Annotated in this window: 57 protein-coding genes and 1 tRNA gene (2 of these 58 cut by a window edge); 41 read left to right on the plus strand and 17 right to left on the minus strand. The window is 62.4% G+C overall.

The features are described 5' to 3' along the window. Both NKH89_RS02145 and glpK read left to right on the plus strand, forming a co-directional pair. A protein-coding gene (locus NKH89_RS02145; protein WP_023717770.1) for an ABC transporter substrate-binding protein crosses the window boundary here: on the plus strand, positions 1 to 33 show its end. The gene continues 1,695 nt to the left of window position 1, outside the view; the window shows 33 of its 1,728 coding nt (coding positions 1,696–1,728); its start codon lies off the left edge, out of view; the stop codon is at positions 31 to 33. A gap of 146 nt (positions 34 to 179) precedes the next feature. Then, positions 180 to 1,673: a glycerol kinase GlpK gene (gene glpK / locus NKH89_RS02150; RefSeq protein ID WP_023717769.1), complete on the plus strand. Its 1,494-nt coding sequence runs from the start codon at positions 180 to 182 to the stop codon at positions 1,671 to 1,673. A 148-nt stretch (positions 1,674 to 1,821) separates the two neighbouring features. Here glpK and NKH89_RS02155 read toward each other — a convergent pair whose 3' ends face one another. Next, positions 1,822 to 2,301: a BA14K family protein gene (locus NKH89_RS02155; protein WP_023717768.1), complete on the minus strand. Its 480-nt coding sequence runs from the start codon at positions 2,299 to 2,301 to the stop codon at positions 1,822 to 1,824. 308 nt (positions 2,302 to 2,609) lie between these two features. On the opposite strand from NKH89_RS02155, the gene NKH89_RS02160 reads away from it, so the two are divergent. Then, a tRNA-Lys gene (locus tag NKH89_RS02160) sits at positions 2,610 to 2,685 on the plus strand. On the opposite strand, the gene NKH89_RS02165 is transcribed toward NKH89_RS02160, so the two are convergent. The 5 genes from NKH89_RS02165 to NKH89_RS02185 are packed head-to-tail and all read right to left on the minus strand — an operon-like array spanning position 2,680 to position 7,227. Next, positions 2,680 to 3,198, minus strand: a complete 519-nt coding sequence (locus NKH89_RS02165) for a hypothetical protein (RefSeq protein ID WP_352908361.1) — start codon at positions 3,196 to 3,198, stop codon at positions 2,680 to 2,682. The genes NKH89_RS02160 and NKH89_RS02165 overlap by 6 nt on opposite strands. A gap of 14 nt (positions 3,199 to 3,212) precedes the next feature. Further along, positions 3,213 to 4,337 (minus strand): DNA-processing protein DprA, encoded by a 1,125-nt coding sequence (dprA, locus tag NKH89_RS02170; RefSeq protein ID WP_352494586.1) that lies wholly within the window; start codon positions 4,335 to 4,337, stop codon positions 3,213 to 3,215. Then, entirely contained in the window at positions 4,334 to 4,921 is a 588-nt protein-coding gene (gene plsY / locus NKH89_RS02175; RefSeq protein WP_352482272.1) for a glycerol-3-phosphate 1-O-acyltransferase PlsY, read from the minus strand. Before plsY ends, dprA begins: the two co-directional genes overlap by 4 nt. Positions 4,922 to 4,978: 57 nt before the next feature. Then, on the minus strand, positions 4,979 to 6,265 hold the full coding sequence (locus tag NKH89_RS02180) for a dihydroorotase (protein WP_023717764.1): 1,287 nt from the start codon (positions 6,263 to 6,265) through the stop codon (positions 4,979 to 4,981). Next, positions 6,262 to 7,227 carry an aspartate carbamoyltransferase catalytic subunit gene (locus NKH89_RS02185; RefSeq protein ID WP_352494588.1) on the minus strand — a complete coding sequence of 322 codons (966 nt, stop codon included), beginning with the start codon at positions 7,225 to 7,227 and terminating at the stop codon, positions 6,262 to 6,264. The genes NKH89_RS02180 and NKH89_RS02185 overlap by 4 nt, the downstream gene beginning before the upstream one ends. A 155-nt stretch (positions 7,228 to 7,382) precedes the next feature. Between NKH89_RS02185 and NKH89_RS02190 the strand changes: the two genes are divergently transcribed. From NKH89_RS02190 to NKH89_RS02200, 3 genes are all read left to right on the plus strand, one after another. Then, positions 7,383 to 9,011 carry a DNA alkylation response protein gene (locus NKH89_RS02190; RefSeq protein ID WP_023717762.1) on the plus strand — a complete coding sequence of 543 codons (1,629 nt, stop codon included), beginning with the start codon at positions 7,383 to 7,385 and terminating at the stop codon, positions 9,009 to 9,011. A 163-nt stretch (positions 9,012 to 9,174) separates the two neighbouring features. After that, positions 9,175 to 9,729: a hypothetical protein gene (locus tag NKH89_RS02195; RefSeq protein WP_023717761.1), complete on the plus strand. Its 555-nt coding sequence runs from the start codon at positions 9,175 to 9,177 to the stop codon at positions 9,727 to 9,729. Further along, complete coding sequence (locus NKH89_RS02200) at positions 9,729 to 10,040, plus strand: DUF6105 family protein (RefSeq protein WP_023717760.1); 312 nt, start codon at positions 9,729 to 9,731, stop codon at positions 10,038 to 10,040. Before NKH89_RS02195 ends, NKH89_RS02200 begins: the two co-directional genes overlap by 1 nt. Here NKH89_RS02200 and ruvX read toward each other — a convergent pair. Next, positions 10,007 to 10,492, minus strand: a complete 486-nt coding sequence (gene ruvX / locus NKH89_RS02205; protein WP_023717759.1) for a Holliday junction resolvase RuvX — start codon at positions 10,490 to 10,492, stop codon at positions 10,007 to 10,009. The genes NKH89_RS02200 and ruvX overlap by 34 nt on opposite strands. A 117-nt stretch (positions 10,493 to 10,609) precedes the next feature. On the opposite strand from ruvX, the gene NKH89_RS02210 reads away from it, so the two are divergent. From NKH89_RS02210 to NKH89_RS02235, 6 genes are all read left to right on the plus strand, one after another. Then, positions 10,610 to 11,317, plus strand: coding sequence for a metal-dependent hydrolase (locus tag NKH89_RS02210; protein WP_023717758.1), 708 nt, complete (start codon positions 10,610 to 10,612; stop codon positions 11,315 to 11,317). Between the two features lie 23 nt (positions 11,318 to 11,340). Next, positions 11,341 to 11,757, plus strand: coding sequence for a hypothetical protein (locus NKH89_RS02215; protein ID WP_352855354.1), 417 nt, complete (start codon positions 11,341 to 11,343; stop codon positions 11,755 to 11,757). 76 nt (positions 11,758 to 11,833) lie between these two features. Further along, positions 11,834 to 12,121 carry an Asp-tRNA(Asn)/Glu-tRNA(Gln) amidotransferase subunit GatC gene (gatC, locus tag NKH89_RS02220; protein ID WP_352855352.1) on the plus strand — a complete coding sequence of 96 codons (288 nt, stop codon included), beginning with the start codon at positions 11,834 to 11,836 and terminating at the stop codon, positions 12,119 to 12,121. Between the two features lie 7 nt (positions 12,122 to 12,128). Beyond that, the gene (locus NKH89_RS02225; RefSeq protein ID WP_352855350.1) at positions 12,129 to 12,587 is read left to right on the plus strand and encodes a GNAT family N-acetyltransferase; all 459 of its coding nucleotides are present in this window, start codon (positions 12,129 to 12,131) and stop codon (positions 12,585 to 12,587) included. Next, positions 12,587 to 14,152 carry an amidase gene (locus NKH89_RS02230; protein WP_352908362.1) on the plus strand — a complete coding sequence of 522 codons (1,566 nt, stop codon included), beginning with the start codon at positions 12,587 to 12,589 and terminating at the stop codon, positions 14,150 to 14,152. The genes NKH89_RS02225 and NKH89_RS02230 overlap by 1 nt, the downstream gene beginning before the upstream one ends. 28 nt (positions 14,153 to 14,180) lie before the next feature. After that, a complete protein-coding gene (locus NKH89_RS02235) occupies positions 14,181 to 14,978 on the plus strand; it encodes a YdcF family protein (RefSeq protein ID WP_352908363.1) in 798 nt (265 codons plus the stop codon). On the opposite strand, the gene NKH89_RS02240 is transcribed toward NKH89_RS02235, so the two are convergent. After that, positions 14,951 to 15,670 carry a DUF599 domain-containing protein gene (locus NKH89_RS02240; RefSeq protein ID WP_352494594.1) on the minus strand — a complete coding sequence of 240 codons (720 nt, stop codon included), beginning with the start codon at positions 15,668 to 15,670 and terminating at the stop codon, positions 14,951 to 14,953. The genes NKH89_RS02235 and NKH89_RS02240 overlap by 28 nt on opposite strands. Positions 15,671 to 15,840: 170 nt before the next feature. Here NKH89_RS02240 and NKH89_RS02245 point away from each other — a divergent pair, with 170 nt between their 5' ends. From NKH89_RS02245 to NKH89_RS02260, 4 genes are all read left to right on the plus strand, one after another. Beyond that, positions 15,841 to 17,244, plus strand: coding sequence for an L-serine ammonia-lyase (locus NKH89_RS02245; RefSeq protein ID WP_352855348.1), 1,404 nt, complete (start codon positions 15,841 to 15,843; stop codon positions 17,242 to 17,244). Positions 17,245 to 17,329: 85 nt separating this feature from the next. After that, complete coding sequence (locus NKH89_RS02250; protein WP_023717749.1) at positions 17,330 to 17,767, plus strand: DUF1489 family protein; 438 nt, start codon at positions 17,330 to 17,332, stop codon at positions 17,765 to 17,767. Positions 17,768 to 17,891: 124 nt separating this feature from the next. Further along, complete coding sequence (locus NKH89_RS02255) at positions 17,892 to 18,623, plus strand: vWA domain-containing protein (protein WP_352482282.1); 732 nt, start codon at positions 17,892 to 17,894, stop codon at positions 18,621 to 18,623. After that, positions 18,623 to 19,321 carry a DnaJ domain-containing protein gene (locus tag NKH89_RS02260; RefSeq protein WP_023717747.1) on the plus strand — a complete coding sequence of 233 codons (699 nt, stop codon included), beginning with the start codon at positions 18,623 to 18,625 and terminating at the stop codon, positions 19,319 to 19,321. The genes NKH89_RS02255 and NKH89_RS02260 overlap by 1 nt, the downstream gene beginning before the upstream one ends. Before the next feature lie 45 nt (positions 19,322 to 19,366). Here the strand turns inward: NKH89_RS02260 and NKH89_RS02265 are convergent, their stop codons facing one another. Continuing rightward, positions 19,367 to 20,755, minus strand: a complete 1,389-nt coding sequence (locus NKH89_RS02265; RefSeq protein ID WP_352494596.1) for an SPOR domain-containing protein — start codon at positions 20,753 to 20,755, stop codon at positions 19,367 to 19,369. 300 nt (positions 20,756 to 21,055) lie between these two features. On the opposite strand from NKH89_RS02265, the gene NKH89_RS02270 reads away from it, so the two are divergent. The 3 genes from NKH89_RS02270 (at position 21,056) to clpA (ending at position 24,462) form a co-directional block, all read left to right on the plus strand. Next, positions 21,056 to 21,385 (plus strand): phasin family protein, encoded by a 330-nt coding sequence (locus NKH89_RS02270; RefSeq protein ID WP_023717745.1) that lies wholly within the window; start codon positions 21,056 to 21,058, stop codon positions 21,383 to 21,385. A 275-nt stretch (positions 21,386 to 21,660) separates the two neighbouring features. Continuing rightward, positions 21,661 to 21,987 (plus strand): ATP-dependent Clp protease adapter ClpS, encoded by a 327-nt coding sequence (gene clpS / locus NKH89_RS02275; protein WP_023717744.1) that lies wholly within the window; start codon positions 21,661 to 21,663, stop codon positions 21,985 to 21,987. A 6-nt stretch (positions 21,988 to 21,993) separates the two neighbouring features. Next, positions 21,994 to 24,462, plus strand: coding sequence for an ATP-dependent Clp protease ATP-binding subunit ClpA (gene clpA / locus NKH89_RS02280; protein ID WP_352494597.1), 2,469 nt, complete (start codon positions 21,994 to 21,996; stop codon positions 24,460 to 24,462). 86 nt (positions 24,463 to 24,548) lie between these two features. Here the strand turns inward: clpA and NKH89_RS02285 are convergent, their stop codons facing one another. The 4 genes from NKH89_RS02285 to NKH89_RS02300 all read right to left on the minus strand — a co-directional run bounded on the left by NKH89_RS02285 (position 24,549) and on the right by NKH89_RS02300 (position 27,564). Beyond that, positions 24,549 to 24,980 carry an HIT family protein gene (locus NKH89_RS02285; RefSeq protein ID WP_352482287.1) on the minus strand — a complete coding sequence of 144 codons (432 nt, stop codon included), beginning with the start codon at positions 24,978 to 24,980 and terminating at the stop codon, positions 24,549 to 24,551. A 121-nt stretch (positions 24,981 to 25,101) separates the two neighbouring features. Further along, positions 25,102 to 26,316, minus strand: a complete 1,215-nt coding sequence (locus NKH89_RS02290) for a GNAT family N-acetyltransferase (protein WP_352908364.1) — start codon at positions 26,314 to 26,316, stop codon at positions 25,102 to 25,104. 40 nt (positions 26,317 to 26,356) lie between these two features. Then, positions 26,357 to 27,085 carry a glycerophosphodiester phosphodiesterase gene (locus tag NKH89_RS02295; RefSeq protein WP_023717740.1) on the minus strand — a complete coding sequence of 243 codons (729 nt, stop codon included), beginning with the start codon at positions 27,083 to 27,085 and terminating at the stop codon, positions 26,357 to 26,359. A 14-nt stretch (positions 27,086 to 27,099) separates the two neighbouring features. Further along, positions 27,100 to 27,564, minus strand: a complete 465-nt coding sequence (locus NKH89_RS02300; RefSeq protein ID WP_352908365.1) for a RidA family protein — start codon at positions 27,562 to 27,564, stop codon at positions 27,100 to 27,102. A gap of 138 nt (positions 27,565 to 27,702) precedes the next feature. Here NKH89_RS02300 and NKH89_RS02305 point away from each other — a divergent pair, with 138 nt between their 5' ends. From NKH89_RS02305 to tsf, 6 genes are all read left to right on the plus strand, one after another. After that, entirely contained in the window at positions 27,703 to 28,530 is an 828-nt protein-coding gene (locus tag NKH89_RS02305) for a cell envelope integrity EipB family protein (protein WP_023717738.1), read from the plus strand. Positions 28,531 to 28,668: 138 nt separating this feature from the next. Then, on the plus strand, positions 28,669 to 29,967 hold the full coding sequence (locus NKH89_RS02310; RefSeq protein WP_352908366.1) for a lysophospholipid acyltransferase family protein: 1,299 nt from the start codon (positions 28,669 to 28,671) through the stop codon (positions 29,965 to 29,967). Between the two features lie 43 nt (positions 29,968 to 30,010). Further along, complete coding sequence (locus NKH89_RS02315; protein ID WP_023717736.1) at positions 30,011 to 30,289, plus strand: DUF4031 domain-containing protein; 279 nt, start codon at positions 30,011 to 30,013, stop codon at positions 30,287 to 30,289. After that, a complete protein-coding gene (locus tag NKH89_RS02320; RefSeq protein ID WP_352609130.1) occupies positions 30,286 to 30,894 on the plus strand; it encodes a LysE family translocator in 609 nt (202 codons plus the stop codon). The genes NKH89_RS02315 and NKH89_RS02320 overlap by 4 nt, the downstream gene beginning before the upstream one ends. 177 nt (positions 30,895 to 31,071) lie before the next feature. After that, positions 31,072 to 31,869 carry a 30S ribosomal protein S2 gene (rpsB, locus tag NKH89_RS02325; RefSeq protein WP_023717734.1) on the plus strand — a complete coding sequence of 266 codons (798 nt, stop codon included), beginning with the start codon at positions 31,072 to 31,074 and terminating at the stop codon, positions 31,867 to 31,869. Positions 31,870 to 31,988: 119 nt separating this feature from the next. Further along, complete coding sequence (gene tsf, locus NKH89_RS02330; RefSeq protein WP_023717733.1) at positions 31,989 to 32,912, plus strand: translation elongation factor Ts; 924 nt, start codon at positions 31,989 to 31,991, stop codon at positions 32,910 to 32,912. Between the two features lies 1 nt (position 32,913). On the opposite strand, the gene NKH89_RS02335 is transcribed toward tsf, so the two are convergent. After that, a complete protein-coding gene (locus NKH89_RS02335; protein WP_023717732.1) occupies positions 32,914 to 33,852 on the minus strand; it encodes a LysR family transcriptional regulator in 939 nt (312 codons plus the stop codon). 114 nt (positions 33,853 to 33,966) lie between these two features. Here NKH89_RS02335 and NKH89_RS02340 point away from each other — a divergent pair, with 114 nt between their 5' ends. The 13 genes from NKH89_RS02340 to lpxB all read left to right on the plus strand — a co-directional run bounded on the left by NKH89_RS02340 (position 33,967) and on the right by lpxB (position 47,093). Beyond that, positions 33,967 to 34,395, plus strand: coding sequence for a nuclear transport factor 2 family protein (locus NKH89_RS02340; RefSeq protein WP_352482295.1), 429 nt, complete (start codon positions 33,967 to 33,969; stop codon positions 34,393 to 34,395). Between the two features lie 55 nt (positions 34,396 to 34,450). After that, positions 34,451 to 35,557 carry an aldo/keto reductase gene (locus NKH89_RS02345; protein ID WP_352482296.1) on the plus strand — a complete coding sequence of 369 codons (1,107 nt, stop codon included), beginning with the start codon at positions 34,451 to 34,453 and terminating at the stop codon, positions 35,555 to 35,557. A gap of 133 nt (positions 35,558 to 35,690) precedes the next feature. Further along, the gene (gene pyrH / locus NKH89_RS02350) at positions 35,691 to 36,413 is read left to right on the plus strand and encodes a UMP kinase (protein WP_023717729.1); all 723 of its coding nucleotides are present in this window, start codon (positions 35,691 to 35,693) and stop codon (positions 36,411 to 36,413) included. 104 nt (positions 36,414 to 36,517) lie between these two features. After that, entirely contained in the window at positions 36,518 to 37,072 is a 555-nt protein-coding gene (frr, locus tag NKH89_RS02355) for a ribosome recycling factor (RefSeq protein WP_084642476.1), read from the plus strand. A 32-nt stretch (positions 37,073 to 37,104) separates the two neighbouring features. After that, positions 37,105 to 37,827 carry an isoprenyl transferase gene (locus NKH89_RS02360; protein WP_023717727.1) on the plus strand — a complete coding sequence of 241 codons (723 nt, stop codon included), beginning with the start codon at positions 37,105 to 37,107 and terminating at the stop codon, positions 37,825 to 37,827. 3 nt (positions 37,828 to 37,830) lie between these two features. Continuing rightward, entirely contained in the window at positions 37,831 to 38,664 is an 834-nt protein-coding gene (locus NKH89_RS02365; protein WP_352908367.1) for a phosphatidate cytidylyltransferase, read from the plus strand. A gap of 104 nt (positions 38,665 to 38,768) precedes the next feature. Continuing rightward, positions 38,769 to 39,911 (plus strand): RIP metalloprotease RseP, encoded by a 1,143-nt coding sequence (gene rseP / locus NKH89_RS02370; RefSeq protein WP_352482672.1) that lies wholly within the window; start codon positions 38,769 to 38,771, stop codon positions 39,909 to 39,911. 217 nt (positions 39,912 to 40,128) lie between these two features. Beyond that, positions 40,129 to 42,483, plus strand: coding sequence for an outer membrane protein assembly factor BamA (gene bamA, locus NKH89_RS02375; protein WP_352482671.1), 2,355 nt, complete (start codon positions 40,129 to 40,131; stop codon positions 42,481 to 42,483). Positions 42,484 to 42,665: 182 nt separating this feature from the next. After that, entirely contained in the window at positions 42,666 to 43,724 is a 1,059-nt protein-coding gene (gene lpxD / locus NKH89_RS02380; RefSeq protein WP_352482670.1) for a UDP-3-O-(3-hydroxymyristoyl)glucosamine N-acyltransferase, read from the plus strand. Beyond that, a complete protein-coding gene (gene fabZ / locus NKH89_RS02385) occupies positions 43,717 to 44,181 on the plus strand; it encodes a 3-hydroxyacyl-ACP dehydratase FabZ (protein ID WP_023717722.1) in 465 nt (154 codons plus the stop codon). The genes lpxD and fabZ overlap by 8 nt, the downstream gene beginning before the upstream one ends. Before the next feature lie 13 nt (positions 44,182 to 44,194). After that, on the plus strand, positions 44,195 to 45,028 hold the full coding sequence (gene lpxA / locus NKH89_RS02390; protein ID WP_023717721.1) for an acyl-ACP--UDP-N-acetylglucosamine O-acyltransferase: 834 nt from the start codon (positions 44,195 to 44,197) through the stop codon (positions 45,026 to 45,028). 6 nt (positions 45,029 to 45,034) lie between these two features. Continuing rightward, on the plus strand, positions 45,035 to 45,937 hold the full coding sequence (locus NKH89_RS02395) for an LpxI family protein (RefSeq protein ID WP_023717720.1): 903 nt from the start codon (positions 45,035 to 45,037) through the stop codon (positions 45,935 to 45,937). Then, a complete protein-coding gene (lpxB, locus tag NKH89_RS02400; protein WP_023717719.1) occupies positions 45,927 to 47,093 on the plus strand; it encodes a lipid-A-disaccharide synthase in 1,167 nt (388 codons plus the stop codon). The genes NKH89_RS02395 and lpxB overlap by 11 nt, the downstream gene beginning before the upstream one ends. 95 nt (positions 47,094 to 47,188) lie before the next feature. Here lpxB and gltA read toward each other — a convergent pair whose 3' ends face one another. Together gltA and gltX are read right to left on the minus strand one after the other, a co-directional pair. Beyond that, positions 47,189 to 48,517, minus strand: a complete 1,329-nt coding sequence (gene gltA, locus NKH89_RS02405; RefSeq protein WP_023717718.1) for a citrate synthase — start codon at positions 48,515 to 48,517, stop codon at positions 47,189 to 47,191. A 178-nt stretch (positions 48,518 to 48,695) separates the two neighbouring features. Next, the gene (gene gltX, locus NKH89_RS02410; RefSeq protein ID WP_352908368.1) at positions 48,696 to 50,117 is read right to left on the minus strand and encodes a glutamate--tRNA ligase; all 1,422 of its coding nucleotides are present in this window, start codon (positions 50,115 to 50,117) and stop codon (positions 48,696 to 48,698) included. A gap of 96 nt (positions 50,118 to 50,213) precedes the next feature. On the opposite strand from gltX, the gene NKH89_RS02415 reads away from it, so the two are divergent. Then, entirely contained in the window at positions 50,214 to 52,679 is a 2,466-nt protein-coding gene (locus tag NKH89_RS02415; RefSeq protein ID WP_352790153.1) for a ComEC/Rec2 family competence protein, read from the plus strand. Here the strand turns inward: NKH89_RS02415 and lexA are convergent. Further along, positions 52,673 to 53,404 (minus strand): transcriptional repressor LexA, encoded by a 732-nt coding sequence (gene lexA, locus NKH89_RS02420; RefSeq protein WP_352790155.1) that lies wholly within the window; start codon positions 53,402 to 53,404, stop codon positions 52,673 to 52,675. The two genes, NKH89_RS02415 and lexA, sit on opposite strands and share 7 nt — an antisense overlap. Positions 53,405 to 53,875: 471 nt before the next feature. On the opposite strand from lexA, the gene kynU reads away from it, so the two are divergent. Together kynU and NKH89_RS02430 are read left to right on the plus strand one after the other, a co-directional pair. Next, on the plus strand, positions 53,876 to 55,123 hold the full coding sequence (kynU, locus tag NKH89_RS02425; protein ID WP_352908369.1) for a kynureninase: 1,248 nt from the start codon (positions 53,876 to 53,878) through the stop codon (positions 55,121 to 55,123). Between the two features lie 95 nt (positions 55,124 to 55,218). Beyond that, positions 55,219 to 55,456: the 5' portion of a hormone-sensitive lipase gene (locus NKH89_RS02430; RefSeq protein WP_352790160.1), read on the plus strand. It continues 593 nt past the right edge of the window; only the first 238 of its 831 coding nucleotides appear in the window; the start codon lies at positions 55,219 to 55,221; the stop codon falls past the right edge of the window.

The following is a 55,456-nucleotide window of genomic DNA, read 5'->3' on the forward strand; positions in this document are numbered from 1 at the left end:
TACGACGAGCTGGTGAAGAGCTGGCAGCAATAGGACCGTTTGATGCGGGCGTCCGCGCCCGCATCGCCATGCTCAGGGGAGGCGGCATGTTGCCGTCTCCCCTGTTTGCGTGAACGGCTCCGCGCCGTCTGGCGTCGAGACACCGTAGCACCTTTGAATTCGCTTCGACGGGAGAGAGAATGACCGGATACATCCTTGCAATCGACCAGGGGACGACATCGAGCCGGGCGATCCTGTTCGCCGACAAGATGAAGGTCGTCGGCAGCGGGCAAAAGGAATTCACTCAATATTATCCGGCCTCCGGCTGGGTCGAGCACGATCCCGAGGAGATATGGGCAAGCGTCGTGGAAACGGTGAAGGCCGCGCTGAAGACAGCTGGCCGCAACGCAGCCGAAGTCGCCGCGATCGGCATTACCAACCAGCGCGAAACCGTCGTCATCTGGGACAAAGAGACCGGCAAGCCGATCCACAACGCGATTGTCTGGCAGGACCGCCGCACCGCGCCGCTATGCCAGAAACTGAAGAAGCTGGGGCTGGAGAAGAAATTCACAAAAAAGACCGGCCTGCTACTCGATCCCTATTTCTCCGGCACCAAGATCGCCTGGATGCTGGACAAGGTGAAGGGCGCCAGAAAACGCGCCGAGAAGGGCGAACTGCTGGCCGGCACCATCGACAGTTTTCTGATTTGGCGCCTGACTGGCGGCAAGGTCCACGCCACTGACGCCACCAATGCCTCGCGCACACTGGTCTACAACATCGAACAAAATGCCTGGGACGACGAGCTGCTGGCCATTCTTGGCATACCTGCAAGAATGCTGCCGCAGGTGAAAGATTGTGCCGATGATTTTGGAATCACAGACAAAAGCCTGTTTGGTGCAGAGATCAGAATCCTCGGTGTGGCCGGCGACCAGCATGCGGCGGCGATCGGCCAGGCCTGTTTCGATCCGGGCATGATGAAATCCACCTACGGCACCGGTTGCTTCGCGCTGCTCAACACCGGCAGCGATCTGGTGCGTTCGAAGAACCGGCTTTTGACCACCATCGCCTATAGGCTGAACGGCAAGACCACCTATGCACTGGAGGGCTCGATCTTTATCGCCGGCGCCGCCGTACAATGGCTGCGCGACGGCATCAAGGTGATCGGCAAGGCCGAGCAGAGCGGCAAATTGGCGGCGGAAGCCGATCCAACGCAGAACGTCTATCTGGTGCCGGCTTTCGTCGGGCTCGGCGCACCGCACTGGGATGCCGAGGCGCGCGGCGCCATCTTCGGGCTGACCCGCAATTCGGGGCCGGCGGAATTTGCCCGCGCGGCACTGGAATCCGTTGCCTTCCAGACCCGCGACCTGCTTGACGCCATGCGAAAGGACTGGAAGGGCGCCTCGGCCAAGACCGTGCTCAGGGTCGATGGCGGCATGGTGGCGTCGGACTGGACCATGCAGCGGCTGGCCGACATTCTCGATGCGCCGGTCGACCGGCCGACAATTCTCGAGACGACGGCGCTTGGTGCGGCTTGGCTGGCCGGCTCGAAGGCGGGTGTCTGGCCGAAGGCCGCGGAATTCGCCAGGAGTTGGGCGCTCGAGCGCCGGTTCAAGCCGGACATGGATGCTTCGACACGTGCCGCCAAGCTGGCAGGTTGGCGCCACGCTGTACGCAGGACGCTCAGTACTCAATAGGCAGGGATGCCACCGGATACGCACTAATGAAACACCCGCGCCGTTTCGGGCGCGGGCCTGCAGCCTCTAATCTAATGCATGTCGCGCAAACAGCGGTTTTGCGATAGCGCGTCGCATGAGGCCGATCGAACGCGACGCGCTTTAGGACTCAGTAAGGCGACCGGCACTGCCGGCGCGGACCGTAGTTGGGCTGGTAAGTGTTGTCAGAAGCGCGATAGCTCCGATAACGGTCGTAGCACCACTGCACGTGGGCATCGCCACGATAGACACGATTCTGGCTGTTGACGATAGCGCCCGTAATCAGCGCTCCGGTGGCGAAGGCGGCCAGCGGGAACCAGTAGTCACCGTGACGGCGATAGCCGCGACGATATTCGCGATAGCCGCGATGGCCACGCCAATACATGCCATCGTCACGCGCAAAACTGCGCCGGGAGAAATCGCGACGCGAGAAATCGCGGTTGAAACTCCGGTGCCTCCGCCACGGCTCGTACTGGACGGTCTGGACATTCGAGGTGATCCCCTGGGCCGGGGGCGCATAGCTGGGCTGAGCGTTGACTGGCACGATCTCCGCGGCAGCGAATGAGATCGAAAGAGTGGTCGCCAGCAGGCCCGACATGATCCTATTCATGATCTTCTCCTTGAAACGCATGTCCCTTATCGCGGGAAACGGGCAGGCTGCGCAAATTGTTCCGCCAAAAATCCCAAGTTGCTGATCCGCAAAGGTTCTCCCGATTTGCTGCTTGCCTTTGTCGCCATAGAGGGCGAGCTTCGGCCTTGTGCGAGAGGGAGGCAGTTCCGTCAACGCCGAAGCGCTCCGCAAGGCATGATGACACTGCTGGAAAGCCCGGTGTGCGAGCCGTCTTTTTCCGGTTGACCGGCAGAGGCACTCTCCCTATGTTCCGCGCAATTTCGAGGGCGGCCTTTCTGAGCCCGCGGGAGCGCGTAGCTCAGCCGGTAGAGCAACTGACTTTTAATCAGTAGGTCATGGGTTCGAATCCCATCGCGCTCACCAAAAATCCAGATGTACGGCCCGGAGACATGGGTAACAGTTTGTACCTAAGAAATGGGTGACAACCTCGTGCCGAACGCATGCGGTGGCCTTAACCACCGCCCCATCGTCCATCATCGTGCCGGTGAGCGCCTCATAGGCTCTGCTGCACAGCTGCGAATGCGGACAATCCTTCACGATAAGCGCCGGCACCACCGTGAGAACCGCTGCGGCAAGGATTTGCGGGCAAAGACCGACGGCGCTTACCTTTCTGCCGAACACGCCGGCCAGGAAAAAGTAGAGACCCTGGGCCATGCAGGCTGCCGTCAGAATGCCCAGAAGCGTGCTCGTCCCTCTTGCGAAGGGCGTTGTATAGCTGTCGGGAAAACCCAGCGTGCCGAGATCCATCGACCATTGCAGCGCCAGCACGACGCTCAATGCCGCCCAAACGAAGGCCGTCTTACGAGTGAACAGCGTCCGCTTTGGTTTGTTGCTTAGATCGGTCATGAAATCACGTCTGAATGCGCGCCGGGACATGCGCAAGCTCCCGGTCAAATCAGCGAGACACTACCGCCGGCATGGCGTTCGAGCCGGCCGGCGAGGTCGAGCTCCAGCAGCACCATGAACACTTGGGCGGGATGCAGGCCGGTGTGGCGGATGATCTCGTCGACTGCTACCGGCGTCGGGCCGAGTGCCTCGACGACGCGGTCGCGGTCATCCTCGCGCGGCGGCGGCGTTGCCGAAAAGTCGGGCGGCTCTTCAAGCGGCGATGTCCTTGGCGCCCAGGCGCCGACCAGCGGCGCGATCGCACTGGTGACATCGGCGGCCTCGGTGACAAGGGTGGCGCCGTCCTTGAGCAGGCCATTGGTGCCGGCGGCGCGCGGATCGAGCGGCGAACCGGGAACGGCGAAGACCAGTCGGCCCATCTCACCGGCAAGCCGGGCGCTGATCAGCGAGCCGGAGCGCTGTGCGGCCTCGACCACCACCAATCCCAATGCGGCGCCAGCAACAAGCCGGTTGCGGCGCGGAAAATCGTGCGCGCGCGGCTGCCAGCCAAACGGCATTTCCGAGACGATGGCGCCACCGCGCTCGGCAATCTCGTCGCACAGCCCGGCATTTTCGGGCGGGTAGGGCAAATCGATGCCGCCGGCGAGCACACCGATCGTGCCGGTCGAAAGGCTGCCCTGGTGCGCGGCCGTATCGATGCCGCGCGCCAAGCCGGAGACGATGCCATAGCCGTCGCGGCCGAGATCCGCCGCCAGCATCCGCGCCATCTTGATGCCGGCCAGCGAGGCGTTGCGAGCGCCGACGATGGCGACCGCGGGCAAGCGGAAAACCGCACTACTGCCCCTGACCGCGAGCAACGGCGGCGGATGGTCCATGCTCTTCATCAGCGGCGGATAATCCGCCTCGCCGATGCCGACGAAGCGGGCGCCCGCCCGCCTGGCTGCCTCCAGCTCGGCCTCGGCCTCGGCAATGGACGGAATGCGGACGATTTTTTTGGCGCCACCCGAAATCATCAGCTCCGGCAGCATCGCAAGCGCTGCTTCGGCCGAACCGAACCGGTTGATCAGGTCGCGAAAGGAAGCCGGGCCGACATTCGGCGTGCGGATCAGGCGAAGCCAGCTCAGCCGCTGCCGGTCGCTGAGGCGCGGCCCGGCGGCGGGCTCGCTCACTCCTTTGCCCCGATCTTACCCTCGGTGCCGGCAAGCAGCCGCGCAATGTTGGCGCGGTGCTTTATGATGACGATCAGGCTCATCGCCGCGAAAAGCCCGGCAATCTGCGGCGTGCTCAGGAAGTACAAGGCCACTGGCACGACGACCGCTGCCGTCAATGCCGCCAGCGAGGAGTAGCGGAACAGGAAAGCCACCGCGAGCCAGACAACGGCGAAGATCACCGCCACCTGCCAGGCAAGGCCGATCAGCACGCCGAGGTAGGTGGCGACACCCTTGCCGCCCTTGAAGCCGAGCCAGACCGGAAAGAGGTGGCCTAGAAACGCACCGAAACCGGCCCAGAGTCCGAGCTCAGGTGCAAAGCGGCCGGCGATCAGCACAGCCGCGGTGCCTTTAAGGGCGTCGAGCAGCAGGGTGGCCGCCGCCAGACCCTTGTTGCCGGTGCGCAGCACATTGGTGGCGCCGATGTTGCCGGAGCCGATGTTGCGCACGTCGCCGAGGCCGGCGGCACGGGTGATCAGCAGCCCGAAGGGGATCGAGCCGAGAAGATAGCCGAACACCAATGCCAAGACGGGACTGTAAGCCATTGTTCCCCCGAAGTTTCCTTGGCTGAACGGATTTGAAGGCGTGACGCCTGTTCCGTCCTAGGCCGAAAACACTGTGCGGCCCGCCACCATCGTTTGCAAGACTTTGCCTTGCAGCCGCGCGCCTTCGAAACAGGTGTTTTTCGAGCGCGAGCGGATGCCGCTCTCGCTGACGATCCATGGCTCGTCCAGATCGACGAGTGCAAGGTCGGCCAAAGCCCCCGGTTTCAGCGTGCCGCCGGGCAGGCTGAACAATCTTGCCGGCGCGGTGGATAAGGTCTCGACCAGCCGGAGCAGCGTCACGTCGCCATTGTGATAGAGCCGCAGCGCCGCGCCCAGCAGCGTTTCCAGCCCGATGGCGCCGGCCGCAGCATCGGCGAAGGGCAGGCGCTTGGTGTCGACGTCCTGCGGGTCGTGCGAGGAGACGATGAGGTCGATGGTGCCGTCCTTGACCGCCTCGATCATCGCCAGCCGGTCTTCCTCGGCGCGCAGCGGCGGCGTCAGCCGGAAGAAGGTGCGGTACTCGCCGACATCATTCTCGTTGAGCGACAGATTGTGGATCGACACGCCTGCTGTGACGTTGGCCCCGTCGGCTTTTGCGCGCGCTACCGCGTCTGCCGCCATAGCCGTCGAGATCTTGGCAGCGTGATAGGAGCCGCCGGTCAGGCGAGCCAGCGCGAGATCGCGCTCCAGGGGGATTGATTCGGCCTCGCGAGGAATGCCGGCAAGGCCAAGCCAGCTTGCGTAAAGGCCTTCGTTCATCACGCCGGCCGAGGCGAGATCGGCGTCCTGGGTTTCATGCGCGATGACGCCGTCGAAATCGCGCGCGTAGGTCAGCGCGCGACGCATCACCAGCGCGCTGGCGATAGAATGCCGGCCGTCGGTGAAGGCGACCGCTCCAGCCTCGCGCAATAGGCCGAATTCGGTCATCTCGCGGCCTTCCAGCCCCTTGGTGATCGCTGCCGCCGGAAAGATGTTGACGATTGCCGTGTCCTTGGCGGTGCGCAGCACAAACTCGACCAGTGCGACATTGTCGATCACCGGGTCGGTATCGGGCATCATGACGATTGAGGTGACGCCGCCCGCCGCCGCAGCAATGCTCGCCGATGCGATGGTTTCGCGGTGTTCGCCGCCCGGTTCGCCGATGAAGACACGTGCATCGATCAGGCCGGGGATGATCGCCTTACCAGCGCACTCGATGATCGTGGCGTCTTCGGGCGCGCCCTGGTTCAAGGCCGCCTTGCCGGCGGCAACGATTTTGCGTCCTTCGACGATGACGGTGCCTATCTCGTCGATGCCGCGCGATGGGTCGACGATGCGGGCGCGGCTGAAGACCGTTATGCTCATGCGCCGCGGCCCTCGTGGTTTCGACGGGGGTCGAGCAGCGCTTCCATCACCGCCATGCGCACGGCGACGCCCATCTCAACCTGTTCCTGGATAACGCTTTGCGGGCCGTCGGCGATCTCGGAGGCGATCTCGACGCCGCGGTTCATCGGGCCGGGATGCATGACCAGCGCACCCTCCTTGGCCGCTTTCAGCTTCTCGGCGTCGAGCCCGAAATAGCGGAAATATTCACGCACCGAGGGTACGAAAGCGCCTTCCATGCGTTCGCGCTGCAGGCGCAACATCATCACCACGTCGGCGTCCTTCAGACCCTCGCCCATCGAGCGGGTGACGATGACGCCCATCTTCTCGATGCCGGCGGGCAAAAGCGTCGAAGGGGCGACGACCCGTACTTGGGCACCGAGTGCGTTGAGCAGAATGATATTGGAGCGGGCCACGCGCGAATGCAGGATGTCACCGCAGATCGCCACGATCAGCTTCGACAACGGACCCTTGGCGCGGCGGATGGTCAGCGCGTCGAGCAGCGCCTGCGTTGGATGTTCATGAGCGCCGTCGCCGGCATTGACCACCGAGCAGCCGACCTTTTGAGCAAGAAGTGCCGCCGCGCCCGCCGATTGGTGGCGGATGATCAATATGTCGGGGCGCATGGCGTTCAGCGTCATCGCGGTATCGATCAGCGTCTCGCCCTTCTTCACCGACGAGCTTGCCACCGACATGTTCATGACGTCGGCGCCGAGCCGTTTGCCGGCCAGCTCGAACGACGATTGCGTACGGGTCGAGGCTTCGTAGAAGAGATTGATCTGGGTGCGGCCGCGCAGCGTCGATGTCTTCTTGTCCGATTGCCGCGAGATGGCAACGGCCCGGTCCGCCCGGTCGAGCAGAAGCTCGATGTCGGCGGGGGAAAGATCGCGGATGCCTAGAAGATGGCGGTGGGGATAAAGTGGAAGGGACGATGCGTCAGTCATCTCAAGTCGCTGCTATAGGGGGGAGGCTCCGCGGCTGCAAGCACCGGCTTGGGATTGGATCGGTTCTCCCCGGTATTTTCGTCGCGCGCCGCCGGCCATAGGCTATAAACCGCGATGACTTTGGATTCGCAGACTTCAGGTGATAAGGACGAAGCGTGACCGACGACGTGACCAACCAGCCGCCGCCGCTGGCCGGCGGCAACGCCTGGCGGGGCGATCCGTTGCTGATCCAGCTTGCCGAGCGCTTTTCCGATCCGGTGCGCAAGGACCTCGACGGGCTTGGCCGTTTCGTTTTGACGCATGAGGCGCAGGAGCTGGCCCGTCTTGCCAATGTCGAGACGCCGAAGCTCAGGACCCATGATCGCCAGGGCCGGCGCATCGACCAGGTCGAGTTCCACCCCGCCTATCACGCGCTGATGCGCCGCTCGGTCGCCAACGGGCTGCATTCGTCGGTCTGGGAGAATGGCGACGCCGAGATCGGCCGCCGCCACCAGGTGCGCGCCGCGCGCTTTTACCTCACGGCTGAGCTCGAAACCGGGCATCTTTGCCCGATCACCATGACCAGCGCTTCGCTGGCAGCGCTGATGGCCAGCCCGAAGCTGTTTCGCGAATGGGCGCCTCGGGTGACGACGCGCAAATACGATCAGGGCCAAAAGCCGCCGGTCGAAAAAGCCGGGCTGACGCTCGGCATGGGCATGACCGAGAAGCAAGGCGGTACCGATGTTCGTGCCAACGTCACCAAGGCCGAGCGCGCCGGCAGCGGTTTTTATCGCCTGACCGGCCACAAATGGTTCATGTCGGCGCCGATGTCGGATGCCTTCCTGGTGCTCGGACAGGCGCCGGAGGGACTGTCGTGCTTTCTCGTTCCCCGCTTGCTTGGCGACGGATCCGGCAACGGCTTCCGCTTTCAGCGGCTGAAGGACAAGCTCGGCAACCGCTCCAATGCGTCCTCCGAGGTGGAATTCGTCAATGCCATCGGCGAGATGGTTGGCGAGCCCGGCGCCGGCGTGAAGACGATCATGGACATGGTGACCCTGACGCGGCTCGACTGTGCCGTCGCCTCCTCGGCGATCATGCGGGCCGGACTGGCCGAGGCCGTCCACCATACGCGCCACCGCCAGGTGTTCGGAACCAATCTGATCGAGCAGCCGCTGATGCAGCGTGTTCTGGCCGACATGGCGCTCGACGTTGCCGCCGCTACCGCGCTGTCGTTCCGGCTGGCGCGCTCCTTCGACGAGGCGGCCGGCGACCGCGGCGAGGCGGCCTTCGCCCGCGCCATGACGCCGGTCGTCAAATACTGGGTCTGCAAGATTGCGCCGCCGCTGCTCTATGAGGCGATGGAATGCCTCGGCGGCAATGGCTATGTCGAGGAGGGGCCGCTCGCCCGCTACTATCGCGAAGCTCCGGTCAACGCGATCTGGGAGGGTTCAGGCAACGTCATGGCGCTCGACGTGTTGCGAGTGCTCGGCCGCGCGCCAGGCCTGTTCGATGACGTGCTGGCCGGCATCGACCGCGATCTCGGCGCTGGCGGACGCGGCACCGTCGGCGTGCTCAAGGCAGCAATGCAGGTCGCTGCAACCGACGAGGGCTCAGCGCGGCTGTTGACCGAGCAATTAGCATTGTCGGCGGCGGCGGCAGAGCTTCGCAGGCTGGGGGCAGGGCGGATCGCCGACGCCTTCGTCGAGACGCGCCTCGCCGGCCAGTGGCGCAACACCTATGGAATGCTCGATTCGCGCCACGATGCGCGGATGATCATCGACACGCTCTACCCGCCGATCAACTAGTGCCGTCGCCCGGGTCGTAGCCGCTTTTTTTCGCGCGCCCTGTGGATGATCGTTAACCTTAACAAATGGTTTCCATTGCGGCGGCCGGTGGCAAAGCCCAGTGTTATGGTTAAGGCAAGGACTGTTCGGCTGAGCGGTCTTTGTCCTGCGAAGCAGGAGCGTCATGCGGCATATTTTGAGCTCTTTTCTGGCATTGCATTGGGCGGCCGTTTTCGCCCTGCTGGCGTTCATCTGCATCGATGGGAATCGTGGCGTCGCGGCGGCCCTTGGCGTGCTCGGCGTTCCCGTCCAGAACACTCGCTTTGCCGATCTTGAAAACGCCGTCGTCGTGGCGCCGCTCGCCGTGGCATTGCTTGTCGTCGCGGTGCTGTTCTGCTGGGCCTTTGTTGAAGCATTGACCAGCGACGCCACCAACCCGGACCCAGCCGACAGTGTTGTGCGGATCGCCTTCATCTCGGCCTCGGGCGTGCTGTCGTTGATCGTCATCGGCGGCGCTGCGCAAGGTATCAATGGGCTGTTCATGGTTGTCGCCGTGCAATTGGCGGCACTTCTGGCGTCATATGTCGCGATGCTCGCCGAGCGGCGCTCAGCCGCTGCCGCGGCAGTTCCAGTGACCGGCGAAATCCGCGCGGCCGCGCATATCATGGCCAAGGCAGCGGCGTACAATTCCTCGCTTGCGCGCATTTCGGGCCGGCCGGATTCGAGGGACGATCGCTGATGCGCACCTTGTTCGCGCTGTGGGCGGCTCCGCTCCTCCTGTTCTGGGGCTGGTTCTTTCTGTCGCTCAACGACATCAATTTCGGCTATGTCATGCTGAGCCGCCAATTGCACGATCTCGTTTTCCAGCTTTATGGGCAGATGCTCGGCGTCGATCCGGCGCTCATCCCGGGCATGGTGGCGAAGGCTTGCGTCTTCGACGGCCTACTGCTGATGGCGTTCTGGGCATTTCGCCGCCGCAAGGCGATCGGCAGCTGGATCAAGGCAACGCGCAATCGCTATTTCGACCAGGCATCGACTCCGAGCGCCTGAAGCCGGTCGAGAACACCCTGCAGGATGAAGGCCGCCGCCGCTGAATCGATCTTGCCGGCGCGTTTCTTGCGGGAAAAATCCATCTCGATCAGTGTCCGCTCGGCCGCCACCGTCGACAGCCTTTCGTCCCAAAAGACGAACGGCAGATCGGTCAATCCAGCCATGTTGCGGACGAAAGCGCGGGATTTTTGGGCGCGTGGGCCTTCCGAGCCGTCCATGTTGATGGGGAGGCCGATCACCACTGCGCCGGCATTTTCCTTCTGCAGCAGAGCGAGCAGCACCGCGGCATCGAGCGAGAATTTCTTGCGCATGATGACAGGGCGCGGGTGCGCGAAGGACAAGCCGCGGTCCGAAACCGCCACGCCGATCGTCTTGTCGCCGAGGTCAAGCCCAGCCAGGGTCTTGCCGCCGCCGAGCCGGCCCGGCAACTCCTCGATCGTGATGATGCCCAACGGCTTTTCCTTTGACCGCGACGCCGCACTTCCTATACGCGCAACATATGCCGCGGCACTTTAATTTCGCCGTCGGCGTTCTAGCCTCTACCGAAGCAAAAATCGAGGAAGGCATTGATGAAACTTACCTGGTACGGACACTCGGCATTCCGCGTCGAAATCGAAGGCGCGAAAATCCTCATCGACCCGTATCTGGTCGGCAATCCGTCATGGACAGGCGGCTGGGAAGAGCCGGCCGAAGGGGTCACGCACGTGTTGCTTACCCATGGCCACAGCGACCACATCAGCGGCGCCGTCGAAGTGCTCAAGAAAAGCGGCGCGATGCTTGTCGCCAATTTCGAGATTTGCATGTACCTGGTCGGCAAAGGCGTCAGTGACAAGCAAATCAATCCCGGCAATATCGGCGGTACCGTCGATTGCGGCGGCTTCACCACCACTTTCGTTCAGGCTCTGCATTCATCGTCCTTTCTAGGCGAGAGCGGCCAGAACACCTATCTCGGCAATCCGGGCGGGCTCGTCCTGCACTTCCCCGAGGATAAGACGCTCTACCATATGGGCGACACAGACATCTTTTCCGATATGGCGCTGATCAACGAGTTGCATGAGCCGAAGATCGGCATCGTGCCGATCGGCGACCGCTTCACCATGGGTGGCGCGGTGGCAGCTCTTGCCTGCCAGCGTTTCTTCAAGTTCGAGACGGTCGTTCCCGCTCACTTCGGCACATTTCCGATGATAGATCAGACCGCCGACAAGTTTGTGGCCGGGCTGGACGGATCGGGTGTGAAAGTGGCGTTGCCGAAGATCGGCGAGACGATTACGCTGTAGGAATAGCGAACCGGAATGACGACATGGGTCTGAGAAACTCTCTTTGCATTTCTATGCTGGTTGCCGCATCGCCGGCGCTGGCCGCCGAGGATTTCATCGAGGGCATCTATCTGCAATCGGAGGATCTCTGCGCGCAGGCCAAAAAGGATACGCTGCAGACGGTGATCGAGGGCGGCAATATCGTACTGTCGGCAAACGGATTGGAAAGCATCGAATATAACTGCGAGTTCCTGCAGATCACCAAGGCGACACGGTCGCCAAGCTGGGCGGTGACCGCCATCTGCCAGGAGCCGGGCTACGTCTTTCCGGATGTTCTCTCACTGACTCAGATGAACGCGAAGCAGATCGACCTGGTTTCGGTTCGGCCTGCCGCGGACGAAAGCGAGCAGAGCGGCAACGGCGGCAGCTATTTCCTCTGCGACGGCGTGGCAATGCCGTAGGGCAGTTGTCGGCACGATGCATGTTGCGCGGCACGCGCTGCGCCGCTATAGCGCTGGTTTTCCCCGAGGCACAAACATGTCCGTTGATATTAAAACCGTGAAGCGCGTCGCGCACCTTGCCCGCATTGCGGTGAGCGAGGAGGATGCAGAGCGCATGACCGGCGAATTGAACGCCATTTTGGGCTTTGTCGAGCAGTTGAACGAGGTCGATGTTTCCGGCGTCGAGCCGATGACCTCGGTCACGCCGATGGCAATGAAGAAGCGCCAGGACGTCGTCACCGACGGCAGCAAGACAGCCGACATCGTCGCCAACGCGCCGGCAACCGAAGAGAACTTCTTTCTCGTGCCAAAGGTCGTGGAGTAGCTGGCCGATGGGAATCGAGATCGCCGCGGAGACGCCGCTGCAGGACGATGTGCGTGGGCTGGTCGAGGAGCTCAACGCCACATTGCTGGAGTTGACGCCGCCGGAGCATTGCTACCATTTGACGGTCGAGCAGATGGCGGACCGCGAGACGACCGTTTTCATCGCCCGCGACGACGGCCTTGCCATCGGTTGCGGCGCGCTGAAGCGCCACGACGCTGTCGTCGGCGAGGTCAAGCGTATGTATACGCGGCCTTCGCATCGCGGCCGCAAGATCGGTGCGATGATCGTCGAGCGGATCGAGGGCTTGGCGCGCCAAGAAGGGCTGAAGCGTCTGGTGCTGGAGACGGGCGACCGTCATCCCGCCGCCTGGACCGTCTACGAACGCGCCGGTTTTTCGCGCTGCGGGCCGGTGCTGAATTACCCCAATTCCGAGTGGTCGGTGTTTTACGAAAAGAGCCTTGCCTGATGAGCGACCTGACCCAACTGACGATTTCGCAGGCCCGCGCCAAATTGCGCTCCAGGGAGATCACCGCCACCGAAGTCACCGAGGCTTATCTGTCGGCGATCGAGCGAGCCAATCCTGCGCTCAATGCCTATATCGTGGTCACCGGCGACAAAGCGCGCGACATGGCCAAGGCCTCCGACGCGAAAATGGCCAAGGGCGAGGGCGGGTCCCTCGAGGGTATCCCGCTCGGCATCAAGGATCTGTTCGGCACCGAAGGCGTCCACACCCAGGCCTGCAGCCACGTGCTTGACGGGTTCAAGCCGCGCTACGAATCGACTATCACCGCCAATCTGTGGGCGGATGGCGCCGTCATGCTCGGCAAGCTCAACATGGACGAGTTCGCCATGGGCTCGTCCAACGAGACCTCGTATTACGGGCCTGTCATCAACCCGTGGCGGCGTTCGCGGCTCGACACGGTGGTAATGCCGACGACACATCAGGGCGAGGGCGGCTTCGTTTCGGCGGGCGGCACCAGGACCGCGCGCACGTTGGACAATGCCCAGCTGGTGCCGGGCGGTTCGTCCGGTGGCTCGGCATCAGCCGTCTCGGCCTTCCTGTGCGCCGGCGCTACCGCCACCGACACCGGCGGCTCGATCCGCCAGCCCGCCGCCTTCACCGGCACGGTCGGCATTAAGCCGACCTATGGCCGCTGCTCGCGTTGGGGCGTCGTCGCCTTCGCCTCGTCGCTCGACCAGGCCGGGCCGATCGCGCGCGACGTGCGCGATGCCGCGATCCTGTTGAAGTCGATGGCTTCGGTCGACCCGAAGGACACGACCTCCGTCGACCTGCCGGTGCCGGATTACGAGGCGGCGATCGGCCGCTCGATCAAGGGGATGAAGGTCGGCATCCCCAAGGAATACCGTGTCGACGGCATGCCCGAGGAGATCGAGGCGTTGTGGCAGAAGGGCATTGCCTGGCTGAGGGATGCCGGCGCCGAGATTGTCGACATCTCGCTGCCGCACACGAAATACGCGCTGCCGGCCTATTACATTGTTGCGCCCGCCGAAGCCTCGTCCAACCTCGCCCGTTACGACGGCGTCCGCTATGGATTGCGCGTGCCCGGCAAGGACATTGTCGACATGTATGAAAAGACCCGCGCCGCCGGCTTCGGGCGTGAGGTCAAGCGCCGCATCATGATCGGCACCTATGTGCTTTCCGCTGGCTACTACGATGCCTACTATCTGCAGGCGCAGAAGGTTCGTAACCTGATCAAGCGCGATTTCGAAAATGTGTTTGTCGCAGGTGTCGACGTCATCCTGACGCCGGCAACGCCGTCCGCCGCCTTCGGCATCGCAGACGAAGACATGGCCGCCGACCCGGTCAAGATGTATCTCAACGACATCTTTACGGTGACGGTGAACATGGCCGGCTTGCCCGGCATCGCGGTTCCGGCCGGGCTCGACGCCAAGGGGCTGCCACTCGGCCTGCAGCTGATCGGCCGGCCTTTCGACGAGGAAACGCTGTTCCAGACCGCCCATGTCATCGAACAGGCGGCCGGCACATTTCAGCCGGAAAAATGGTGGTAGGATCGTTTCTCATCTGAGGGGGTGAGGGATGTTCTTCTATGTCTCCAAGGTCCTGTGGCTCTTCGTCCAGCCGCTTAATCTCGCGATCATCCTGCTGCTGGCTGGATTGCTTGCGGCATTGGTCGGGCGCAAAAGGCTATTTGCCACCGGCAGCGTGCTGGCCTTCCTTGTCCTGGCAGTGTCAGCATGGACCTCGCTCGGCGCAGTGATGCTCAATCCGCTCGAGGAGCGTTTCCCTAAGCCACCCCTGCCGGAAAGGGTTGACGGAATCGTTGTGCTCGGCGGCGGTATGGACGGCGCCATCAATTTCGTTCGCGGCGGTTATGAACTCAACGCCAGTGGCGATCGAATTGTCGAGGCAGCCGTGCTGGCGCGGCGTTTTCCGACAGCGAGAGTCGTCATTTCAGGCGGCCCCGTTGCAATAATCGGTGAGGACGAAGGCGACTCAACCACGGCGCCACGCGTACTCACTGCGCTCGGCGTGGCGGCCGATCGTCTGATCCTGGAAGACAAGTCACGCAACACCTACGAGAATGCCGTCTTCACCAAGCGGCTGATTACGCCGAAACCCGGCGAGATCTGGCTGCTGGTGACCTCAGCCTTCCACATGCCGCGCGCCAAGGCGCTGTTCGACAGAGCCGGCTTCCCGACGGTTCCATGGCCGGTCGACTACCGCACCTCCGGTAAGGAAGGTATCAGCCTGTTCCGCAAATCTACCAACGAAGCGCTGCAGACCACGACCATCGCGATTCGCGAATGGATCGGGCTCGTCGCCTATTGGCTGACGGGCCGCATTGATCAGCCTTTTCCCGGGCCGGGCGGCTGACCGAGCACCGCCTGCCGCGCCGCCGAGAAAAATTGGCGGCGCACCAGCACCGCCAGAAGCAGCAGCGTCGATAGCACGAAAACGGCGGGATCGACGAACCAGCCAAGATAACCGATCGAGAAGAACACGCCGCGCAGCCCGGAATTGAAATGCTTCCCGGCCAGCATGTTCATGCGGGCCGCGCGCCACACCGCCGTTTCGGTGACCGGATTGCGCGACGCCTCGCCATGCGGAATCGGCACCGCGCCGATCAGGATCGAGCAATAGTTGAACAGCCGGTAAGCCCAGCCGAACTTGAAGAAGGAAAAGGCCAGGATCAGCACCAGCCCGAACACCTTCGTCTGGAAGGCGGCGCGTGAGGATGTGGCGCCAAACGGCAGGTCGCTCAGCACAGTGAGAACCTGATCGGAAGCGCCGAGCAAGGCAAAACAGCCGCCGATCGCAATCAGCGAACTGGAGGCAAAGAAGGCGGTCCCCTGTTGCAGGCCGCTCATGATGGCGGTGTCGACGATGCGGATCTCGCGTTCGGCCATGGTCCTCATCCAGGCCTCGCGCTGCGCGTTCATCGCCCTCGTCAGCGACATGCGGCTGACCAGCATTCCGTCGGCGGCGAGCGTATGCAGCACCCACGCGGCGAGGAAGAACCCCAGCGCTGCAAGGTCGGCCGTCGATAGATGAAAGGAATCGCTCATGCGGTGCTTTTACCACAAGCCGAGGCAACGCTTCGATGGCCGAAGCCGGAATGTCGCTGCCGGAGCAAACAAGGTCGGCAGGCGCAGCGCCGCAATCTTCAAAACAGCGGAAAACATCATGGGAATTCCTATATATAGAGCTCAACAGGGTCCCAGGAGAAAACGCCCACGTGTTCCTTTCGGTTTTCGACCTGTTCAAGATCGGCATCGGCCCATCGAGTTCGCACACGATGGGGCCGATGACGGCTGCGCGGCGGTTTCTCGACGAGATTGCGGGAGACGACTGGCCGCGTCCGGCCGGCGCCAGGGTCGACCGAATCGCGGCCAGCCTGCATGGCTCGCTCGCCTATACCGGCATCGGCCATGGCTCCGATCGCGCCGTGGTGCTCGGCCTCGCCGGCCAGACGCCGCAGACGGTGGATCCTGACCACGCCGACGGCATCGCCGCTCGCATCGCCGCCGAGAAGCGGATTTCGCCGCCCGGCCATCCGTCCTATCGTTTCGACCCGGCAACGGATCTGGTACTGGATCGCAAGACGCCGCTGCCGGGTCACGCCAATGGCATGGCGTTTTCTGCCTATGATGCCGGAGACCGGTTGCTGCTGAGGCGCGTCTACTATTCGATCGGCGGCGGCTTTGTCGTTTCCGAGGAAGAATTGCAGCGGATGAAGGCGAGGGGCTCGGCGACAACCGAAGGCAAGAAGGTTCCATATCCGTTCAAGAACGCCGTCGAAATGCTCTCAATGGCAACGAAAAGTGGCCTTTCCATCGCCGAGATGAAGCGCGTCAACGAGGAGACGCAGATGTCGCGCGAGGAGCTCGACGCCGGCCTCGACGGCATTTGGAGCGCCATGAAGGGATGCATCGAGCGCGGCCTGTCGCAAGACGGCATCATGCCGGGCGGACTGAAGGTGCGCCGCCGTGCCCGGATGCTGCACGACAAGTTGCAGGAGCAATGGCAGCAGAACCGGCCCAACCCGCTGCTCGCCAATGACTGGCTGTCGATCTATGCAATGGCGGTCAACGAGGAGAACGCCGCCGGCGGCCGTGTCGTCACCGCGCCAACCAATGGGGCGGCCGGCACTCTGCCCGCGGTGTTGCGCTATTGGCTGCATTTCCATCCCGAAGCCGACCAGCCAAGTATCCGCGATTTCCTGCTGACGGCGGCGGCCGTTGGCGGCATCATCAAGACCAATGCTTCGATCTCGGGGGCCGAGGTAGGCTGCCAGGGCGAGGTCGGTTCGGCTTCGGCGATGGCTGCGGCGGGATTGTGCGCCGTCATGGGCGGCACGCCCGAGCAGGTCGAGAACGCTGCCGAAATCGCGCTGGAACATCATCTCGGCATGACCTGCGATCCGGTCGGCGGCCTGGTGCAGGTGCCGTGCATCGAGCGCAACGCGCTTGGCGCTGTCAAGGCGGTGACCGCCGCTTCGCTGGCCATCAAGGGCGATGGCGTTCATTTCGTGCCGCTCGATGCGGCGATCGAGACGATGCGCCAGACCGGCCTCGACATGAACGAAAAGTACAAGGAAACCAGCCTTGGCGGATTGGCCGTCAATGTCGTGGAGTGCTGAGCGCCAGTCTGGCGGCCTGGACCACCACTGTGGAGAAGTCGATCAGGCCGTTGACGCGTTCGCGTGCTGGGCTAAACCTTAAACGATGTCTCTCAATCTCATAAAGCTTTGCGTCGGCTGTGACAGCGTCGAGGATCTGGAAGAGTGGATTGCCTTCCGCCTCGACGAGCGGCGCCGCGCCGGCGAACCGGCCGAACACTACCACACCACCCGCATGGTGCCGACGCGCGGCGCCGAGATCACCGACGGCGGCTCGCTCTACTGGGTGGTCAAGGGCAATGTCCAATGCCGTCAGCTGATCACCGAAATCCGGCCCTTCACTGATGACGATGGCATCGGCCGCTGCCATCTGATCCTCGATCCCGAGGTCGTGCGCACCGACTGGCAGCCGCGCCGTGCATTCCAAGGGTGGCGCTACCTGAAGCCGGCGGACGCGCCGGCCGATCTCGGCAAGGGCAAAGCCGGGCTGATCGAAATGCCGCCGAAGCTCAGGCGTGAGCTTGCCGATCTCGGCCTACTCTGACGCCAAGAACCGTAACGCCAAGGGCACCGGCCGAACGCTTGTCCGCAGTTGCCATCATCACCGGTCCTGCAGGTCGCCTGATCTGGGCTTGCAAGCTGGGGAACAACGCCACATCTTGAATGTCATGAGCGACAAGAAGCAGCCCGTGCCTGCAAAGGCCAATCCTGCGCCGGTCGAGTCCCAATCGAGCACCGGCGAGATCGACGCCTTTCTCCGTCAGGCAAGGACGCTCGCTGCATCCGCCACCGGTTCAGGCAGGCTGATCCTGTCCCTCGACGCTACGATGAGCCGCCAGCCGACCTGGGATCTCGCCTGTGCGCTGCAGGCCGAGATGTTCGACGCCGTCGGCAAGGCTGGGGTGCTCAAGGTTCAACTGGTCTATTTCCGCGGGCTTGGCGAGTGCCGTTCCTCCGCATTCGTCACCGATACCGAAGCTCTGAAGCAGCTGATGACGCGCATCGACTGCCGTAGCGGCCACACCCAGATCGGCAAGGTGCTCGCCCATGCGCTGAAACAGACGGCGGCGGCCAAGGTCAACGCGCTGGTCTATATCGGCGATGCGATGGAAGAAAACATAGATGATCTGGCCGAAAAGGCCGGTAGCCTAGGTCTGCACGGCGTTCCTGTCTTCGTTTTTCAGGAAGGCCATGATGCCGGTGCAGAAAAGGCGTTCAAGGAAATTGCACGGCTGTCCAAAGGGGCCTGGTTCCGGTTTGATCGGCGGGCTGCCGCGACCTTGGCCGGCCTGCTTTCGTCCGTCGCCGTGTTTGCGACCGGCGGTCTGAAAGCACTGGAGGACCGGGGCAGGCCGGAGGACCGGCTGATGATCGAGCATCTACGGGGCGGCGGAAACTGATGGGCGCGATTATCGCTTTTGTAGCATTGCTTCTGGTGCTTCTCGGCATGCTCACCATCTTCCTGCGCGCCGATCCGGGGAAGCTTGCAGGCGGCATGAGGACCCTTGGACCCGTGCTGCTCGGGCTGGTCGGCGTTGCCGTGCTGCTGGTCGGGCGCGAGGGCCTCGGCGGCTTGATCCTGTCGGCCGCGCTCGCCTGGTATGGCTCCATGCGCATGAATCAGCCGGCCGCAAAACTGGCACCGGGCAAGCGTTCGACGGTGCGTACCGCGGCGCTTGAGATGGAACTCGATCACGACACCGGCGGCCTCGAAGGCCTCGTGCTGGCTGGGCGCCATGAAGGCAAGATGCTTGGCTCGATGGGGCTTGCCGAATTGCAGCAACTTTATCGCGAGCTCTCCGGCGATCCGGAGAGCCGCCAGCTGCTAGAGACGTATCTTGACGGCAGATTTCCCATCTGGCGCAAAGACGCTGATGCGAATGGTGGCGAAGGGCTGGGTGTTGCGCCAGGTTCGGGCGCCATGACTAAGGAGGAGGCCTACAAGATCCTTGGTCTTGAAGCGGGGGCTGCCGCGGCGGATGTCCGCAAGGCGCACCGCCGCCTGATGCAGCGCCTGCACCCCGATATCGGTGGCACGTCTTTCCTGGCGGCGCGGATCAACGAAGCCAAGGACGTCTTGCTCTCCAATCACAACTAGTCTCCTTCGACGCAGAACTTTCGGGAAAGATATCGTTTCGCGCCCTTACTGCTGGACGGCGTAGCACTCGATCTTCTTCTTTTTCAAAGCGTTACAAGCCTTCCAGGCGGCGGTCTTCGAACCAAAACCACCGAACCGGGCGCGGTAATAAGTGACGCCGTCCTTGTCGAAGGCGACGGTGAAACCGGAGGCATCGGCCAGAACGGAGGGCACCTGCTTCGTCGCCTTGTCGAGGAAAGCCTTTGCTTCGGATTGCTTTGGCGAAGAGGCGACCTGTATTGCCCAGCCGGATGGCACCGACGCCGTGCTGACCGGATCGACCTCTGCAGCCGGTTCGGCATAGGCTGCGGCGACCCGGGCCGTCGCCACATCGTCCGCTGTCGCCACGGCCGCCGTCTTGACCTTTCTGGTCTGAACGACCGGAGTGGTTTCTTCAACGACGGGAGCATTTTCCTCGACGAGGGAGGCAACGGCATCGTCGTCCGGCTTACTATCCGGCGTCGGCGCGTCATGCTTCGGCAGAAGCACCTTGGCCAGGGCTGAAATCGGATTGCCGCCACCGGCTTTGGCAATCAGCATGCCGCCGCCGCGCGACGACGCCTTCGGCATGTAGGCATTGATCAACCCGGCCATCTGGCTGTCGCGGCTGCCGCCGGACCTGCCGCCCATGACCACCGCTACGATGCGCCGGTCGCCATCCGATACCGAGGAGACCAGGTTATAGCCGGAGGCGCGGGTATAACCGGTCTTGATGCCGTCGACGCCCTTGATGCGTCCGAGCAGACGGTTATGGCCGTTGATGCGCTGTCGCCCGTAAAGAAAGGAGCGCTGCGAGAAATAGCCGTAATATTGTGGAAAATGCTCTCTCAGGGCGATACCGAGCAGCGCCATGTCGCGCGCCGTCGTGAACTGCCCGGGATCAGGCAAGCCGTTGGCGTTGCGGAAAACGGTTCCCCGCATGCCCAGCGCCCGCGCCTTGGCGGTCATCATGCGGGCGAAATTGGCCTCATTGCCGCCGAGCATCTCGCCAAGCGCAGTTGCGGAATCGTTTGCCGATTTGGTCACCATCGACAGGATGGCGGTCTCGACCGTGACCGAGCCGCCCCGCTTGACGCCGAGCTTTGTTGGCGGTTCGGCAGCGGCATTGGCCGAGAACACGACCGGAGAATTCCTGCTGATCCTGCCCTTCGCCAATGCCTCGAACGTCAGATAGAGCGTCATCATCTTGGTAAGCGAGGCCGGATAGCGCCGGCCATCGGCATCCGACGAATAAAGCACCTTGCCGGACTTGGCATCGATGACGATGGCCGCCGACTTGGCCGCCATGGATGAAGCCGCGTCCGCGACGACGAAGCTCATCGCCATAGCGAGAATCATGATCGTTTTGAGGGGGGACGCGGATTTGGAAACGAAGCCCGACAACGCCTTACGCACTGATAGTTCCTTTGAATTTCCGTTGCCTTGGAGGCGGCAAAGGGTCCTGCCTCACCTCGGGCCACGCTAACGCGGGCAGCGTTACCAATCCGTTTATGGTAACCGCCGCGTTCACCCTTTTCTGCGGGATTGAGCCTCTCTTTATTCGAATCTTAGCGATTGCCGGCGGCTCACGATGCGCATTGCCGCGGAAATCTTGACTTTTTGTGCACTGCACAATATATTTACACGCATTGCACAACGCGGCCCGGACAAGGCGCGTCCATCGTCCAAAGGCAACCGTTCAAGGGAATGCGTGAAATGACCCAGACCTATGAAGATTTCAGCAAATACGGCAAGGAATTTGCCGACACCGGATTGAAGAGCTTTGCATCGCTGTCCAAGGGTGCGCAGGCCATCGCCACCGAGGCGGGCGAGTACACCAAGAAAAGTTTTGAGGCCGGCAGCGCCGTTGTCGAGAAGCTCTTCTCCGCCAAGTCGCTGGATAAGGCGATCGAAATCCAGTCCGACTACGCCAAGCAGTCCTATGAGAGCTTCGTCACCGAGGCCACCAAGCTTGGCGATCTCTATGCCGAACTCGCCAAGGAAGCCTACAAGCCGTTCGAATCGATTGTCGCCAAGGCGAAGTAAATTCGACGAACGTTCCAAGCCGGCCCTTGGGCCTCAAAAGACAGACCCGGTCGCGAACGCGCGGCCGGGTTTTTTCATGCCAGCTCGAAATCGGGGTCCTTGCGGTCTTCACGATTTGAAAAATCGGTCAAGTTTGGCCACCTAGCCATATTGTCAGCTAAACAGAAGGGCTTAAAATCGTCCATCGAGCACCTACATGTCGAGCATGCATGAGGATTCGAAAGAGGCAGGACTACGTGACTACAGGTTTGACTGCCACGAGCTACGTGGTGCGAATGCAGAACGGCAGCAACGGCAATGAGGCCGGTCGCGGCACGGCCGTCATCACGCGCACAAAAACCAAGACCAAGAAGCCCAGTCTGTATCGGGTCCTCATCCTTAACGACGACTACACACCCATGGAGTTCGTGGTTCACGTGCTGGAGCGTTTTTTCCAGAAGGATCGCGAAGCCGCCACACGCATAATGCTTCATGTTCACAATCATGGGGTGGGCGAGTGCGGGGTCTATACATTCGAGGTGGCCGAGACCAAAGTGTCTCAGGTCATGGATTTCGCCCGACAGAATCAGCATCCGCTGCAATGCGTGATGGAGAAGAAGTGAGGTAACATGCCGGCTTTCTCCCAAGGCCTGGAAAAGGCGCTTCACCAAGCGCTGACGCTCGCCAATGAGCGGCACCATGAATATGCAACCCTTGAACATTTGCTGCTCGCCCTGATCGACGACACCGAGGCGGCCGCAGTCATGCGTGCCTGCAACGTCGATCTCGACGAGTTGAAGCATACGGTTCTCACCTATATCGACACCGAGCTCGACAATCTCGTCACCGGCTACGATGAAGATTCCAAGCCGACGGCCGGTTTTCAGCGCGTCATCCAGCGCGCGGTGATCCATGTGCAGTCGTCAGGCCGCGAGGAGGTGTCCGGCGCCAACGTGCTCGTCGCCATCTTCGCCGAGCGCGAGAGCCACGCCGCTTATTTCCTGCAGGAACAGCAGATGACCCGCTACGACGCGGTCAACTACATCTCGCATGGCATTGCCAAGCGCCCAGGCGCTTCCGAGACGCGGACGCCGCGCGGCGCCGACGACGAGCAAGGCAGCCAGGGCGGAGCTGAGCCGCAAGAAGAAGGCGGCAAGAAGAAGCAGCAGCAGGACGCGCTGACTGCCTATTGCGTCAACCTGAACAACAAGGCCAAGGCTGGCAAGATCGATCCGCTGATCGGTCGCGAGAGCGAGATCAACCGGACTATCCAGGTGCTGTGCCGCCGGTCCAAGAACAACCCGCTCTATGTCGGCGATCCCGGCGTCGGCAAGACGGCGATCGCCGAAGGCCTCGCCAAGCGCATCGTCGAGGGCGAAGTTCCCGAAGTGCTGCACAATGCCACCATCTTCGCGCTCGACATGGGCACGCTGCTGGCCGGCACCCGTTATCGCGGCGATTTCGAGGAGCGGCTGAAGCAGGTCGTCAAGGAGCTCGAGGACTATCCCGGCGCCGTGCTGTTCATCGATGAGATCCACACCGTGATCGGGGCAGGAGCCACCTCTGGTGGCGCCATGGATGCGTCGAACCTGTTGAAGCCGGCGCTGTCGTCCGGCGCGATCCGCTGCATCGGCTCGACCACCTACAAGGAGTTCCGGCAGTTCTTCGAGAAGGACCGCGCGCTGGTGCGGCGATTCCAGAAGATCGACGTCAACGAGCCGACCGTCGAGGACGCCATCGAGATCATGAAGGGACTGAAGCCCTATTTCGAGGAGTTCCACAAGGTTCGCTACACGAGTGAAGCGATCAAGGCTTCGGTCGAGCTCTCGGCGCGTTACATCAACGACCGCAAGCTGCCGGACAAGGCGATCGACGTGATCGACGAGACCGGCGCCTCGCAGATGCTGGTGCCCGAAGCCAAGCGCAAGAAGACCATCGGCATCAAGGAGATCGAAGCGACGATCGCCACGATGGCGCGCATCCCGCCGAAGACGGTTTCCGCCGACGACGAGAAGGTGCTGCAAGGTCTCGACATCGAGTTGAAGCGCGTCGTCTATGGCCAGGACACCGCGATCACCGCGCTGACTTCGGCCATCAAGCTGGCGCGGGCCGGCCTGCGGGAACCGGAAAAGCCGATCGGCTCGTACCTGTTCTCCGGTCCGACCGGTGTCGGCAAGACGGAAGTGGCCAAGCAGCTCGCCGCCTCGCTCGGCGTGGAGCTGATCCGCTTCGACATGTCGGAATATATGGAACGCCACACCGTTTCGCGGCTGATCGGCGCGCCTCCCGGCTATGTCGGCTTCGACCAGGGCGGCCTTCTGACCGACGGCGTCGACCAGCATCCGCATTGCGTGCTGTTGCTGGACGAAGTCGAAAAGGCGCATCCGGACCTGTTCAACATCCTGTTGCAGGTCATGGATCACGGCAAGCTGACCGACCATAACGGTAAGCAGATCGACTTCCGCAATGTCATCCTGATCATGACCACCAATGCGGGCGCATCCGACGCGCAGCGCGCGGCGATCGGTTTCGGTTCGACCAAACGCGAAGGCGACGATGTCGAAGCGATCAACCGGCTGTTCACGCCGGAGTTCCGCAACCGTCTCGATGCGATCATTCCGTTCGGCTCGCTGCCGGTGCCGGTCATCCATCAGGTGGTGCAGAAGTTCGTCATGCAGCTGGAAGCGCAGCTTTCCGAACGCGGCGTGACCTTCGACCTGTCGCAGGATGCAATCGCCTGGCTGGCCGACAAGGGCTATGACGAGCGCATGGGTGCGCGGCCGCTTGGCCGTGTCATTCAGGAGCACATCAAGAAGCCGCTGGCCGACGAGGTGCTGTTCGGCAAGCTCAAGAAGGGCGGCACGGTGCGTGTCACCGTCGAGAAGAAGGAAACCGGCGAGACCGGCCTGAAGCTCGAATCGCTCGCCGACGAGGCGCCGGTGAAGCCGAAGAAGGAAGAGCCGGACGACGTGCCGAAAGCCAAGAAGGCGGTGGCGAAAAAGCCCGCCGGGAAAAAGGCGGTGGCGCAGAAGTCGGAGCCGAAGGGCAAGGATGGCGGCAAGCGCAGCCTAGTGCCGCAACTGCCGCGTAAGAACTGACAATCCTGCAAGTAAAAAAGCCCCGGCAACGGGGCTTTTTTCATGAAGCTTGTGGTCGAGTGTCGGCCGAGCGGCTTCGCCCCGATTCAGTTTGCCAGCGCCGTCCGTATCTTGCCGGCGTTCTCAGCCAGGACTTCAGGCTGTTCCATCTGTCCGCTGTGCGGCTTCAAGGGGATGCCTTCGAAGCGCGGAATGACATGGACATGGAGGTGGTAGACGGTCTGGCCCGAAGCTGGTTCGTTGAACTGCATGACCGTGACGCCATCGGCATCGAAGGCCTTCTTTACTGCCCGCGCAACTTTCTGCACGTGAGCGAAGAGGGGGCCAAGCACCGCCGGATCCGCGTCGAGCAGGTTGCGCGACGGCGCTTTCGGCACGACCAGCGTGTGACCCGGTCCTTGCGGCATCACATCCATGAAGACGATGACCGCATCATCCTCGTAGACGCGGTGCGAAGGGATTTCTCCGCGCAGGATTTTTGCGAAAATGTTGCTGCTGTCGTAGGTTGCTTCGGCCATGGCGCACGCTCCGGTTCTTGGCTCGCGGTCTCGTGTAGCGAAGCTGTTGCGGGCGGGCAAGACGATCGGTCGACATCGGCCATGCAGGCTCGAACGTGGTTGAGCGATCGGGCGGGTTTTGCTACTCCGCCATGTCCTTGCGGAACGGGGTGTGCTCTTCCAGATATTCGCTCATCCGCTCGACTTCGCGCCGCTCGCGCTGGAGGTAGTCGGCCACTGCATTGCGCAGACCTGGATGGGCGATGTAGTGCGCCGAATGCATCGTCACCGGCCGGTAGCCGCGCGCCAGCTTGTGCTCGCCCTGCGCACCGGCTTCAACCACCTTCAGCTTTCGCGAGATGACGAAATCGATCGCCTGATGGTAGCAGACCTCGAAATGCAGGAACGGGTGGTCCTCGATGCAGCCCCAATTGCGGCCGTAGAGCGCGTCTGAACCGATGAAGTTGATGGCGCCGGCTATGTAGCGCCCGTTGCGTTTGGCCATCACCAGCAGGATGTCGTCGGCCATGCGCTCGCCGATCAAGGAGAAGAAATCGCGGTCGAGGTAGGGCCGGCCCCATTTCCTGCTGCCGGTATCCATGTAGAACGCGTAAAAGTCGTCCCAGGCTTTTTCGGTCAGATCCTTGCCGGTCAGCCAGTCGATCGAGATGCCGTCGGCGAGCGCCTCACGCCGCTCCTTTTTCATCGCCTTGCGCTTGCGCGAGGCCAACGTCGAGAGAAAATCGTCGTAGCTCGAAAAGCCTTCGTTGAAGAAGTGAAACTGCTGGTCGGTGCGATGCAGGAAGCCGGCTGCCGCCAAGATCTGGACATCATCCTCCGGCGCGAAGGTGACATGCGCGGAAGACACGCCGAGCTTATCCGTCACCGCCTTTAGGCCGGCCGCAAGGCCGGCCTTGACGGTGGGGCTGTCCTCGCGCTTGCCGACCAGCAGGCGAGGGCCGGTGACGGGTGTGAACGGCACCGCGCATTGCAGCTTCGGATAGTAGCGCCCGCCGGCGCGTTCGAATGCGTCCGACCAGCCATGGTCGAAGACATATTCGCCCTGGCTGTGCGACTTCAGATAGCAGGGGACCGCACCGAGCAGCTTGCCTTGCGCGGTTTCCAGCCTGAGATGATGACCCTGCCAGCCGGTGCGTCGAACGGCGCAGCCGGAATCTTCTAGCGCGCTCAAAAAAGCGAATGAAACAAGCGGGTTGTAGGCGTTTTCTGCCTCGCCCCGCGTAGTGCCACCAAGGCTGTCCCATTCCGCGCTGGTGAAGGCGCCGATGCCCGCGGCGATGCGGATCGACAGCTCCGCATTCGCCGTTTGTCTGTCGCAGTCGTCCCCTTGATCCATGTGGCTTACTTAAGCTCGCTGCGAACCCATACAAGCCCGTTCAAGCAAGCCGCACAAGATCGGGCTCGAATCCTTCGAACGTCATCTGGTCGGCATATTTGAAGGTCAGGTCGACGGCAGGTTGGTCATGCACTGTCCAGGTGATCACCGGCATGCCGAGCCTTTCACGTACGAACGACACGAACCGGTTCGGCAGGTCGCCGGCGGCGTAGGAGATAAAGGCGATGTCATGCGCCAGCATGGCGAAATGCGCCTCGATCAGATGGTTGTCGTTGCCGTAGGCGGTCAACCCGCCGGGTATGCCGGGTGCATGTTTCGGGAACTCGCGGATCAGCCAATGGTCGAACGACATGATCGCGGTCTTGCCCTTATAGCGCTTGAGCATCTTGCCGACGCCTTCGACCAGGCCTTCGTCGTGTCCGGCAGCGCCTTTCAGCTCGACAACCATCGGCACACGCCCGTCGACCAGATTAAGCGCCTGCTGCAGCGTCGGCAAATGGTCGGCGGTGCCGCCGACCTTCAGCGCCGTGATCTCAGCAGCCGTACGCTGCCAGACGAAGCCGTCCTCGCCGGTCAGCCGCCGCAGATCGCCATCGTGGATGATGACGGGGACGCCGTCGGATGACAGGTGCACGTCGCACTCGATCGCATAGCCGCGCTCGGCTGCCGCGGCGAAGGCGGAAAGAGTGTTCTCCCAGCGCGCCTTGTTCATGTCGTGGAGGCCGCGATGGGCGACGGGCCGGGCAGTCAGCCAGGAAAGGTCGGTCATGGTCGCAGTCCCGGTCATTCGACTTCGAAGATCGCTTCGATTTCCACTGCGGCATTAAGCGGCAGGGAGGGGGTGCCGACGGCGGAGCGGGCGTGCTTGCCGCGGTCGCCGAGCACGGCGACGAGAAAATCCGAGGCGCCGTTGGCGACCAGATGCTGTTCGACAAAATCCGATGCCGAGGCGACGAAGACGGTGATCTTCACCAGGCGGCGGATCTTGTCGAGATCGCCAAGTGCCGCCTGGGCCTGCGCCAATATGTTGATCGCACAGTATTTTGCGGCTTCCTTTCCGGTCGCGGTGTCGACATCGCGGCCAAGCAGCCCGCTCGCCTGGAGCTTGCCCTCCTTGAGCGGCAACTGCCCGGCGGTGAACAGCAGATTGCCGGTCCTGCAATAGGGAACGTAGTTGGCGGCGGGCGCAGCGGCAGCCGGCAGCGTCACGCCGAGATCGCTTAGCCGCTTTTCGATTGTTTCGCTCATGCTATTTCCCTATTGCTTGAAGGTGCCGCGCAGGCCGGGCCGAAATTGCTATTTTTGCCTCGCTTCCGCCACGACTTTTTTTAAGCTGGACCATCTTTCCATGCGGCCTGCCATTAGCCGCGATGATCGGAGCACCCCATGCGCGCAACGCGCCTCGCATTCAACGCCGTTCTTCTGACAGCGGCTTCCTGGGCGGCTCCCGCTTTTGCGGTGCCGGCGCTGCAGGCGCACCGTGCCGTCTATGATATCACCCTGGACAAGGCGTCGGATCGCTCGGGGATCACCGGCATATCGGGCCGTATGGTCTACGAGTTCAATGGCTCGCCTTGCGAGGGCTACACGGTAAAGTTCCGCCTGGTCACCCAGATCGTCACCAACGACAATACTAGGCTGACCGACCAGCAGATGACCACCTTCGAGGATGCCGAAGGCAAGACCTTCTCCTTCGTCAACAAGTCCTTTGTCGACCAGAACCTCGACAAGGAGGTCAAGGGGACGGCAACGAAGGAGGCCAATGGTCTCAAGGTCGAAATCGACAAGCCCGAGAAGAACAGCCTGGAACTCGCCGCGACCCAGTTCCCGACCCAGCAAATGGTTGAAATGATCGGCAAGGCGGAAAAGGGCGAGCGTTTTTACGAAACCAACCTGTTCGACGGCTCGGAGGATGCCAACAAGGTGATGACCACCACCGTCGTCGTCGGCAAGCAAGCCAATGCCGACAAGACTGATCCGGAAGTGCCGGCGCTGGCCAAGCTCGCCAGCGACAAATACTGGCCGGTTGACATCGCCTATTTCGACGATACCGACAAAGGCGGCGAGGAAGTGCCGGAATACCGGATCAGCTTCAAGCTGCACGAGAACGGCATCACGCGCGGTCTCGTAATGGACTATGGCGAGTTCTCGATGACCGGCAAGCTGGTCAATCTGTCGCTGTTCGATCAGCCAAAGACCTGCCCGTCGAAATAGGCTCGAACCGACGGCAAGCTGCTGCCGGCTGCTCTCCGCGATAGTGGCGCTTGATCTTGCGGGCATGTTGCACCGACTTGAGCATGCCGCAATTGCATATCAACGTCTTACGACGGTAAGCGCCGCGGGGGGAGCAGGTTGAGCAGGATCGACGTTTTTGTGGCGCCGCGGCCCAATGCGACGCTGATCAAGGCCATGACATTCGTCAACCGCATTGTCATGCTGCACGGCATTCCGGGGCTTCGCGACCTGTTGCCGTTCAACCGTCTGGCCGGTCTGCGCGGCGTCGCCAATGTCCGCCACATCGATTTTCCGGAGGACGACCGGCAAAGGTTGAAGGCTTGTTGCGGCGCGGGCAAGGCGACGTTCATCACGCCCAACCATCCGGAGTTCTTTACCGACTGGATGATCGACAAGGAGGTCGTCTCGCGGGTAAGCCCGCTGGCGGCATCCTGGGCCACGCACGGCGTCGTCAACGGGCTTGGCCGGCTGATGCAGAAATTCTGGCTGGCCAACAATCTAATCGCCCAAATCCCGGGCAATAGCGAGGCCGCCAAGGAACATTCGGTGGCCTGGGCGCTGGAAGGGCACGGCGTTCTCCTGCATCCCGAAGGCGGCGTCGGCTGGCATGCCAACATCGTTGCCCCGCTGCTGCCGGGCGCGGTCGAGATGGGGCTCGAAGCGCTGAAGCGCGGCCGCCTGACGGATCCGGATTTCAAAGTTTGGATCGCGCCCGTGATCTGGAAGCTCGCTTTCACGGGGAATGTCGAGGCAGCGCTGGCAAAGGAGTGCGCCTACGTCGAGCGCAGCCTGAAGATCGAACGCCATGCCGCCGATTCGCTGCCGGAGCGTGTCCATCATATCTATGCGACGTTGCTGTCGCGCGATGAGGCTGCATATGGCCTGCGGTCCGATGAGCGGGTTTCGTATGACACACGTCAGAAGGACCTGCTCGCGGAACTCGGCCGTCGCCTTGCTGAACTTGTCTCGGTCGGCGCCGGCACGCTCGACAGTGCCGAGCTTTTGCGCCGGTCGCGCCGCTGGCTGCGAGAAAACACGGATGATACCGGAAGCCGGAAGCAGGTCCGAACGCTGGCGGATACGATCCAGCGCTTGCGGCGTGTCGGGCCGTGGGCTTCAGCCAATCCGCGCATCACGCAGGAGGAGATCGCCGAACACTTGAAGCGGATCCGCAACGATTATTGCAAGGGTACACTGCGCGATACGATCGATCGTTTCGTGCCGCAGCCGGCAGGCCCACGCCGCGCCCATATTCGGGTGCCGGACCCGTTAGGCTTGCACGCCTATGAAGGCTCCGTCGAGGCGGCACTCGTCGAACTGCACGACCGCATGCAGGGGACCATCACCAGCACCATAGCGCAACTCCAGGCCGGCGGCGGCTTCATATTCTATGCTAATCCCTTCTATCATCGTTAGCGGCGTGTTGGTCGGCGCAAGATGAAGGAGTGCGGCAAGCCTCATGGCGGTCTATGTCGATGCGGCGATCTGGAAATGGGTCGGCCACCGCTGGTGTCATCTGCTGGCAGACGACACCGACGAGTTGCATCGCTTCGCCGCGCAGCTCGGCATCAAGCGCTCGTCCTACCAAGGGCCGCCGAAGACATCGGCGCCGCATTATGACATAACCGGGTTCGAGCGCGACCGCGCGGTGCGGCTCGGCGCCATCGAGTGCAGCCGCGAGGAGATCGTCGCTGTTTTCCGGCGTGTGCGCGTGCCGAGGGGGAAGATGCGACGATGACATTGACGGCATTTTTGGCTTACTGCGCCGCGATCACATTTGCCGCCACGCCTGGTCCGGCGATGTTCACGGTTATCGCCAATGGCGTCTCGCTTGGCTTCGTTCGCGCTTTCCTGGCTGGACTCGGCATCGCCGCAGGCGACGCGGTGCTGGTCACCTTGGCACTGCTCGGTCTCGTGGCGCTGGTACAGGCCTTCGAATGGGTTTTTTTAATCCTGAAGTATGCGGGTGCTGCCTATCTGGTGTTTCTCGGCATCCGGATGTGGCGATCGGCCTCCGCGCGATCGCATGGACAGCACGCAACCCAGGCAAGACTGTCTCGATCGTTTTTCCTCGGTATCTCCATCGCATTGGGCAATCCCAAGGCGATCCTGTTCCACGCCTCTATCATGCCGCTGATTCTTGACCTCAATACGATGACCTTCGCCGATGGGCTGCTCGTGGTTGCGGTCGTGATCTGCGTCAACATCGTCACCATGGGCTTCTACGCAGCGCTCTCCGGGCGGGCTTCGAGCTGGTTCAAGACGCCAAGGCGCATGCGGCTGATGAACAGGTTTGCCGGCGGCGCCATGATAGGCACCGGTGCGCTGATCGCCGCACGCTGAGCCGCAAGACGCCACAGCGCTTGCGTTTGTCGCGCATCCCCTCTATATGCGCGCACATTCCACACACGGACTTTGGTGTCTGCCCGGGAGAAATCCGGCGGAAACCTCCGGTGGCGTTCGAGGACCAAGTCCAAAAAATGCCTGTGTCCGTGGAGGCTAACCGGAAAGGAAATAAGAATGGCTCTGCCTGATTTCAGCATGCGCCAGCTATTGGAAGCTGGCATTCACTTCGGCCACCAGACCCACCGCTGGAATCCGAAAATGGCGCCCTATATCTACGGCGCCCGCAACAACATCCACATCATCGACCTCTCGCAGACGGTGCCTTTGCTGCACCAGGCGCTGAAGCAGGTTTCCGACACTGTTGCCAAGGGCGGCCGCGTGCTGTTCGTCGGCACCAAGCGCCAGGCCTCCGACATCGTCGCCGATGCCGCGCAGCGCTCGGCTCAGTACTATGTTAACTCGCGCTGGCTCGGCGGCATGCTGACCAACTGGAAGACGATCTCGAATTCCATCCAGCGCCTGCGCAAGCTCGACGAGATGCTGGCCGGCGAGGCTCAGGGCCTGACCAAGAAGGAGCGCCTCAACCTCGACCGCGAGCGTGAGAAGCTCGACAAGGCGCTGGGCGGCATCAAGGATATGGGTTCGACGCCCGATTTGATGTTCGTGATCGATACCAACAAGGAAGCGATCGCCATCCTCGAGGCCAAGCGTCTCGGCATCCCGGTCGTTGCCATCATCGATTCCAACTGCGACCCGGACAAGATCGACTTCCCGATCCCCGGGAATGACGATGCGGCCCGCGCCATCCAGCTCTATTGCGATCTGATTGCCAAGGCTGCGATCGACGGCATCGCCCGCCAGCAGGGCGCACTCGGCGTCGACATCGGCGCATCGGTCGAGGCTCCGGTCGAGCCGGCGCTCGAACCGACCCCGGCCGCCGAGAGCCCGGCAACCCAGACCCCGGAAGCATAATAGCGAAGGCCGGCTGCGGCCTTCATCTTTCCAATATGTTGGCGCGGTAAGCGCTACCGGCACCAGGCGCATCATCGAAACTCGATGGTGCGTCGGTGCATTTAGACAAAGAGGCGACAATGAGCATTTCGGCTGCACAGGTCAAAGAACTCCGCGACTTGACCGGCGCGGGCATGATGGACTGCAAGGCGGCGTTGAACGAGACCAACGGCAACATGGAAGAAGCCATCGACTGGCTGCGCAAGAAGGGCATTTCCAAGGCCGACAAGAAGGCTGGCCGTACTGCTGCCGAAGGCCTGATCGGCGTCGATTCCGGCGTCCGCGAGGCAGCGATCGTCGAGGTCAATTCCGAGACGGATTTCGTTGCGCGCAATGCTGCGTTCCAGGAGATCGTCGCCAATGTCGCGAAGGTCGCGCTTGCCTATGGCGGCAAGACCGAGGCCGTTGCCGCTGCTCCCTATCCGGGCTCGGGCAAGTCGGTCACCGAGACCATCAAGGACGCAGTCGGCACCATCGGCGAGAATCTGGGCTTCCGCCGCTCGGCCAAGCTCACCGTCGAGCACGGCGCTGTCGCAACCTACGTCCACAATGCGGTTGCCGACGGCCTTGGCAAGCTCGGCGTGCTGGTCGCCATCGAGACGACAGGCAACGCGCAGGCCGCCAACGCCTTTGCCCGCCAAGTCGCCATGCATGTCGCCGCCACCAACCCGATGGCCTTGACCACCGAAGAGCTCGATCCGGCCGCGGTCGAGCGCGAGAAGGCGATCTTCGCCGACCAGGCGCGCCAGTCCGGCAAGCCGGAAGCGATCATCGAGAAGATGGTCGAGGGCCGTTTGCGCAAGTTCTACGAAGAGGTCGTGCTGCTCAAGCAGGCTTTCGTGCTCAATCCCGACATCACCGTCGAGAAGGCGCTGAAGGATGCCGAAAGCGAGATCGGCGCGCCGGCCAAAATCGCCGCCTATCTGCGCTTCGCGCTCGGTGAGGGCATCGAGAAGGAAGAGACCGATTTCGCGGCGGAAGTCGCGGCAGCGGTCAAGAAGTAAACTATTCGTTTGAAAGGCTTTTTCGGCCGGGTGTCCGCGAGGATGCCCGGCCGATTTCTTGCGCGGTGTCGATAAAGGCGCGGAGCTTCGGGGCCATCGCGGCGCGGCGCGGGAAATAGAGGAACAGTCCCGGTTCCTCGATCGATGCCTCGCCAAGGACTTCGACCAGCCGGCCTGCCTCGATGTCGGGCTTGACAAGCGGCTCGAACAGATATGCGAGGCCGATGCCGGCAAGGGCCATGTCTTTTGCCGACAGCGGTTCGCTGACGACGACGCTGCCGCGCGTCTCGACGCCGATATCCTTGCCCTGGTCTGACAGATCCCAACGGTAGAGCGCACGTGATCGCAACAGCCGATAGCCGATGCAGTTGCGGGTGGAGAGATCAGCAATTGTTCGCGGCTTTCCGTGGCGGCCGATATAGGCCGGAGAGGCGACAATGGTCGTCCGGAACGGCTGAGTCAGCCGCACCGTCACCATATCCTCGGCGATCATCTCGCCCAGCCGGATGCCGGCGTCGAAACCCTCGCCGACGATATCGCTCAGACGTTCGTCGGTGACGATCTCCACCGTCACGTCAGGGTAACGTTCCGCCATCGCCGTCAGGATGGGCATCAGCGCCAGAGGCAGCGCCAAACGCGGCGCGTTGATCCTGAGCAGTCCGCTTGCCCGGCCTTTGACAGAGCGGATGCGTTCGATCCGGTCGGCAATGTCTTCCAGCGCCGGCTCCGCCGCAGCGACGAGGGCGGTGCCAGCCTCGGTCAGCGAGACGCTGCGTGTGGTGCGGGCAAACAACGGCTGGCCGATTCGCTCCTCCACCAGCCGCACCGCATGGCTGACCGCTGACGGGCTCATGCCGAGCTCGGCGGCCGCCGAGGCGAAGCCGCCACGCCGCGCGACGGCAACGATTATAGGTAGGTGGCTAAGCAGATCGCGATCCATTCATGCATGGTATCGCATAGTCCATTCGGATAATGCAATCTTATCGGATAGGGAAGAAGAACGCATCTTTGGCTGCATCACACGGCAATCGCCGAGCAGCCAAGGAGACGTCCAATGACCGACCTCAAGTCCGAACGAACCCGTAATCTCGAGACAGTGCGTAAATTCTTTGACCTGATGCACCGCAAGGACATTGAGGCATGGGGCAACCTTTGGGCTGAAGATGGCCGAATCCTTGTCTTCTACCCGCCGGCAGGATTTGGAAGCAGCATCGATGGTAAGGCCGCGATCCTGGCGGCCTTCCGAGGCCTCTTCGGCAATTTCGAATCCTTCGACTCCCAGCTGACAGCCGTCTATCCGGCAGCGGATTCGGACGCGATCGTCGTTGAGTACAAGAACCGCGCGATGCTGATTGGCGGCTCTGAATACACCAACAGCAATATCGCGATCTTCCGCTTCGAGAGCGGTCTGATCAGCGCCTACCACGACTATTTCGATCCGCGTCGGTTCCAGGTGGTGGTCGATGCGCTGGCCAAGGCCTGACTGCATATCCCAGGCAAGGACCTCAATCCCGTTTTCAAATTTCAGGAGAAAATCCATGACCATGTCCTACTACACGCTCGGCAACAGCGGGCTGCGTGTCACTCGTCTGGCGCTCGGCACCATGACGTTCGGCACGGAATGGGGCTGGGGCGCGGAGAAGGAAACGGCGCGCGCCTTGGTTGATGCCTATGTCGAAGCCGGTGGCAATTTCTTCGATACCGCCGATCTCTATACCGGTGGCACGGCCGAAACCTGGCTCGGCGAATTCATCGCCGAGCGTGGGCTGCGCGACAAGGCGGTGATCAGTACCAAATTCACCTACAACGCCGAACCGGGTAATCCAAATGCCGGCGGCAACGGCCGTAAGAACATCCTGCGGGCGGTAGACGGTTCGCTGAAGCGGCTCGGCACCGATTACATCGACCTCTACATCCTCCATACCTGGGACAGGCTGACGCCACCGGAGGAGGTGATGCGGACGCTGGACGATCTGGTGCGCGCCGGAAAGATCCGGTATGTCGGTCTGTCCGACGTGCCGGCCTGGTACGCAAGCCGGGCGCAGGCGATCGCCGAGCATCGCGGCTATGAACCGGTTTCGGCGCTTCAGCTCGAATATTCGCTGGCCGAGCGCAACATCGAGCACGAGTTCGTGCCGTTCGGCACGCGCTATGGCGCTGGAATCATGGTCTGGAGTCCGTTGGCCAGCGGCCTGCTCAGCGGAAAATACCGTTTCGATACAATCGTCAAGGATGGTGGCCGGCTGGAGACAATGCGTGGTTCGACCAATCCCGGTTTCCAGAAATTCACCGACCGCAACTGGCAAATCGTCGCCGAACTGGAGAGGGTTGCCGGCCAGCTCGGCCGCAGCATGGCCCAGGTCGCCCTGAACTGGGCGGCAAACAGGCCAGGCATTGCGTCCGTCATCGTCGGCTCCACCAGGCTTGACCAGCTCAAGGACAATCTCGGCGCGCTTGATTTCGACATTCCCGAAGACCTTCGGGCACGGCTCGATGCGGTGAGCCGGCCGGTCACGCCCTTTCCGTATTCGTTCTTCGGCCCTGAAATACAAGGCGGCTTGACCGGTGGGCAGGCGGTTGGCGACAAGCCGGCAAGCTATCTGCCGGATCTGCTCATGCAAGGCACTTTTGCCGGCGTGAGCTGACGGCTATCCCAGTCCACGATCTCAACTTTCCGGCTCGGGCGCCGCGTGACATAGCGGCGCCCTTCGTGTATCGGAACGCCCAGTGTTTCGGGGCGCCACCGAAGCGCGTCACACGCATGATGACGAGGACCAGATGACGGTGAAGCCCCTCTACCGACGTGTCTTGCTGAAAGCGTCGGGCGAAGCGTTGATGGGCGAACAGCATTTCGGCATCGACGTATCGGTGGTCGACCGCATCGCCGCCGACATTGCCGAGGCCCGCGCACTGGGCATCGAGGTCGGTGTCGTCATCGGCGGCGGCAACATCTTTCGCGGCGTCGCGGTTGCATCAAAAGGCGGAGACCGCGTCACCGGCGACCATATGGGCATGCTTGCCACGGTCATCAATTCGCTGGCGCTACGCACCTCGCTCAACAAGATCGGCGTCGACGCCGTGGTGTTGTCGGCGATCGCCATGCCCGAGCTGTGCGAAAGTTTTTCGCAGCGTCAGGCAACCGCCTACATGAACCAGGGCAAGGTCGTCATCTTCGCCGGTGGCACCGGCAACCCGTTTTTCACTACCGATTCGGCTGCAGCCCTTCGCGCCGCCGAGATCGGCGCCGATGCTTTGTTCAAGGGCACTCAGGTCGATGGCGTCTATTCGGCTGATCCCAAGAAGGACCCGAACGCGACACGCTTCGAGCGCATCAGCCATAGCGACGTCATAAAACGCGGGCTTTCGATCATGGATACCGCGGCGATTGCACTTGCGCGCGAAAACAACATTCCGATAATCGTCTATTCGATCCACGAGAAGGGTGGTTTCGGTGATATCCTGCGTGGCGGCGGCCGTTGCACGGTTGTCGCCGACGATTAATCCGGACCGTGAACCCGAAAGAGGGACCAGTTCGCGGATTGAGGCTCGAACAGGGTTTACCCTCAAGGCAGTGAACCCGGGCTAAACGGGTCGAGGAGACGATGATGAGTGGCGAATACGACGATCTCAAACGGCGCATGGACGGGGCGATCGCCGCGTTCAAGCATGATCTGGCTTCGCTGCGCACCGGCCGCGCGTCGAGCAGCCTGCTCGACGCCATCCAGGTGCAGGCCTACGGCACCGCCATGCCGATCAACCAGGTGGCAACCGTGTCGGTGCCGGAGCCGCGCATGATCTCGGTTTCGGTCTGGGACAAGTCGATGGTCAGTGCCGTCGACCGCGCCATCCGTGAATCCAATCTCGGCTTCAATCCTATCGTAGACGGCACCAATCTCAGGATCCCGTTGCCTGAACTCAACGAGCAGCGCCGCAAGGAGCTGGTCAAGATCTCGCACGGCTATGCCGAGAATGCCCGCGTCGCTGTGCGTCACGTTCGCCGGGACGGCATGGACTTTCTGAAAAAGGCGGAAAAGGACGGCGACATCAGCGAGGACGACCACCGCAAACGGGCCGACCAGGTTCAGAAACTAACCGACGAGACAATCAGCACCATCGACCACCTGCTTTCCGACAAGGAAGCGGAAATCATGCAGGTCTAGGGTCTGGCCACGGCTGGCCCGGAAGCGAGAACATGGCAACGCCCGCGCATGTCGCGATCATCATGGACGGAAACGGACGCTGGGCCAAGGCGCGCGGCTTGCCGCGGCTCGCCGGTCACCGCGCCGGCGTCGAAGCGCTGCGCAAGACGGTGCGCGCCGCCCCTAACCTCGGCATCTCCTTCCTGACCGTTTACGCTTTCTCGTCGGAAAACTGGTCACGGCCGAAATCCGAAGTCAGCGACCTCATGGGCCTGCTGAAGCTTTTCATCCGACGCGATCTCGCCGAGTTGCACCAGAGCGGCGTCCGAATCAGGGTCATCGGTGACCGGGCAGGGCTGCAGCCCGACATAAGAGGCCTGCTCGAGGAAGCCGAAACGCTCACTCTCCGCAACGAGGCGCTGACGCTGGTCATCGCCTTCAATTATGGCGGGCGCGACGAGATCGTCCGCACAGCGCGCAAACTCGCCGCGGCGGTGGCGCGTGGCGAGATCGACAGCGAAGCGATCACGGCAGAGTCCTTCGCCAACTCGCTCGACACAGAGGGCATCCCGGATCCGGAACTGGTCATCCGCACCAGCGGCGAGCTTCGGCTGTCGAATTTCCTGTTATGGCAGGCCGCCTACAGCGAACTTGTTTTCCTGCCTTGCTACTGGCCCGACTTCAGTCGCGAGCACCTGTCCGATGCACTGCGCGATTTCGCCGGCCGCGAGCGCCGCTTCGGCGGACTTGCCGCCCAAGACGTCGCCTCGGGCTGAGGGATGAGCAACCTTCAGCTCCGCGTCATTTCGGCCGTCGTGCTTGCCATCGTCACGCTCGGCCTGACCTGGCTTGGCGGACTGCCCTTCCGGTTGCTTTGCGCTGCCATGGCGGCGGTGATCTTCTACGAGTGGACGCGGATGAGCCGTCCAGCTGCCCCGACAGGTGTTAATGCTGCGACAGGTCTTGGCTTTCTGCCCGAAGCGCTGATCGTGGTCTTTATCGGTGCCCTCATCGCCGGCCTGCCTGCGTCTTTGCTGCTGCCGCTCGTCGCGGCTCTGGTTGCTGTCGCTGCCATCGCGGCGTCGATGCGCAAGGCAGGACCGTGGGAAGCATCCGGCCTTGCCTATGCGGCGGTTTCCGGCCTGTCGCTGGCCTTCTTGCGCGACGGCGACCGTTCCGGGCTGCTGGCCATCCTCTTTCTGTTCGCCGTGGTTTGGGCGACCGATATTTTTGCATATTTCGTCGGCCGCTCCGTCGGTGGTCCAAGGCTGGCGCCGTCGATCTCGCCGGGCAAGACGCGGAGCGGGGCGCTCGGCGGGGCGATCGGCGGCGTGGTGGCCGGGCTGCTTCTGGCCGCCGTAGCCGGAACGGGCAACCTTGTCGTGCTTGGCGTGATCGCACTGGTGCTTTCGATCGTCGCGCAAGCCGGCGACCTGTTCGAATCATGGATCAAGCGACGCCACGGCCGTAAGGACTCCGGCGCGCTAATACCCGGCCATGGCGGCATCATGGACCGGGTCGACGGGCTTGTCGCGGCGGCTTTCGCCCTATACGTCATCGGCTGGATTTCCGCGACCGCCGACCATCCCGCACAGGGACTGTTCCCGGTTTGAGCGGCATCCGACGGCGGGCTGGCGCGGGTTGCGCCATGGATTCGCCTGGATTGATGTCACAGTCGCAGCGTGACCTGCGCCGTGGATGAATTTGAGGGCATGAATTGAACGAGATTCTTCACGCGGTTTTCAGCACAGAGGGCTTTGTCCTCGGCACGCTGGTGCCTTTCCTGTTCGTGCTGACCGTGGTCGTTTTCGTCCACGAAATGGGCCACTACCTCGTCGGCCGCTGGTGCGGTATCGGCGCAAAGGCCTTTTCGATCGGTTTTGGTCCTGAAATCATCGGCTTCAACGACAGCCGCGGCACGCGCTGGAAGCTTTGCGCCATACCGCTCGGCGGCTACGTCAAGTTCGTCGGCGACATGAACGCGACGTCGAGCCAGCCCAGCTCGGAGGAGATCGAGGCGCTGAGCGACGAAGAACGCAAGGTCGCCTTCCACACGCAGCCGATCTGGAAGCGCGCGGCGACAGTGGTGGCGGGGCCGCTGTTCAACTTCCTGCTGACGATCGCTGTCTTTTCCGTGCTTTTTTCTGTCCATGGCCGTCCCGTGCTGGAGCCGATGGTGGCTGAGGTTACCGTCGGCAGTCCGGCGGCGGCGGCCGGCATCATGCCCGGCGACCGATTCGTCAGCGTCGACGGCAGCAAGGTCGAGACCTTTGCCGACGTCCAGCGTCTGGTCTCCGGCCGTGCCGGCGACAGCATCACCTTCGTCATGCTACGCGGCGGCAAGGAAATCACCGTCACGGCGACGCCGCGCTTGATGGAACAACAGGACGCACTGGGCAACAAGGTCCAGGTGGCCGTGATCGGCGTCGTCAACAACAAGGAACTCGGCCAGCCACGGCTGATCACCTACAGTCCGGCCGGGGCGGTCGGGGCAGCGGTCCAGGAAACCGGACACGTCATTCAGCGCACCGGCCAGTTCCTGCAACGTTTCGTTGTCGGTCGCGAGGACAAGTGCCAGCTGGGCGGCCCTATCAAGATCGCCAAGATGTCGGGTCAGGCGGCAAAGCTCGGCTTTGAATGGCTCGTACAGCTTGTTGCATTCCTGTCAGTCGGGATCGGGATTCTCAACCTTTTGCCGATTCCCCCCCTCGACGGAGGGCATCTTCTGTTCTACGGCGTGGAGGCTGTCATCCGGCGGCCGGTGTCCGAACGGATGATGGAAATGGCTTACCGAAGCGGCCTCATATTGGTGCTCGGCTTCATGGGCTTTGTTTTCTGGAACGATCTGTTTGGGTGCTGAAATCATGAAGGAATTTGGCTTCGGCACGAGCAATGTTGAGACGCCGTTTACCATGCGTGGGGATATGCGTGACGCGAAAGCCACGCCACAGGGTTAAGTAAATACAAATTAACCAGAAGCCTTGCGTGTAGGGAAAATCCGGTTAATACGGTAGGGGAAATTACCGCACGTCCGGTTTTCTCGCCGTGGGGACTTCGAGAAAAGGTACAAAAGCCCGATGAAGGCAGCATCCAAGTTTCTGAGCGCCGCGTCCGCGGTGGCTATGTCCGCCGCTCTGGTCGTACCAGGCGCGCTCGCAGTGCAGTTCGTTGCCACATCGGCCGCCGAGGCGGCTGTCGTCTCCAGAGTCGAAGTCACCGGCAATCAGCGTGTCGACGCGGACACCATCCGCAATTACGTGACGATCAAGCCGGGCAAGGCGTTTTCCAGCTCCGACATCGACGATGCGGTCAAGGCGCTGTTCGGCACCGGGCTGTTTTCGGACGTGCAGATCAACCAAGTCGGATCGACGCTGGTCATCAAGGTTTCCGAATACCAGGTCGTCAACCAGGTGCTGTTCCAGGGCAACAAGAAGCTCAAGGACAACGCGCTTGAAGCTGCGGTGCAATTGAAGCCGCGCAGCACCTTCTCGCAACAGCAACTCGACACCGACGTTGAGGCGGTCAAGGCCGCTTACAGGCGTATCGGCCGCGACGACGCCGCCGTGACCACCCAGATCATGGATCTCGGCGACAACCGCGTGAACGTGGTCTTCAACATCAACGAAGGCGGCCGCACCCAGATCGCAGCGATCAATTTCGTCGGCAACAGCGCCTATTCGAGCCGCCGTCTGTCGGACATCATCTCCACCAAGCGCTCGTCCTTCCTTTCCTTCGTGCTGCGCGACGACGTCTATGACGAGGACAAGCTGCGGGCCGACCAAGAGCTGTTGCGCCGCTTCTATTACAATCACGGCTATGCCGACTTCCAGGTCGTCTCGGCTGTCGGCGAACTCGACGACACCACCAACAAATACACCGTCACCATCACGGTGCAGGAGGGCGAGCGTTATACGTTCGGCGATGTCAGTGTCGAAAGCACAATCCCCGAGGTCGACAGCAAGTCGCTTGAATCGGTAGTCCAGACCCACAAGGGCGATGTCTATAACGCCAAGGACGTTGAGGACACGATCATCGCGCTGACCGAGAAAGTCGCCGGTTCGGGCTATGCCTTCGCCCAGGTGACGCCGCGCGGCGATCGCAACTTCGAAAACCACACGATCTCGGTTGTGTATACAATCGACCAGGGCACCAAGGCCTATATCGAGCGCATCGAGATCCGCGGAAACGATCGAACGCGCGACTACGTCATTCGCCGCGAATTCGATGTCAGCGAAGGCGATGCGTTCAACCAGGTTCTCATCCAGCGCGCGAAGAGGCGGCTGGAAGCGCTCGATTATTTTGAGAAAGTCGAGATTTCCACCGTTCCTGGCTCTGAGCCGGACCAGGTCGTGTTGGTGGTCGACGTAGTCGAGAAGTCGACCGGTGAATTCTCGATCGGTGCCGGCTATTCGACTGGTGGCGAAACGTCAGGTCCGTCCGTCGAAGGTTCTATCAGTGAGCGCAATTTCCTCGGTCGCGGCCAATTCATCAAGGTGGCGGCGGGCGGCGGCAAGAACTCGCGCGACTACAGCTTCTCTTTCACCGAACCTTATTTCCTTGGGCGGCGCATCGCGGCCGGCTTCGACATCTACAAGCAGAGCCGAAACTACGACCATTACGACAGCGATACGACGGGCGCGACAGTGCGTTTCGGTCTGCCGATCACCGACAACATCACGACGCAGCTCGCGTACAATATCGCGCAAGAGAAGTACGAGTTCGACGAAGACTGCGACCCAATGGCCGGTTGCAACGTCTCCCAGGCGATCCAAAACGGAGTTAACGAGAGCCCATGGCTCAAGTCGTCGGTCAGCCTCGGCCTGATCTACAACACCATCGACGACATGAAGAACCCGCATGACGGGCTTTATGCCAATGTCAACACCGAAGTGGCCGGCGTCGGCGGCGACGCCAAGTTCATCAAGGTCACGGCGCGCGGCAGCATCTATCAGACGTTGTCCGAACAATTGGATCTGGTAGGCCTCATTTCCGGCGGCGCCGGCCATGTCCAGGGATATGGCGGCGGCGATCTACGTGTCTTCGACCATTTCCAGAGCAGCGACCGTATGATCCGCGGCTTCGAATATGGTGGCATCGGTCCGGTTGCCTTGGACAACCGCAACGACCATCTCGGCGGAACCACTTATTTCAACGCCTCGGCCGAAGCCCAGTTCCCGCTGCCGGTTATCCCGGAAAGCTTCGGCCTCCGCGGGGCAGTGTTTGCCGATGCGGCAACGCTCTACGGCAGCAAGATTGCAAGTGGCCTCGTCGATCAGTCGACAACCGGAATGGAATGGCGCGCTTCTGTCGGTGTCGGCCTGATGTGGGCATCGCCCTTCGGTCCGATCCGCATCGACTATGCGATCCCGGTCAAGAAGGAAAAGACCGACGACGTGCAGGAATTCAACTTCGGTATATCGACCCGCTTCTGATGTGCGGGTAACGATGCTTCCGGCTCGTTTGGATCCGGATGGGCGGTGACCCGACACTACAGCGCAGCGCGTCCTATTGGACACGCAAAGGATGTTGTAGCACTTTGTTTTTGCGCATGATCCTTTCCGAGGATCGACTTCCGATTTCCGGGGTCATGCGCTAGCTGGATATTGCTTCTGGAATGACCGATCCGGTGTTCTTCGCGCCCTCACGCCGGTATACGGCCGGCGAAGTCGCGAATCTGACCGGCTCGACGCTTGTCGATTCCGGTCTCTCCGATGTATCGATCGAGGCTCTGGCGCCCGCCAACGAAGGCGGCGAGAACGCGCTTGTCTTCGTCGATGGGAGGCGCAATTTCGCGCTGATGCAGTCACTGCGGGCGGCAGCGGTTCTCTGCCCCGCCGAATTTGCCGGCAAGGCGCCGGCGGGCATTGCGGTGCTGGTGCATCCGCGCCCGCAGCAGGCTTTCGCAATGGTCGGGCGCCTGCTTTTCCCGGCGGCTGCAACGCCTGGACCGATGACCGGCGAAACCGGTATCTCGCCGCACGCCCATGTCGATCCGACCGCCCATGTCGAGGCCGGTGCGATCATCGAAGCAGGCGCGGTCATCGGGCCGCGCGCTGCCATCGGCAGCGGAACCGTCATTGCCCCGCATGCGGTTATCGGTCCTTCCTCTCAGATCGGCCGCGACGGCTATGTCGGTCCAGGTGCAAGCGTGCAATATGCGTTGATCGGCAATCGCGTCATCATCCATGGCGGTGCCAGGATCGGCCAGGATGGCTTCGGTTTCGTTGCCGGCGCCAAGGGTCCGGAGCGGGTTCCGCAGATCGGCCGCGTCATCATTCAGGACGACGTCGAGATCGGCTCGAATACGACCGTCGATCGCGGCGCCATGTCCGACACGATCATCGGCCAGGGCACCAAGATCGACAATCTGGTGCAGATCGCCCACAACGTTCGCATCGGCCGCAATTGCATTATAGCCGGGCTTTCGGGTATTTCCGGTTCCGTGACGGTAGGCGACAACGTCACCATGGGTGGCGGCGTCGGCCTTGCGGATCATTTGACCATCGGGTCCGGGGCCAAGCTTGCCGCAAGAAGCGGGTTTATGAGCAATGTGCCTGCAGGTGAGATTTGGGGAGGATATCCGGCGCAGCCGATGGCGGAAGCCATGCGCGAGATAGCGGCCTTGCGCAGACTTGCACGGACGCGCAAACAGGGTGAGGGGGGAAATGGCTGAGATCGCAGCGGCGACGCTCGAAGCGGTTGACATAATGCGGCTGATGAAGCTCCTGCCGCACCGCTATCCGTTCTTGATGATCGACCGCATTGTCGACATAGATGGCGACGAATCCGCCATCGGCATCAAGAACGTCACCATAAACGAGCCGCATTTCCAAGGTCATTTCCCCGACCAGCCGGTCATGCCCGGCGTGCTCATCATCGAGGCGATGGCGCAGACGGCCGGCGCCATCTGCATCCGCAGCCTCGGTACGGAAAAGCCGTCGCTGGTTTATTTCCTGACCATCGACAACGCCAAGTTCCGCAAGCCGGTCGTTCCAGGCGACCAATTGAAAATTCATGTGAAGAAAATCAAGAAACGCGGCAATCTTCTCAAATTCGCCTGCGAGGCCCTCGTCGATGGCACCAAGGCGGCGGAAGCCGAGATCTCGGCAATGATGGTCGCAAGCGGCTGACAAACGAATGCTAATGAAAATCCAGACAGTCATCCATCCATCGTCGGTCATCGAGGCAGGCGCCCAAATCGGCGAAGGCGCCCGCATCGGACCCTTCTGCTACGTCGGCCCCGACGCCGTGATCGGCGACCGTGTCGAACTGGTCAGCCATGTGTCGGTGATGGGCGCGACCACCATCGGTGCATCGACCAAGGTCTATCCGATGGCGATACTGGGCGGGCCGCCGCAGAACACCAAGCACAAGGGCGGCCGTACCACGCTGGTGATCGGCGAGAACTGCGCGATCCGCGAAGGCGTCACCATGCATCTCGGCACCGATTCCAGCCGCGGCGAAACGACGATCGGCGACAACGGCAATTTCCTCGCCTATGCCCACATTGCACATGACTGCGTGGTCGGCAGGAACGCCACCTTCGCCAATCAAGCGACGTTAGGCGGGCATTGCGAAGTCGGTGACAATGTCTACATCGGCGGCCTTACCGCGGTTCATCAGTTTGTCCGCATCGGCGATAACGCCTTTCTCGGCGGTTGCTCGGCGATCGTCGGCGACGTCATTCCCTACGCCATCGCCGTTGGCAACCGTGCCAGCCTTCGCGGCCTCAACATCATTGGCCTGAAGCGCGCCGGCCTGCCGCGTTCCGAGATCCACTTGCTGCGCAAAGCCTACAACACGATCTTCGATCGCTCTCGGACCGTCGGCGAAAACATCGAGTTCGCCAAGGCGGAATTCGCCTCGTCGCCGACGGCCATGAAGATCGTCGATTTCATCGCTGGCCGCGGCAAGCGGCACTATGCCGTGCCGTCGCTCAAAGGTGGCGACGGCGACGATACCGATGATGAAGACTGAGGGCAGATGACGAAGATTGAGGCTGCCGGAAAGGGCCTTGATCTCGCGCCAGATGCCAAGGTCGGCATCATCGCCGGCGGCGGCAGTCTCCCGGTCGAAATTGCCCGAGCGCTCGCCCGGCAAGGCAAACCTCCCTTCGTCGTCATGGCGGCGGGCGAGGTCGACCGCATAGTCGATTTCGAGCCCTATGAGCAGGCAAGCTTGAGGCTGGAGGACGTCGGCTCGCTGCTGCCGATGCTCAAGCGGCATCACGTTACGCATCTGGTGACCGCGGGACATATTACGCGCCGCCCCAGGCTGAGCGCCATGCGCCTCAATTTGGGCCTGCTCGCCTGGCTACCCAGCCTTCTCGTCGGTGTAACCCGGGGGGACGATACGGTGCTGAAACTGTTCGTGCGCAGGATCGAGCGCAGCGGCATCAAGGTTGTCGGCGCTCACGAGATCGTGCCGGAACTGGTCGCCGCTGAAGGCCCGCTGACCAAGATGGCGCCACGCAAATCCGACTGGCGCGACATCGAGGCGGCGCACGCTGCAGCAAAAGCTATCGGCGCGCTGGATATTGGCCAGGCGGCTGTTGCGGTTGGTGGCCGCGCCATCGCGCTGGAAGGCGTCGAGGGCACAGACGGGCTGCTCGAGCGGACAAAACAATTGCGCGGGCACGGCAGGCTGGCTGGCAGGAGCCGTGGTGTTTTGGTCAAATGCGCCAAGCCCGGTCAGGAACTGCGTGCCGATCTGCCCTCCATTGGCCCGCTGACCGTCGAGGCGGCGCATGCCGCCGGACTGGCCGGCATTGCCGTCGAAGCCGGCCGCTCGCTGGTGCTCGAAGGTCCTGCCACCATCGGGCGTGCCAATGCACTCGGCCTGTTCGTGATCGGCCTGCCTGCTGCGGAGCCGGCGCATGGCGAATGAGCAGCCGTTGAAGATAGCCGTCGTCGCCGGCGAGGAGTCCGGCGACCTGCTTGGCGCCGACCTCGTGCAGGCGTTAAAGCGCATGACCGGGCGCGAAGTTCGGCTCGTAGGCATCGGCGGCCGCCATTTGCAGGCGCTCGGTTTGGCGCCATTGTTCGACGGCAGCGAGATCGCGCTGATGGGGCTTAGCGCTATCCTGCGCGACCTGCCGCGCCTGATGCGGCGGATCGGCCAGACGGCAAACGCGATTGTCGATGAAAAGCCCGACTGCCTTATCACCATCGACAGTCCGGATTTCTCGCTGCGCGTCGCCAAGAAGGTGCGCGCCGCCGATCCGACGATCCCGATCGTCCACTATGTCTGCCCGAGCGTATGGGCTTGGCGGCCGGGCAGGGCGGCGGCGATGAAGCCATATGTCGATCACATTCTTTGTATCCTGCCGTTCGAGGTGAAGGAACTCGCTCGCCTGGGCGGGCCGCCCGGCACCTATGTCGGGCATCGCCTTGCACACGATCCGGGCATAGTCAGTGCCGCCAGGGCGCAGGCGCAGCCGCGTGACCTCTCCGCCGACCGTGTGAAAACGTTGCTTGTATTGCCCGGTTCGCGTCGCGGCGAGGTGCGGCGCCTGGTCGGGCCGTTCGGCGAAACGGTATCGATCCTGCGGGCGCGCGGGCACCGCTTGCGCTTGCTGTTGCCGACGGTGCCGCACGTCGCCGACCTGGTCAGGACCTCGGTCGCGAGCTGGAACGAGAAGCCGGAGATCATCCTTGATGCCGAACGCAAATGGCAGACCTTCGGCAAGGCCGATGCGGCGCTGATCGCGTCGGGGACGGTATCGCTGGAACTGGCACTGGCGGGCGTGCCGATGATCTCCTGCTACCGGCTCGATCCGGTCATGCGCATGGCGCAGGGACTGATCAAAGTTTGGAGCGCAGCCTTGCCCAATCTCATCGCCGACCGGCCGGTCGTGCCGGAACACTACAACCAATATGTGCGTCCGCATTATCTGGCGCGCCAGCTGGAGGCGCTATTCTCCGATACCGCCTACCGCGCCTGGCAGAAGGACGGTTTTGCCGACATCGCCGGGCGTATGGCAACCGACAAGCCGTCAGGCGAGATGGCGGCGGGGGTGGTGATGGGCATGGTGAGGAAGTGAGCGAGTAGTGAGTAGCGAATAGGAAATGGTGCTGGCCGTAACAGCCAAGCTGCTTCAGCTACTACTCGCTACTCGCTACTCGCTACTCGCTACCTTCACCGCTTCGCGATCGGCACGTAATCCCGTTCCGGCGCACCGGTATAAAGCTGGCGCGGACGGCCGATCTTCTGGTGCGGGTCCTCGATCATCTCTTTCCACTGCGCGATCCAGCCGACGGTGCGGGCAACCGCGAACAGCACGGTGAACATGGTAGTGGGGAAGCCCAGCGCCTTCAGCGTGATGCCGGAATAGAAATCGACGTTGGGGTAGAGCTTCTTCTCGATGAAATAGGAATCGGTCAGCGCGATCTTTTCCAGCTCCATGGCGATGTCGAGCAGCGGATCGTCCTTGATGCCGAGCTCGCCCAGGACTTCGTGCGCGGTCTTCTGCATGATCTTGGCGCGCGGATCGTAGTTCTTATAAACGCGGTGGCCAAAGCCCATCAATCGGAACGGATCGTTCTTATCCTTGGCGCGCGCAATGAATTCCGGGATGTGATCGACATGGCCGATCTCGCCCAACATGTTCAGGGCTGCCTCGTTGGCTCCGCCATGTGCAGGACCCCACAGGCAGGCGATGCCGGCAGCGATACAGGCAAAGGGATTGGCGCCCGACGAGCCGGCGAGGCGGACGGTCGAGGTCGAGGCGTTCTGCTCGTGGTCGGCGTGCAGGATGAAGATGCGCTCCATCGCGCGCGCCAGCACCGGATTGATCTTGTATTCCTCGCAAGGCACGGCGAAGCACATATGCAGGAAGTTGGCTGCGAAATTCAGTTCGTTCTTCGGATAAATGAACGGCTGGCCGATGTGGTATTTATACGCCATCGCCGCGATCGTCGGCATCTTGGCGATCAGCCGCATCGAGGCGACCATGCGCTGATAAGGGTCCGAGATATCGGTGGAATCGTGATAGAAGGCGGACAGCGCGCCGACCACGCCGCACATCACCGCCATCGGATGCGCATCGCGGCGGAAGCCGGTGAAGAAGCGCGACATCTGCTCATGCACCATGGTGTGGCGCGTCACCCGGTAGTCGAAATCGTCCTTCTGCGCCTTGGTCGGTAGTTCTCCGTAGAGCAAGAGATAGCAGACTTCGAGGAAGTCGCCGTGCTCGGCCAGCTGGTCGATCGGGTAGCCGCGGTGCAAGAGAATACCGGCATCGCCATCGATGAAGGTGATTTCCGATTCGCAGCTCGCCGTCGACGTAAAACCGGGATCGTAGGTAAATACGCCGGTGGTGCTGTAGAGCGAACCGATGTCGATGACATCAGGTCCTACCGAACCACTTCGTATCTTGAATTCATGGGTTTTGCCGTCGAGTTCCAGTTTTGCCGTCGACGCCTGGGTTTTGCCGCCAAATTCCATCTTTGTCGCAGGTTCGGTCATAGCAAACTCCTTTTTGTTTCCTCAGGCCGGCAACGGCAAAACATTGAACCCAACACGTCAAAAGCATCGGAATACGCACATTTGCGCCCGCAATTGAATCTGCGCGCCAGATTAGGCCAAGACCCAATGTTGCACTGCGAAACACACCTTTCAATGCCAATCTTCTTGGGCCAGTTTCCTAATCGATTTGATCGGCAATCCGCGCCAGGCCTTCCTCGCGGCCAAGCACGGCCAGCACATCGAAGACGCCGGGCGAGGTGCTTTTGCCGGTGAGCGCGGCGCGCAGAGGTTGGGCCACGGCGCCGAGTTTGTGGCCGCCGGCCTGCGCATAGTCGCGGATCGCGGCTTCCGCCGAGGCGGCAGACCAGTCCGAAATCGTGGCCAGTGCCGCATGAGCGCCCCGCAGGATCGCGCGCGCCTCACCGCTGAGCAGCGCCGCCGCCTTCTCGTCGACCGGCATCGGCCGCTCGACGAACAGGAATGCAGCCCCTTCAACAAGTTCGACCAGCGTCTTGGCGCGCTCCTTCAGGCCTGGCAAAGCGGCAAGCAATTGCGCCTTGCGTCTGTCGTCGAGGCTAGCTGCGATCGCCGGACCGCCGTCGAGATAGGGCAGAGTGGCGATGAAGATGTCGAGCAGCGCCGCGTCGTTCATGCGGCGCATGTGCACGCCGTTCAGCGCCTCGAGCTTGGCGAAGTCGAAACGGGCGGCGCCCTTGTTGACGTCGCCAATGTCGAACCATGCGATCATGTTGGCGATCGACATGATCTCATCGTCGCCGTGGCTCCAGCCAAGCCTCGCCAGATAATTGAGCAGCGCCTCCGGCAGGTAGCCCCTGGCGCGATAGGCCTCGACGCCGAGCGCACCGTGCCGTTTCGACAGCTTGGCGCCGTCGGCACCGTGGATCAGCGGGATATGCGACATCGACGGCACCTCCCACCCCATGGCATGGTAGATCACCGTCTGGCGGGCGGCGTTGGTCAAATGGTCGTCGCCGCGGATGATGTGGGTGACGCCCATGTCGTGATCGTCGACGACGACGGCATGCATGTAGGTCGGGTTGCCGTCCGAGCGCAGAATAATGAAATCGTCGAGATCCTTGTTGGGAAAGCGCACGTCGCCCTGGACGCGGTCATGCACAACCGTCTCGCCGTCTGTCGGCGCCTTGATGCGGATCGCCCCCTTGGCGCCGGCCGGCGCCTCGGAGGGGTCGCGGTCGCGCCAGCGGCCGTCATAGCGGGGAGGCAGCCCCTTGGCTCGTGCGCTCTCGCGCATTGCCTCCAACTCGGCAGGCGTCGCGTAACAATAATAGGCCTTGCCCATGCGAACGAGTTCCTCGGCCACCTCGCGATGGCGCGGCGCACGCTCGAACTGCGACACCGGCTCACCGTCCCATGTCAGGCCAAGCCAGGAAAGCCCGTCGAGGATGGCCGCGGTTGCCGCATCGGTGGAACGCTCGCGGTCGGTGTCCTCGATGCGCAGCAGCATCGTGCCGGCTGTGTGCTTGGCATACAGCCAGTTGAACAGCGCCGTGCGCGCCCCGCCAATATGCAGATAGCCGGTGGGCGAGGGGGCAAAACGGGTGACGACCTTGTCGGGCATGGAACTCTCAGGCAGGCGAAGGAAGTGGGTTTGCGGACTTTCGCGCGTTGCGCGTTCATGTAGCATAGGAGGTCGAGGGCGCAAGGGGCAGACCCGATGGCTGTGCGAGGCCGTGGTGCGGGCGAGGGCGAGGACGTTGGCAGCGGCGTCAGCGAACGCTTGCTGTTTGCCGCGCCCGTGCCTGTCCTGCCGGCACCGGCATTGCTGCCGGTTCCACGCTTTGATGCCCCGTCGCTGCCGGCGAGCGACCCAGCAACGGTTCTCGTGCCCGCGGCCGAGCCCATCGTGCGCCTACGCCGGCGTTTCCGCCTCCCGTCACCGTCCCGTATCCGCAACGGCGTAACCTCGGCGGTCGGCCTGGAGCTCGACCGTGGGGTCGCCTTCCTGCTGGTGCCGGTGTTCCTCGCATGCGGGGTGATCGTATATTTTGCGCTGGCGGTGGAGCCGGCCTTTCCACAGCCGATCGCAATCGTCGCCTTGGCAGCCCTCTGTGCCGTCGCCTCGCGGTCGTGGCCCAGAACCCGCCTGTGCTTCATGGCGGCGTTGCTCTGCGCGCTTGGCGTGCTTGCCGCCAAGGTCGAGACCTGGCGTGTCGGAACGCATATGCTCGGTTCCGAAATCTCAACGCGCCTCACGGGTCGCGTCGTATCGTTCGAGCCCATGGCGAGCGGCCGCATCAGGCTGACGATCGATGTGATCTCAACCGCCAGGCCGACACTGCGCTACATGCCGGAACGGGTCCGCGTTTCGGCGATGAAAATACCGGCTGAGCTGACCGCCGGTTCCGAGATCGCCGGCTATGTGCGGCTGCTGCCGCCGACCGGGCCGGTGCGGCCCGACAGCTATGATTTCTCCTTCGACAGCTATTTCGCCGGTATCGGCGGCAGCGGCTTTTTTCTCGGCAATCCGAAAGTCGTGTCGTCGGGCAGCATGCCGCTTGCCGCGCGGCTTTCTTCCTCGATCGAAGACGCGCGCGAATCCATCGCCGACCATATCCGCAGCCGCATCGGCGGCGCCGAGGGCGAGATTGCTGCTGCGCTGATCGTCGGCGTGCGCGCCGGCATTCCCGAGGAGATCAACGAAGCGATGCGGCGTACAGGCATCTATCACATCATCTCCATCTCGGGGCTGCATATGGCGTTGGTCGCCGGCACCATCATGGCGCTGCTACGCGGCACCTTTGCGTTGTTTCCCGATTTCTCATCGCGACGGCCGGTCAAGAAATATGCCGCGGCCGCCGCGCTTTTTTCGATTGCGGCCTACCTCGTCTTTTCCGGCATTGTGGTGGCGGCCGAACGCAGCTTCATCATGCTGGCGGTGATGCTTATCGCCGTGCTGTTCGACCGGGCCGCGCTCACCATGCGCAACCTGGCGATCTCGGCCATCGCGGTCATTCTGGTGTCGCCGCACGAGGTGGTCGGTCCGAGCTTCCAGATGTCCTTCGCCGCGACGGCGGCCCTTGTCGGCGCCTATGCAGGCTGGTCCGATTACCGCGCCGGCGGGGCCACCACGCCGCCGCCCCGGCGGTCGCCGCTACGCTTTGCCACTAGAAAGGTACTGCTGGGCATGGGCGGCCTAGCGATGACCTCGATCATTGCAGGGAGCGCCACGGCGCTTTTCGCCATATGGCATTTCCAGCGCGTGGCGCCGCTCAGCCTGTTCGCCAATCTGGCCATCATGCCTATCATCTCACTGGTCGTCATGCCCTTCGCCGTCCTCAGTGCGCTGGCGATGCCGTTCGGCGCGGATGGGCCTTTCCTCTACGTGATGGGCAAGGGGCTGACGGCGATGATCGCCCTGTCCGGGTGGATCTCCGAGCGCTCGCCGATCGATGCGGTCGGGCTGATTTCGCTGAGATCTGTCCTTTTGGTGACGATCGCCCTCGTCATTGCCAGCATGGCGACGACCTGGTTGCGGCTCGTGGCCCTTCCTTTTGCGCTCGCCGGCTTGCTAACGACAACGCAGACGCGCGTACCCGATGTATTGATCTCGGAGGACGCACGGCTCGTCGCGCTGCCGATCGGCAGCGGTGAACTCGCGGTCAACCGGGCACGCCCGAATGAGTTCACCATCGACAACTGGAAACGCGCGCTCACATCAGAGGCTATCGTCGCGCCGGAAACACCTGGAAAGAACGATCCGCAATTCGACATTGCCGATCCGGCCGACTTACCGCCGGGCATGCCGTTCATTTGCACGGACGGTCTCTGCCTTGCCAGGCATCCATCCGGCGCGATCATCGCGCTAGCCAATGACCGCGATACTGCACGGCCAGCCTGCGCCTTTGCCAGCTTGATCGTCATCGACGACGCCACCGCCCATAATCCCTGCTACTACGACCGGCTGGTCCTCGTCGTCACCAAACGGCAACTGGCGCGCGCGGGAAGTGCGGCCGTCTATTTCGATCCACAAGCGGCAACACGCGCCGAAATCCGCTTCGCCGTCGAAAAATCATACCGGCCCTGGCACGTGCAGCGGAAATTTTCCCGCGCGGCGCGGGGCATGCCGCCATACCGCAGAGCCGACAAGCCAAAAGCCGGCGCCAAGGGCGCAGCTCAGTAGCGGCGGATCAGCCCAACGAGCTTGCCCTGCACCTTGACCCTGTCTGGTCCGAAGATGCGCGTCTCGTAGGCCGGATTGGCGGCTTCCAGGGCGATCGAGGCGCCCTTGCGGCGGAACCGCTTCAGCGTCGCTTCTTCCTCGTCGACCAGTGCCACCACGATCTCACCGGGGCTCGCCGTATCGGCATTGCGGATGATCACCGTGTCGCCGTCGAAAATGCCAGCCTCGATCATCGAATCGCCTTTGACCTCCAGCGCATAATGCTCGCCGCCCATGATCATGTCCGGCGGCACCGAGATCGAATGCGTCTGGTGCTGGATGGCATCGATCGGCACACCGGCGGCGATGCGGCCCATCACCGGGATCGACACGGCGGCGACGACATCGTCGTCATTGCCGGCTGCAGGCATGCGCGACGATGTCGGCTTGCCCTGCCGAGGACCTTGCCCAAGACTGCCCTGGATGACGCTCGGCGAGAACTTGCGTGCCGCATTGAGGCCGGGGGCGATCGAATCGGGCAGGCGCAGCACCTCCAGTGCACGGGCCCGGTTGGGCAAACGGCGAATGAAGCCGCGCTCCTCCAGCGCCGTAATCAGCCGGTGGATTCCCGATTTGGAAGCCAGGTCGAGCGCTTCCTTCATCTCGTCGAAGGAGGGCGGGATACCGCTTTCCTTCAGCCTTTCGTGGATGAACATAAGCAGTTCGTGTTGTTTGCGTGTCAGCATAGCGACCCCCAACAGAATCAGAAAAACAAACCCAGAACAAACACTATCTGTTCCAGTTGTGTTCCGCAACTGTTTAAAGTTTAATGAATGTGTTAGGGCTCGGGAAACGATACCACTCACCAAACCGGAACGCTGCATTTTCACCGCCGCGGGCGTCATCGCCTTGATTCTGCTTTCGTTTGCGGCCTCTGGGTTCCCAGAAGGCGGCACTGGTATCGGCCGTCAGCCGGCAAAGGGCACGGAATTGAAGCCGTATCGACTGTGCGGTTTGGTCAATGCACCGTGAACGAAACGAACTCAAAACGCCAACCTTGGGTTGGCTTGGCTCCTGGTTTCCACCGCGTGGTCAGGCAACTTGTCGCCGGTGGAGCCTTGCTGCGCGATACCAGGTAATGGAGAACCGCTCGTGACCGATGGATGCCGTCGATGCGTGTCCGGCGTTGCGGTGAATCTTGGGGGAGCAGACAAATCATGACAGGAATTCGCGATCTCGTTGCCATAAGGGCGATGGATGCTGCAGATCCGCTGCGCGCGATGCGCGACCGCTTTGTGCTGCCGCAAGGAGTGATCTATCTCGACGGCAATTCGCTAGGGGCCGCTTCGCGTGCCGCTTTCGATGAATTGAGCAAGGCAGCGACCGAAGAATGGGCGCATGATCTCATCCGCGCCTGGAACACGGCCGGCTGGTTCAACATGCCGCTCGAACTCGGCGACCAGCTCGGGCGCCTGATCGGTGCCGCGGCCGGCCAGACGGTGGTCTGCGACACGACATCGGTCAACATCTACAAGCTGCTGCACGCCGCCATGGCCATGCGGCCGGAGCGGCAGGTCATCGTCGCCGAGGGCGACAGTTTTCCGACAGACCTCTACATGGCTGAGGGTGTGGTTTCGACGCGAAAAGATACGCTGCTGCGCCTCTCGGGGGTCGACGCGCCGAGCATCGAAGAGCTGATCGACGAACGCACCGCCGTGGTGCTGGTCAACCACGTCAACTACAAGTCGGGCGAACTGCGCGACATGCCGGCGCTGACGCGCAGGGCCCAGGAAGCCGGGGCGATGATCGTCTGGGATCTCTGCCACACCGCCGGTGCGATGCCAGTCGAGCTCGACACGGCAAACGCCGATTTTGCCGTTGGCTGCACCTACAAATATCTGAATGGCGGACCGGGCGCGCCTGCCTTCATCTATGCGGCTGAGCGGCATCTTGCCGACATCCAGCAGCCGCTCACCGGCTGGTGGGGCCATGCACGGCCCTTCGCCTTCGAGCCAGGCTATGCGGCCGGCACCGGCATCCGCCGGTTTCTGTGCGGCACCCAGCCGGTCCTGTCGATGCGCACGCTGAAGGGCGCGCTCGACATCTGGAACGATGTCGACATGACGGCGGTGCGCAAGAAGAGCATCGCGCTGGCTGATCTGTTCATCGAGCTCGTCGAGGCAAAGTGCGGCACTTACGGGCTAACGCTCGAAAGCACGCGCGACGGGGAAAAACGCGGCAGCCAGATTTCATTCATGCACGAGCATGGCTACCAGATCATGCGCGCGCTGATCGAACGTGGCGTGATCGGCGATTTTCGCGCGCCATCGACCATGCGCTTCGGCTTCACCCCGCTCTATGTCGGCTATGCCGATGTCTGGCAGGCCGTCGAAGTGCTTGAGGACATCCTGCGCACCGGTGCGTGGAAGGATGCGCGCTTCGCCATCAAGGCGGCTGTCACTTGAGATTGATGCGAGAGCTGGAATCGTGAGGCTGGCGACGACGCGCCGCGCGATGCTCACGCTCGTTGCAAGGCCATATTGCCAGGGGAGGGCGCAGGGTGTTCGAACGTCACATTGCCGATTGGGACAACGCCTATGCCAACGGCGCCAACATAGCCGGCAGCGATCGCTGGCCGGCGGCCTGGGTCGAGCCCGCGCGGGTTTTTCGCGACGTGCTTTCGACCGAGGGCCGGGCGCGGCTCGACATGGCCTATGGCCATGGCCCACGCAACCGGCTCGATCTTTTCCTGCCGGCCACCAAGCCCAAGGGGCTCGTGGTGTTCGTCCATGGCGGCT

The sequence above is a fragment of the Mesorhizobium sp. M0923 genome (assembly GCF_040319365.1).
Lineage (GTDB): Bacteria > Pseudomonadota > Alphaproteobacteria > Rhizobiales > Rhizobiaceae > Mesorhizobium.

Excerpts from the sequence above, each read along its gene's own strand:
- tsf (WP_023717733.1), top strand. The coding sequence starts at position 31,989 with ATGAGCATTTCGGCTGCACAGGTCAAAGAACTCCGCGACTTGACCGGC.
- lpxB (WP_023717719.1), top strand. The coding sequence starts at position 45,927 with ATGGCGAATGAGCAGCCGTTGAAGATAGCCGTCGTCGCCGGCGAGGAG.
- clpA (WP_352494597.1), top strand. The coding sequence starts at position 21,994 with ATGCCGGCTTTCTCCCAAGGCCTGGAAAAGGCGCTTCACCAAGCGCTG.
- clpS (WP_023717744.1), top strand. The coding sequence starts at position 21,661 with ATGCAGAACGGCAGCAACGGCAATGAGGCCGGTCGCGGCACGGCCGTC.
- NKH89_RS02270 (WP_023717745.1), top strand. The coding sequence starts at position 21,056 with ATGACCCAGACCTATGAAGATTTCAGCAAATACGGCAAGGAATTTGCC.
- NKH89_RS02320 (WP_352609130.1), top strand. The coding sequence starts at position 30,286 with ATGACATTGACGGCATTTTTGGCTTACTGCGCCGCGATCACATTTGCC.
- NKH89_RS02255 (WP_352482282.1), top strand. The coding sequence starts at position 17,892 with ATGAGCGACAAGAAGCAGCCCGTGCCTGCAAAGGCCAATCCTGCGCCG.
- NKH89_RS02360 (WP_023717727.1), top strand. The coding sequence starts at position 37,105 with ATGGCAACGCCCGCGCATGTCGCGATCATCATGGACGGAAACGGACGC.
- NKH89_RS02340 (WP_352482295.1), top strand. The coding sequence starts at position 33,967 with ATGACCGACCTCAAGTCCGAACGAACCCGTAATCTCGAGACAGTGCGT.
- NKH89_RS02165 (WP_352908361.1), bottom strand. The coding sequence starts at position 3,198 with ATGTCCCGGCGCGCATTCAGACGTGATTTCATGACCGATCTAAGCAAC.
- lpxA (WP_023717721.1), top strand. The coding sequence starts at position 44,195 with ATGAAAATCCAGACAGTCATCCATCCATCGTCGGTCATCGAGGCAGGC.
- pyrH (WP_023717729.1), top strand. The coding sequence starts at position 35,691 with ATGACGGTGAAGCCCCTCTACCGACGTGTCTTGCTGAAAGCGTCGGGC.
- gatC (WP_352855352.1), top strand. The coding sequence starts at position 11,834 with ATGTCCGTTGATATTAAAACCGTGAAGCGCGTCGCGCACCTTGCCCGC.
- NKH89_RS02415 (WP_352790153.1), top strand. The coding sequence starts at position 50,214 with ATGGCTGTGCGAGGCCGTGGTGCGGGCGAGGGCGAGGACGTTGGCAGC.
- NKH89_RS02285 (WP_352482287.1), bottom strand. The coding sequence starts at position 24,980 with ATGGCCGAAGCAACCTACGACAGCAGCAACATTTTCGCAAAAATCCTG.
- NKH89_RS02250 (WP_023717749.1), top strand. The coding sequence starts at position 17,330 with ATGTCTCTCAATCTCATAAAGCTTTGCGTCGGCTGTGACAGCGTCGAG.
- NKH89_RS02215 (WP_352855354.1), top strand. The coding sequence starts at position 11,341 with ATGGGTCTGAGAAACTCTCTTTGCATTTCTATGCTGGTTGCCGCATCG.
- NKH89_RS02200 (WP_023717760.1), top strand. The coding sequence starts at position 9,729 with ATGCGCACCTTGTTCGCGCTGTGGGCGGCTCCGCTCCTCCTGTTCTGG.
- NKH89_RS02230 (WP_352908362.1), top strand. The coding sequence starts at position 12,587 with ATGAGCGACCTGACCCAACTGACGATTTCGCAGGCCCGCGCCAAATTG.
- fabZ (WP_023717722.1), top strand. The coding sequence starts at position 43,717 with ATGGCTGAGATCGCAGCGGCGACGCTCGAAGCGGTTGACATAATGCGG.
- NKH89_RS02195 (WP_023717761.1), top strand. The coding sequence starts at position 9,175 with ATGCGGCATATTTTGAGCTCTTTTCTGGCATTGCATTGGGCGGCCGTT.
- NKH89_RS02335 (WP_023717732.1), bottom strand. The coding sequence starts at position 33,852 with ATGGATCGCGATCTGCTTAGCCACCTACCTATAATCGTTGCCGTCGCG.
- NKH89_RS02240 (WP_352494594.1), bottom strand. The coding sequence starts at position 15,670 with ATGAGCGATTCCTTTCATCTATCGACGGCCGACCTTGCAGCGCTGGGG.
- NKH89_RS02235 (WP_352908363.1), top strand. The coding sequence starts at position 14,181 with ATGTTCTTCTATGTCTCCAAGGTCCTGTGGCTCTTCGTCCAGCCGCTT.
- NKH89_RS02210 (WP_023717758.1), top strand. The coding sequence starts at position 10,610 with ATGAAACTTACCTGGTACGGACACTCGGCATTCCGCGTCGAAATCGAA.
- NKH89_RS02300 (WP_352908365.1), bottom strand. The coding sequence starts at position 27,564 with ATGAGCGAAACAATCGAAAAGCGGCTAAGCGATCTCGGCGTGACGCTG.
- NKH89_RS02290 (WP_352908364.1), bottom strand. The coding sequence starts at position 26,316 with ATGGATCAAGGGGACGACTGCGACAGACAAACGGCGAATGCGGAGCTG.
- lpxD (WP_352482670.1), top strand. The coding sequence starts at position 42,666 with ATGACCGATCCGGTGTTCTTCGCGCCCTCACGCCGGTATACGGCCGGC.
- NKH89_RS02315 (WP_023717736.1), top strand. The coding sequence starts at position 30,011 with ATGGCGGTCTATGTCGATGCGGCGATCTGGAAATGGGTCGGCCACCGC.
- NKH89_RS02365 (WP_352908367.1), top strand. The coding sequence starts at position 37,831 with ATGAGCAACCTTCAGCTCCGCGTCATTTCGGCCGTCGTGCTTGCCATC.
- gltA (WP_023717718.1), bottom strand. The coding sequence starts at position 48,517 with ATGACCGAACCTGCGACAAAGATGGAATTTGGCGGCAAAACCCAGGCG.
- lexA (WP_352790155.1), bottom strand. The coding sequence starts at position 53,404 with ATGCTGACACGCAAACAACACGAACTGCTTATGTTCATCCACGAAAGG.
- gltX (WP_352908368.1), bottom strand. The coding sequence starts at position 50,117 with ATGCCCGACAAGGTCGTCACCCGTTTTGCCCCCTCGCCCACCGGCTAT.
- NKH89_RS02260 (WP_023717747.1), top strand. The coding sequence starts at position 18,623 with ATGGGCGCGATTATCGCTTTTGTAGCATTGCTTCTGGTGCTTCTCGGC.
- NKH89_RS02295 (WP_023717740.1), bottom strand. The coding sequence starts at position 27,085 with ATGACCGACCTTTCCTGGCTGACTGCCCGGCCCGTCGCCCATCGCGGC.
- NKH89_RS02185 (WP_352494588.1), bottom strand. The coding sequence starts at position 7,227 with ATGACTGACGCATCGTCCCTTCCACTTTATCCCCACCGCCATCTTCTA.
- bamA (WP_352482671.1), top strand. The coding sequence starts at position 40,129 with ATGAAGGCAGCATCCAAGTTTCTGAGCGCCGCGTCCGCGGTGGCTATG.
- NKH89_RS02305 (WP_023717738.1), top strand. The coding sequence starts at position 27,703 with ATGCGCGCAACGCGCCTCGCATTCAACGCCGTTCTTCTGACAGCGGCT.
- plsY (WP_352482272.1), bottom strand. The coding sequence starts at position 4,921 with ATGGCTTACAGTCCCGTCTTGGCATTGGTGTTCGGCTATCTTCTCGGC.
- NKH89_RS02155 (WP_023717768.1), bottom strand. The coding sequence starts at position 2,301 with ATGAATAGGATCATGTCGGGCCTGCTGGCGACCACTCTTTCGATCTCA.
- NKH89_RS02180 (WP_023717764.1), bottom strand. The coding sequence starts at position 6,265 with ATGAGCATAACGGTCTTCAGCCGCGCCCGCATCGTCGACCCATCGCGC.
- rpsB (WP_023717734.1), top strand. The coding sequence starts at position 31,072 with ATGGCTCTGCCTGATTTCAGCATGCGCCAGCTATTGGAAGCTGGCATT.
- NKH89_RS02395 (WP_023717720.1), top strand. The coding sequence starts at position 45,035 with ATGACGAAGATTGAGGCTGCCGGAAAGGGCCTTGATCTCGCGCCAGAT.
- glpK (WP_023717769.1), top strand. The coding sequence starts at position 180 with ATGACCGGATACATCCTTGCAATCGACCAGGGGACGACATCGAGCCGG.
- kynU (WP_352908369.1), top strand. The coding sequence starts at position 53,876 with ATGACAGGAATTCGCGATCTCGTTGCCATAAGGGCGATGGATGCTGCA.
- NKH89_RS02225 (WP_352855350.1), top strand. The coding sequence starts at position 12,129 with ATGGGAATCGAGATCGCCGCGGAGACGCCGCTGCAGGACGATGTGCGT.
- frr (WP_084642476.1), top strand. The coding sequence starts at position 36,518 with ATGAGTGGCGAATACGACGATCTCAAACGGCGCATGGACGGGGCGATC.
- NKH89_RS02345 (WP_352482296.1), top strand. The coding sequence starts at position 34,451 with ATGACCATGTCCTACTACACGCTCGGCAACAGCGGGCTGCGTGTCACT.